The organism is Streptomyces tateyamensis (assembly GCF_003205575.1).
GTDB lineage: Bacteria > Actinomycetota > Actinomycetes > Streptomycetales > Streptomycetaceae > Kitasatospora > Kitasatospora tateyamensis.
The window spans coordinates 53851-111521 of sequence record NZ_PYBW01000074.1 but is presented as its reverse complement, the minus strand read 5'-3'; the positions used below and the strand labels follow the sequence as shown (position 1 = coordinate 111521).

Below are 57671 nucleotides of genomic sequence, written 5' to 3'. Positions count from 1 at the left end.
GGACCCGGTCGATCTTCCAGGGGGGCATGCCGAGTTCACGGGCCAGGTCGGCCGGGCGCATCGAGCGGTCGGCGGTGGCGAGGCGGCCGATGCTGCGCACGCCCGCGGCCAGCGCGTAGGTGATGCCGGTGGGCGGCTGGCCCACCGCCAGGGCCCAGCGCAGGCGCTCCAGCGCGTCGGCCGCACGACCGGTGACCGCGAGGTCGGCCACCTCGAAGCCGGTGGCCTCGGCCCGGCCGCTGTAGTAGCGGGCCACCACGCGCTCGTCGATGGTGCCCTCGACGTCGGAGCAGAGCTGGCCGACGGCGGCCGCCAGCTCGCGCAGGTCGCCGCCGAGCGCGTCCAGCAGCGCCTGGCAGGCCTCCGGGCTGGCCGAGCGGCCGAGCGTCTTGAACTCGCCCCGGATGAAGGCGATCCGCTCCCCCGCCTTGGTCAGCTTGGGGCAGACCACCTCGCGGGCGCCGGCCTTGCGGGCCGCGTCCAGCAGGCCCTTGCCCTTGGGGCCGCCGGCGTGCACCAGGACCACAATCACCTCGTCGGCCGGGGCGTCCAGGTAGGCCTTGAGCTCCTTGACCGTGTCGGCGCCCAGGTCCTGGGCGGCGCGGACCGCGATCACCTTGCGCTCGGCGAAGAGCGAAGGGGTGGTCAGCTCGGCCAGCGCGCCGGGCTGCAGGGTGCCGGGGGCCAGGTCGCGCACGTCGGTGTCGGGATCGGCCGCCTTGGCGGCGGCCACCACCTGGGCCACGGCGCGGTCCAGCAGCAGCTCCTCCTGGCCGACCACGAGGGTCAGCGGGGCGAGCAGGTCGTCGGGTGCACTCTTCCTGGCCATCGCGTCCCAGCATCCCACGGCCGGGCGACACAATGGTGCGATGAGCAACGACCTGCCCGCCGCCCGCCAGCTCCTGGTCCTCGCCGACCGCGACAGCGCCGAGGAGGTGGTCGGGGAACTCCAGGCGGAGCACCCCTGGCTCGGGCCGTTCGAGCTGGTCAGGGATGCCCTGGCCGGTGAGGACGACGCCGAGGACGCGCAGTGGCTGGTGGTGCTGGAGGAGCCCGCCGACGGGTGGACGGGCGTGCTGCTGGCCCGGTTGGACGAGCTGGCCGACGCGCACCAGGGGTGGCGCGAGGAAGGCTGACTGGTGTGGACCATTGACAGGGCGCGGGCACGCCAGCACGCTGTCCGGTGCCCGGGGACCCACCTGCCGCTCTGGAGGCGTTCATGCGCGCGTCCCCCGTTACTGTCCGACCGTTCAGCGCCCTGCTCGGCGCGGCCGCCCTGCTGACAGCCGCCAAGTTCACCGGGAGCCTGTACATCGCGGAGGGGTCCTCGGTGCGGCCCGAGTGCACCGACTTCGGCTCCTCGGTGCAGAACTCCACCGGCTCCTGGGTGCAGTCGGCCGCGCCGGCCGGGGCGGGCAGTACACCCGGGATGCTCGGGTACATGTTCTGGGCGGCCGAGAAGCCGGCCACCCGGGGCGTCACCACGGATCCGCCGAACAGCTGCCAGGGCGGGGTGGGCGCGGGGGCCACCGCCTTCGCGGTGCCGGTGCCGATGCCGGCGCTGCGGCAGAGCTGAGGCTGCCCCGGGGGAACGGGAGGTTTCGTGCGGCCCGGTCCGGGCCCGCGGTCAATCCGTGCGCCTGGGCCGGAAGGGCGGTGCGGCTACCGATGATGGGAGCCCTGGGGCCTCGGCCCCGGCCCGTCAGCCCCTCAGCCCCCTTCCCCTCGGAGGCCCGATGTCCGCGTTCGCCGCACTCCACCTGCCCGAGCTGGCCGCCTCGGCCGCCCTGCTGCAGCCCGAACTGGTCTCGCTGCGGCGGGACCTGCACCGGCGGCCGGAGATCGGCCTCGAGCTGCCCGAGACCCGGGCCCGCCTCCTGGCGGCGCTCGACGGGCTGCCGCTGGAGCTCACCCTCGGCGAGGGGCTGAGTTCGATCACGGCGGTGCTGCGCGGCGGGCGGCCCGGCCCGAACGTGCTGCTGCGGGCGGACATGGACGCGCTACCGGTGCAGGAGAGCGGGCGGCTTTCGTACGCCTCCACCGTGCCGGGCGCGATGCACGCCTGCGGGCACGACCTGCACATGGCCGTGCTGGTCGGCGCGGTGCGGCTGCTGGTGGAGCGGCGGGCGGAGCTGCCCGGGAACGTGGTCTTCATGTTCCAGCCGGGCGAGGAGGGCCAGGGCGGCGCGCAGCGGATGGTGGACGCGGGTGTGCTGGAGGCGGCGGGCGAGCGGGTGGTGGCCGCCTACGCGCTGCACGTGGCCGCCGCGCTGCTGCCCAACGGGCTGGTGGCGAGCCGGCCCGGGCCGGTACTGGCCGCCTCCGACACGCTGCACGTCACGCTGCGCGGGCGCGGCGGGCACGGCTCCAGCCCGCACTCGGCGTTGGACCCGGTGCCGGCCGTGTGCGAGGCGGTGCTGGCACTGCAGTCGATGGTGACCCGGCGGATCGACGCCTTCGACCCGGTGGTGCTCACCGTCGGCACGCTGAGCGCGGGCACGGCGGCGAACGTGATCCCCGAGGAGGCCCGGTTCGCCGCGACCATCCGCTCCTTCTCCGACCAGTCGCGCCGCACGGTGCACGCCGAGGCGCTGCGGGTGGTCCACGGGATCGCGGCGGCGCACGGGTTGACCGCGGAGGCCGTGCTGGAGGACGGCTACCCGGTGACCGTCAACGACGCGGTGGAGACCGCCTTCGCGGCCGAAGTGGTGGCGGGCCTGCTCGGGGCCGGGCGGTACATGGAGATGCCCAAGCCGATCGCGGGCTCGGAGGACTTCGGGGTGTTGGGGGCGCTGGTACCGTCCGCGTACCTGATGCTGGGCGCCGTGCCGACCGACGGCCGCGACCCGTTCAGCGCGCCCTACAACCACTCGCCGCAGGCGGAGTTCGAGGACAACGTGCTCGCCGACGGGGCCGCACTGCTGGCCGGGTTGGCGCTGGGGCGGCTCGCCCGGGGGTAGCGCGGGGCCCAGCGCGGGCCGGGGTGCCGCGCGAGGGCGCGTACGTCACGGTCTGGGCGGGGTGCGCGCTGCTCGCGGCGCGGTGGTCGCGGACGGGGCGGTGGCCGAGGGCAGTTGAGTCCTGGTCACCCGGACGGCTGACTCGTGACGATTCATCACTCCGCCTCCCGGTGGCGTTCTACGCTACGAACATGCCGCGCTACCCGCTGCTGCGGTCACTCGAGGAGGAGTCCTGTGTCATCGCCCTGTGACCCCGCAAACGCTTCCGCCGGTGACGTGGGTGCCGCGCTCATGGTGGTCGACTCCCGGCTCAAGGCCCTCTACGACGGTACCGGCGTGCCCGACCCCCGCCAGCAGGAACTGCTCAACCAGTACGCCGCCTCCCTGGGCCCGCAGGGCATCGAGGCGCTGGTGGACGGGGCCTGCACGCTCATCTACATGTTCATGTGCTGGCTGCGGGCCGCCTACGAGGACCACGAGAAGGATCCCATCGAGGAGGTGGTGCCCAGCGTGGTGGCCACCATGCGGATGATGCCCAAGACCTTCCGCCCCGAGGTCATCCCCACCATGGCCGGCCTGCTCGTCGCGGCCGGCACCGGCCTGAGCCCCAATCTCTGGCGCGCGCAGTATGGCCGTTGGACGGCCGCCGAGATGAATCCCCTGGAGGCCACGGCTGTCCTGCTCGCCGACCACATCAACCGGATCACCGGCGACGACCACGAGTTCGCCACCCGACTGATCAGCAATGCCCTGTCCCAGGCCGAGCGGGACGAGGACGAGGACATGGTCGAAGGGGACGTCCGGGCGGACGAGTAGTCGGCCACCCGGCTTCACTCCGCGCCTGGACGGGGGTGGGTGAGGACGTGGAGGGCGCCCGGGCTGTCCGACTGGAGGGCGATGTCACCGGCCTGGTCGGTGCGCAGGACGGTGGCGCCCAGGGATTCGAGGTGCGCGACGGTGTGCGCGGAGGGGTGACCGTAGGAGTTGTCGGCTCCGACCGAGATCAGGGCCAGGTGTGGGTGGAGGGCCCGGGCCAGGGTCCAGTCCTGGTTGGCGGAGCCGTGGTGGGCCACTTTGAGGACGTCGACCCGGGGCGGGTGGGCCCGGGCCAGCAGGGCGGATTGGGCGGCCGGTTCGAGGTCGCCGAGGAGGGCGATGCGCAGCGGCCCGGCCTGGACCAGCAGGGCCAGGCTCGCGTTGTTCGGGCCCGGGGTGTCCGGGCCGAGGGGCCCGCTCGGCCACAGGACGTCCCAGGACAGGTCGGGGGCGGCACTGCGGTGCTCGCCCGGAGTCGGTTGCAGCAGCGGAACGTTGGCCGCCCTGGCCCAGGCGGTGGCCTTGGCCGCCTCGCCCGGTGGTGCGCTCAGGGTGGTGGTCTCGATCGCGCCCACGCTGCGCCGGCGGAGCACCCCGGGCAGCCCCTCCAGATGGTCGGCGTGGAAGTGGCTGAGCAGGACCAGTGGGATCCGGGTGATGCCGAGGTCGCGCAGACAGGTGTCCGCGGCCGCCGGGTCCGGACCGGCGTCCACTACGACGGCGGAGTCCGGACTCCCCGGGACCGGAAGCACCGTCAGATCGCCCTGACCGACCGAGCACAGGACGAGTCGGGCGTCGGCCGGGGGCCAGCCGGTGGCGACCCGGACCAGAGCGGGTGGGCGCAGGAGCAGCAGGAGCAGGGCGAGGGCGAGCGGGGCGGCGAGCAGCAGGCGGACTCGTCGGGCCCGGCTGCCGGGGCCGGCGGGGGTGGCCGGGCCGGGCTTGGGGAGCAGGGCGGGTAGCGCGAAGCAGGCTGCCGTGATGGCGAGGGCCAGCAGGACGGTGCCGGGCCAGCCCGGGGTCCAGGCGAGTTCGGCGCCGGGCAGTTCGGCTCCGCTGCGGGCGACGCGGACCAGCCACTCGGTGGGGAAGGCGGCCAGGCCGGCCAGGAAGCGGGCCGCGCCGGGCGAGAGCGGGGCGACCGCGAGGGTGGCGAAGCCGAGCAGGGTGGCGGGGGCGACGGCGAGTTCGGCGAGCAGGTTGCACGGGATGCCGACCAGGCTGACCCGCGGGGCGAGCAGCACGGTGGCCGGGGTGCAGAGGGCCTGAGCGGCGGCAGCGCTTGCGACCGCCTCGGCCAGGTGGTGCGGCCAGCCGCGCTCGCGCAGGGCCTCGGACCAGCGGCGGCCCAGGGTGAGCAGGCCGGCCGTGGCCAGCACGGAGAGCAGGAAGCCGTAGGACCGGGCCAGGCGCGGGTCGAAGAGCAGCAGGGCGAGCACGCCGGCGGCAAGTGCGCTGAGCGCCTGCCGGGGACGGCCCAGGGCGAGGGCGAGCAGGCTGAGCATCCCGGTGGCGGCCGCCCGGACCACGCTCGGATCGGGGCGGCAGAGGGTGACGAAGGCCAGCGTGAGGAGGGCGCCGAGCAGTGCGGCCAGGCGCAGCGGGACACCCAACAGGGCTGCCAGACCGCCGCGTTCGGCAGTGCCGGCGCGCGCGGGCGCGCCGAGCAGCACGGCCAGCACGATGGACAGGTTGGCGCCGCTGACGGCGACCAGGTGGACCAGGTCGGTGCTGTGGAAGGCCGCCATCAAATCCTCGGGGATGGCAGAGGTGTCGCCCACCACCAGTCCGGGCAAGAGCGCCCGGGCGTCGGGCGAGAGCTCGGCGCAGGCCTCGCGCAGGCCCGCGCGCAGGCGGCCGGCCAGGCGTTGGAACCAGCTGGGCGGCGCGAGTTGGCGCGGAGCGCCCTGGGCGAGCAGGACGGCGCCGGTCTCCGCGCCCTCGGCGGTGGCCGGGAGCACGCGGACCTGGGCGCTGACCCGGGTGGTGGGGAGCAGGCGCTGCCAGGCGGCGGTGTCGCCGCCCTGGACGATCACGGTGACGGGGGTTCGGGTGCGGGTGGGCGGCTCGACGGGGGTGACGATCCGTTCGGCGGTCGCGTCGACGCTGAGCACGGGGTGGGGCGGGCCCGAGCCACGGGAGCGCGAGGTGTGGGTGCGCGGGTCGCGGGTGACGGTGAGTTCGACCTCGATGGGAGCGGCGGCGCCGTCGGCCTCCGCGGCGGCGCGCGCCAGAGCGGGGAGCGGGCCCCGGTAGCGGTCGGCGGTGTGCAGGGCGGTACAGGTGGCGGCCGCGCTGATGGTGAGGAGGATGGCGGCGGCCAGGATGCGGCCGCGGCCGAGGTGTTGACGGCGGCACAGGAGCAGGGCGGTGGCGGTGAGGACCGCGAGGCCGGCCAGCAGCAGGACGAGCAAGAGGTGTCGGGGCGTCAGGTCGAGCAGCAGGGCCGCAGCGCACCAGGCGGCGATGGTGGGGAGCAGGAGTCGCAGATCGGAAGCGGGCGCCGGGGCGGGAGCCGGGGCAGGAGCGGAGCCTGGGGCAGGAGCAGAGGCGGTCGGGTCCGCAGCGGTGGGCGGGGGCTTCGGCGGCATGTGCGGGCCTGGAGTGCGGTGGTGGGTGGCGGTGGACGGCAGTGAGCGGGTCGGGCCGGTCCCGGGAGCGGGCGGAGCGGCGCTGGTCAGAGGGTGAGGAGCGGTTTGAGCTCGGCGAGCTTTCTGCTGCCGATGCCGGAGATCTGGCCCAGCTGGTCCAGTGAGCGGAACGAACCGTGCTGGGAGCGGTAGTCGAGGATGTGCTTGGCGAGCACCGGGCCGATACCGGGCAGCGCGTCGAGTTGCTCCTGGGTGGCGCGGTTGAGGCTCAGTGGCCCCCTGGGCGCGGTGGGGCCGGTGGCCGGGGCGGGCGGGCCGGGGAGGCCCACCAGGACCTGCTCACCATCGGTCAGCACCTGGGCGAGGTTGAGCCCGTCGGTGTCGACGCCGGGCTGCGGGCCGCCGGCGGCCCGCAGCGCGTCGGCGATGCGGGAGCCGCCCGGGAGGGTGAGGATCCCGGGGTGGACCACCCGGCCGGCCACGTCGATGACCACGGGCGCCAGCCTCGGGCCCGGTGCCGGAGCGGCCGCGGAATCGAGAGGGGCGTCCGGGCCGGACCCGACCTCGATCGGGTCGGCGGGCTCGGACTCGCGGGCGGTGCCGACGGGGGCCGCCCGCGGACTCGGGCGCCCGGCGGCGGCCGAGGGAACGGTGACGGGCTGTGGACGGCCCAGCCAGAAGTGCTGGACGGCGTAGGCGACAGCGAGCAGGAGTAGCACGGCGAGGCCGAGGACGGCCTTGCGATCGGCCCAGAGCAGGGGGTGCAGCGCGGTGGGGAGCCGGGCCCGGAGACGACGCCGAGGCGCGGGGAGCGGGCCCGGCTGGGGCTCGGGCTGGGGCTCGGAGTCCGGGTCAGCGGCGGCCTGTGCCGGGACGAAAGCGGGAGCGGGAGCGGGAGCGGGGCCAGGATCCGGGGACGGGGACGGGGACGTGGGCGCGGGCGGCGACGGGGAGGAGCCGGTGAGCCTGGGCCCGTATCCGTAGGGCCACCCGGTGGGGAGCGGGCCGGCCGGGGAGTTGAGCAGCTGACCCGGAGCTGACGCACCGTCGACCAGGGCCGGCGCCGGGAAGAGGTGGGAGACGCGCGAACGGAGCATCTCGGTGGAGGCGCGCCGCCGGGCGGTGGGCGGGAGGAGGGTGTGCAGACCGTTCATGCCCACGAAGGTAGGCAGCCCCGGTCACCCGCACCACCACGAGCTCAAGACCTGTGGACAACCCCGCCCCTGTGGATATCTCCCACGGTGTTCATCCGATGAGCGAAGCGGCGCGAGGCGGCACCCGAGCCCCTACTCCCCCGCCGGCCCCGCCTACTCCAGCGCCCCTGCCGAACCGGTCGACCGTGCCGACTCCACCGACACCACCACCGCCAGCATCCCCGGCCCCACATGGGCCCCGATCACGGCGCCCACCTCCCCCACGTACAGCGAGCGCAGGCCCGGGACCCGTTCGCGCAGCCGCTCGGCCAGCGCCGCCGCCCGGTCCTCGGCGGCCAGGTGGTGCACCGTGATGTCCACCGGTCCCTCCCCCGCCAGGGCCTGCTCGACCGCGAGCTCCTCCAGCCGGGCAATGGCCCGGGACGCGGTGCGCACCTTCTCCAGCGGCTCGATCCGCCCGCCGTCCAGGTGCAGCAGCGGCTTGACCGCCAGGGCCGACCCGATCAACGCCCGCGCGGCCCCGATCCGCCCGCCCCGGCGCAGGTGCTCCAGGGTGTCGACGTAGAAGTAACCCCGGGTCAGTTCGGCCCGCCGCGACGCGGCCTCGGCCACGCCGTCCAGGTCGAGCCCGGCGTCGCGGGCCTCGGCGGCGGCCAGCACCGGGTACCCGAGGGCCATCCCGACCAGCCGGCTGTCCACCACCCGGACCGGGACCGGTGCTTCGGCCGCGGCCAACCGCGCAGCGTCGCTGGTCCCGGAAAGCTCGCCGGACAGGTGCACCGAGACCACCCCGGTCGCGCCGGCCTCGGCGGCCGCGCGGTAGGCAGCCGCGAAGGTCTCCGGGTTGGGCCGCGAGGTGGTCAGCTGCTGCTTGGCCCGCAACGCCTCGGCGACGTCCTTCGGGGCGATCTCCACCCCCTCGGTGAGCACCGCGTCGCCCAGCACCACGCTCAGCGGGACCACCGAGATCCGGTGCCGGTCGATCTCGTCCTGGGGCAGGTAGGCGGTGGAATCGGTGACGATGGCGAGCTCGGCGGGCATGAGCCGGAGGTTACTCCTCCCGAGGTCACCGGGCACATCCGCCTCCGCTCGCACCGACCGCGCCCGACCACCCCCACCGCCGGCGCCCGCCGGCACGGACCGGGTCAGCCCGCCGAGGACCCCGGGCTGGGCTTGCGCAGCCGCTGGGTGAACCGCTCTCCGAGGCCCAGCAAGTCCTCCGCGCCCACCCGCCCAGCCCCGGACCCGAGCCCGGGCCGCGCACCGCCCCGACCAGCACCGGCACCGGCACCGGCCGTGCCAGCCGCCCCGGCAGCCGGAGCGTCCCAGTGCCGCAGCGCCCCCGCCTCGTTCTCGCACTCCTCGCTCAGCCGCCCCAGCTCGTCCGCCGCGAACCGCTGCATCCGGTCCTGCGCCGCCCAGCGCAGCGACTCCGCCGAGTGCGTGATCCGGTCCGCCCGCTCGCGCAGCTCGCCGAGCTTGGCGGTCACCCGGGCCTGGTCCGGCTCGCGCTCCAGCATCCGCAGCTCACCGTCCAGTTCCGCGCCGTGCGTGTCCAACCGGGCCAGCAGCGTGAGCGCCTCGGTGAGCTGCCGGTCGCTCGCCAGCCCGTTCTCCAGCACCTCGCGGGTACCGGTCAGCGCGGTGCGCAGGTGCAGCCGGATCGCGGCCAGCTCACCCTGTGCCCCGGGCTTGGTGAAGGTCTTCGCCTTCAGCGCGGCGTTCTCCACCGCGCGGCGGGCCTGCGCCTCGGTCCGCTCGACCTTGCGCACCACGGCCCGGGTCACCTTCACCGCGCCGACCAGGACCAGCGTGACCGTCGCCACGCAGAACAGCGCGAGCAGCACCCCCACCACGTTGAGTGCGTCGAACATGAGTGCCGCCTTCCGCCTGGCCTGCCCCGTCTCCGTTCCCACCGTATCCCCGGTCCGGGTGGACCGACCCCCGTTCAAGGGCAACAGCCGGGACGGATCAGGGCCGCCTCAGGGTTTCCCCTGAGACGGCCCTGGAGCGGCCGCTACCGGATCCAGCACCTACCGGACCAGCCGCCCGCGGCTCCGCCCGGCCGGTCAGCCACCTGAGCCGCCGTCAGCCGGTGACGATGTTCACCAGCTTCGGCGCCCGCGCGATCACCTTGCGCACCTGCGCCCCGCCGATCGCCGCGACGACCGCCGCGTCGGCCAGTGCCAGGGCCTCCAGGTCGGCGTCCGAGATGCTCGGCGGCACCTCCAGCCGGGCCTTCACCTTGCCCTTCACCTGGACCACGCAGGTCACCGTGTCGTCCACCACCAGCGCCGGGTCGGCCACCGGGAAGTCGGCGAACGCCAGCGACTCGCCGTGGCCCAGCCGGCGCCACAGCTCCTCGGCGATGTGCGGGGCCAGCGGCGCGACCAGCAGCACCATCGCCTCCGCCACCTCGCGCGGCGTGGAGCCGCGCTTGACCAGGTGGTTGTTCAGCTCGATCGCCTTGGCCACCGCGGTGTTGAAGCGCATCCCGGCCAGGTCGCCGCGGATCCCGTCGACCGCCTTGTGCAGCGCCCGCAGGGTCGCCTCGTCGGCCGGCTCCTCGGTGACCACCAGCTCGCCGGTCTCCTCGGAGACGATGTTGCGCCACAGCCGCTGCAGGAAGCGGTACGAGCCGACCACCGCGCGCGGGTCCCACGGCCGGGAGACGTCCAGCGGGCCCATCGACATCTCGTACAGCCGCAGCGTGTCGGCGCCGTACTCGGCGCAGATCTCGTCCGGCGCGATCGCGTTCTTCAGCGACTTGCCCATCTTGCCCGCCTCGCGGGTGACCGGCTCCCCCTGCCACACGTAGCCGCCGTCCACCTCCTCCACCTCGGCGGCCGGCACCGGGAAGCGGCGCGCGTCGCGGTAGACGTCGGCGGTGATCATGCCCTGGTTGAACAGCTTGTGGAACGGCTCGACCGAGGAGACGTGGCCCAGGTCGTGCAGCACCTTGTGCCAGAACCGCGCGTACAGCAGGTGCAGCACCGCGTGCTCGGCACCGCCCACGTACAGGTCGACGCCGCCGTGCGGCTTCTGCTCGGTCGGGCCCATCCAGTAGGCCTCGTTAGCCGGGTCGACCAGGCGGGCGGAGTTGACCGGGTCCACGTAGCGCAGCTCGTACCAGCAGGAGCCGGCCCAGTTGGGCATGGTGTTGGTCTCGCGCCGGTACGTCCTGACCCCGTCGCCCAGGTCCAGCTCGACGTTGACCCAGTCCTCGTTGCGCGACAGCGGGGTCTTCGGGGTGCTGGCGGCGTCCTCCGGGTCGTAGGTGTGCGGCGAGTAGTCCTCCACCTCGGGGACCTCGACCGGCAGCATCGACTCGGGCAGCGCGTGCATCGCGCCGTCCTCGTCGTAGACGATCGGGAACGGCTCGCCCCAGTACCGCTGGCGGCTGAACAGCCAGTCGCGCAGGCGGTAGTTGACGGTGCCCTCGCCGATGCCCTGCTCGGTCAGCCAGGCGGTGACCGCCCGCTTGGCCTCCGCCACGCTCAGGCCGTCCAGCGAGATGCCCTGGCCGCCCTCCTCCGCCGATGCCGAGTTGACCAGCACCGAGTCGTAGGTGTCGAAGGCGTCGTCCCACTCCTGCGGGTCGGTGGACCGCCCGTCGGTCGGCTCCACCACGCACACCATCGGCAGCGAGAAGGCCCGGGCGAAGGCGAAGTCGCGCTGGTCGTGCGCGGGCACCGCCATGATCGCGCCGGTGCCGTAGCCCATCAGCACGTAGTCGGCGATGAAGACCGGGACCGGCTTTCCGGTGACCGGGTTGGTCGCGTAGGCGCCGGTGAAGACACCGGTCTTGACCTTGGCGTCCATCTGCCGCTCGACGTCCGACTTGGCGGCCGCGGCGGCCCGGTAGGCGGCGACCGCCTCGGCCGGGGTGTGCGCGCCGCCCTTCCAGTCGCCGTGCGTCTGGCTCGGCCAGGCGGCCGGGACGATCGCGTCGACCAGCTCGTGCTCGGGGGCCAGCACCATGTAGGTGGCGCCGAACAGGGTGTCGGGGCGGGTGGTGAAGACGGTGATCGCCCGGTCGGCGCCGACCGGGAAGTCCACCCGGGCGCCCTCGGAGCGGCCGATCCAGTTGCGCTGCTGCTGCTTGATCGCCTCGGGCCAGTCCAGCTGGTCCAGGTCGTCGATCAGCCGGTCGCCGTACGCGGTGATCCGCATCATCCACTGGCGCAGCTTGGACTTGAAGACCGGGAAGTTGCCGCGCTCGGACCGGCCGTCCGCGGTGACCTCCTCGTTGGCCAGCACGGTGCCCAGGCCCGGGCACCAGTTGACCGGCACCTCCTTGGCGTACGCCAGCCGGTACTCGCCCAGCACCTCGTCCCGCTCGACGGCGGACAGCTCGGACCAGGCCCGCCCGTCCGGCGTGGCCCGCTCACCGGAGGCGAAGGCCTCGACCAGCTCGGCGATCGGGCGGGCGGCCTTCGCGGCCGGGTCGTACCAGGAGTTGAAGATCTGCAGGAAGATCCACTGGGTCCAGCGGTAGTACTCCGGGTCGATGGTGGCGATCGACCGGCGGGAGTCGTGGCCCAGGCCCAGCCGGCGCAGCTGGCCGCGCATGTTGGTGATCGCGGCCTCGGTGGAGACCCGCGGGTGCACGCCGGTGGCCACCGCGTGCTGCTCGGCGGGCAGGCCGAAGGCGTCGTAGCCCAGGGTGTGCAGCACGTTGTGCCCGGTCATCCGCTGGTAGCGGGCGAACACGTCGGTGGCGATGTACCCCAGCGGGTGGCCGACGTGCAGGCCGGCCCCGGAGGGGTACGGGAACATGTCCATGATGAAGCTGTGCGGCCGCTGCGCGACGGCGCCGGCAGCGGTCTCCGGCGCCAGCGGACCAGCCGGGTTGGGGGCGTTGAAGGTGCCCTCCTTCTCCCAGGTGTCCTGCCAGCGGGACTCGATGTCGGCGGCCAGGGCGGCGGTGTACCGGAACGGCTCGGTGGTGGCCTCGGCGGCGCCGGAGGCAGGGGTCGTCTCGCTCATGGTCCTTCGAAGCTCCATCGTGTCAGGTTGCGAATCGTCAGCTGAGCGGCCGGGAAAGGGGCCTGCGGCCCGGGTGGAAGGACCCGGGAAACAAAAAAGCCCCTCGCAGGAGGGGACGCCACGCTGACTCCGGCTGCAGCCCGCTCGGCTCGGCCGGTCCTGGTCAGCGCGGCCGGCTAAGGAGCAGGCGCACGATTCGCATGGCCAACAGGGTACCGCAGGCGGCAGGCAGCAACCCCGGGGCGGGCCGGGGGTTCGACGCCGTCGGGGCGGGCCGGGAGTGCGGCCCGCCCGACCCGGTCAGGCCAGCCGCTGGTCGCGCACCGCCGCCCAGCGCAGCGAGTCGCGGATCCCGTCGGCGATGTCGTGCTCCGCCTCCCACTCGAGCAGCCGCTTGGCCTTGTCGCTGCGGGTGTAGGCGCCCGCCACGTCACCCGGACGCAGCTCGGCCTCGCGGACCGCGACCGGCTGCTCCACCACGCTGTTGAACGCCTCGACCAGCTCGCGCACCGTGGTGCCGGTGCCGCTGCCCAGGTTGATCGCCGCCGAGCGCCCGCCCTCCAGCGCCGCGTCGAACCGCTCCAGCGCGGCCACGTGCGCCCGGGCCAGGTCCCAGACGTGCACGTAGTCGCGGATCCCGGAGCCGTCCCGGGTCGGCCAGTCCACCCCGGTGATGGTGAACGGCACGCCCTCCTCCTGAGCCTCGATCAGCTTGCCCAGCGCATGGGTGGGCCGGCGCACCTGCAGGCCGGTGCGCAGCTCGGGGTCGGCGCCGATCGGGTTGAAGTAGCGCAGCGACAGCACCCGGACCGGCTGGGTGGCGGCGATGTCGGCGAACATCTGCTCGCAGACCGCCTTGGTCCGCGCGTACGGGCTCTGCGGGGCGATCACCGCCTGCTCGTCCACGCTGAAGTCCGCGCCCTCGCGGTAGATCGAGGCCGAGGAGGAGAAGATCATCTTCTCGCAGCCGTTGCGGACCAGGTGGCTGACGAAGTCCAGGCTCTTGGCCACGTTCGCCCGGTAGTAGCCGATCGGGTCGGCCACCGAGGCGGGCACCACGATCAGCGCGGCGCAGTGCACCGCGGCCTCGATCTCGGGGTGCTCGGCGAAGATCCGGTCCAGCAGCTCCCCGTCGGCGATGTCGCCCTGGTAGAAGACCCGGCCCTCGGTGAACTCGCGGCGTCCGGTGACCAGGCTGTCCAGGATCACGGGGGTGTGCCCGGCCGCCAGGCAGGCAGAGGCGACGGTGCTGCCGATGTAGCCGGCGCCGCCGGAGATCAGAACCTTCATGGCGTGGTAGGAGCCTTTCCTCGATCCGGTACCGGCGGCAGCCTAGCCGCTACCGAGCCCGCCCCGACCCGGCCGGCCGCGCCCCCTCCAGCTCCCGCAGCACCCGGGCGACCAGCCCGGACTGCATCCCGGCCGCCAGCGCCCGGGCCCGCCGCACCGCCTCGTCGGCCTGCTCGCGGTCCCCGGCTCGGCGGTGCGACTCGGCCAGCCGGACCAGCAGCAGCGCCCTGGCCCGCGCGGTGGCCACCCCGGCCACCGCCTCGGCCAGCAGCGGGCGGGCCTGCTCGGGCTCGTCCAGGAACAGCCGGGCGCCGCCGACCAGGCCGGCCAGCCCCGCCCGGTCCCCGTCCGCCGGTAGCACGGCGAAGGCCTGGGCGGCGGCCCGCTCGGCGGCCGCCCGGTCCCCGTTGCGCGCGTGGGCCAGGGCCAACCGGCCGAGCTGCCGGGCAAGCTGACTTGGCGTCAGGTTCGCCTCGGCCGCCGCCAGCGCGGTGGCCAGCAGCTCGGCCGGGTCCAGCCCGCGCCCGGACCCGTGGTACGCGAGCTGCACCGCCAGGCTCCCCACCACGCTGACCGCCAGGGCCGGCTCCCCCGCCACGTGCGCGGCCCGCAGCGCCGCCACGTACGCCCGCTGGGCAGCGGCCTCCTGCCCGAGGTCCGCGCCGGCCCAGCCCACCAGCCGGGCCAGCCGGCCGGCCACCGCGTACAGCCGGCGGCCCAGCTCCGGCCGGGCGGCGTAGTCGCCGAGCTCCAGCAGCTTGCCGACCATCGCCAGCTCCGCCCGGGCCGGCTCCAGCACCAGGCCGCCGCCGCAGCTGCCGGCCAGCCGCCGCTTGCCCTGGCAGCTGCGCCGCAGGTCGGCCACCTGCTCCTCGGTGACGGCCAGCGCCCCGGTACCGCCGGTGACCGGGGGCGGCGGCGCCGACCACTGCAGCGCCGAGCGGGCCAGCTCGTCGCCGCGGAACAGGTCGGTCAGCCGGACCGGGGCCACCTGCAGGCCGGCCTCGCGCAGCGCGATCTGGGCGGTGTCGGCGGTCCACGGGTCGGTGAGCAGCCGGGCCGAGAGCACCTTGGCGCCGCGCTGGCTGCCCATCCGGCCCCAGAGCTGCTCGTAGGTGACGGCGATCCCGACCGCCCGGCTGAGCACCTCGCAGACCGCCTGGTCGTGCGGGGCCCGCGGCACCATGCCGCGGTCGCGCCACTTGTACGGGGCGGTCTGACTGATCGCCAGGCCGGGCGGCAGCACCAGGTTGACCTCGCGGGCCAACCGCTCGGGGCTCCAGGCGAGCTGATGGAGTATCCGGGCGAGCTCTTCGTTGCGGATGCGCGCGAGATCGGCCATGGCCCGACGGTAGCGGGCGGTAGCCGGTCTTGGGCAGCACGCCTCGGATATCACCCAGCGTAGCCGGAGCGGCTGAACGGGCCAGCAATTTCACCAGGTCCGGCGGGGTAACCGACTTCACACGTAACCCAAAGCGGTCACTGAGCGTAGGACATCCGGCAAGCCCACCTCCCGGAAGCGGTGACCCCCGTGCGTCCAACTGCCCTGCTCCCCCGCCCGAGCCGCGCCCCGGCCCGACCGCCGGCCGTCTCCCGACGGCAGCGGATCGGCCGCCGCCGCGCGCTGCTGGCCGGCGCCGTGGTGCTCAACCAGCTGGCCTATGGCTCGGTCTACTCGTGGAGCATCCTGTCCGCCGGCTTCCAGGCGCCCGGCAACGGGTTCGCGCTCGGCCGGGACGAGGCCGGGCTGCCGTTCGCCGCCGCGCACGCCCTGGTCTTCCTCGGCACCGTGCTGGGCGGCCTGCTGATGGGCCGGCGGCCGCCGCGCGGCATCGCCGTGGTGGCCGGCCTGCTCTACGCGGGCGGCATGCTGGTGGCCGGCTGCGCACACGGGCGCCAGGACTTCTGGCTGGTGCTGCTCGGCTACGGCGGGATCAGCGGCGTCGGCCTGGGCCTGGGCTACATCGTGCCGACCACCATGCTGCAGCGCTGGTTCCCCGGGCACCGGGCGCTGGCCGCCGGGGTGGCCACCGGCGGGTTCGGGCTCGGCTCGGTGCTCTGCGCGCCGCTGTACCGGGTGCTGGTGGCGCACTTCGCCGCCAACCCGGCCCGGGTGCTGCTGGTGCTGGGCGCGGTCTTCCTGGTCACCACGCTGACCGGGGCCGCCTTCTTCGCCAACCCGCCGCGCCCGGTCTCGCTGCCCGCGCAGCAGGCGGCCACCGGCTACCGGCCGGCCCAGGCGCTGCGCACCCGGCAGTGGTACCTGCTGACCCTGGTGCTGTTCTGCAACACCGCGGCCGGGATCAGCATGCTCTCGGTGGTGGCTCCGGCGGCCGGCGCACTGACCGGCCTGAGCCCGACCCTGGCGGCGGTGCTGACCGGGGTGCTGGGGGTGTTCAACACCGTCGGGCGCCCGCTGTGGGGCTGGCTGTCCGGACGGACCGGGCTGATGACCGCCTTCGTGATGATGCTGGCCACCCAGGGACTCTGCCTGGTGGCGCTCTCCCAGGTCTCCTCGCCGGTGCTCTTCCTGCCGCTGGCCGCGCTGGTCTGCCTCTGCTTCGGCGGCGGCTTCGCCACCATGCCGGCCGCCGCCTCGGAGTTCTTCGGGCTGGCGCACGCGGGGGCGGTCTACGGGCTGATGCTGATCGGCTGGAGCCTGGCGGGACTGGCCGGCCCGCTGGCGGTCTCCGCGCTCGCCGCCCACTCCTCCTACGGCGCCGCCTTCCTGGCCCTCGGCGCGGTCACCGTGCTGGCCGCCGCGCTGCCCACGCTGGCCCGGGCCCCGGGGGCGCCGCGCACCGCGCGCTGACGCCCGGCACAGCCGAAGGGCCGCCTCCCTGACGGGAGGCGGCCCTTCGTACGCGTGGAGCTACGGGGAATTGAACCCCGGACCTCTTGCATGCCATGCAAGCGCTCTACCAACTGAGCTACAGCCCCATGTGAAATTTTTGCCGTGCATATTTTTGCCGCCCCCGGTTTCCCGCGGCGACATGTCTTACTTTACACGGTCTGCCGGGTGCTTCACGAATCCGTTTCCGGGCCCGGGCCCCCGGCCCCGCCGCGGGCCCGGGCCCGGGGGGCCTGCGGCACGGAACGCCGAAGGGCCGCTTCCCGATGGGAAACGGCCCTTCAACTGTTGTGGAGCTACGGGGAATTGAACCCCGGACCTCTTGCATGCCATGCAAGCGCTCTACCAACTGAGCTACAGCCCCGCGACACGCACGGCCCTGGTGGACCGCTGGTGCGGAGTGGAGCTACGGGGAATTGAACCCCGGACCTCTTGCATGCCATGCAAGCGCTCTACCAACTGAGCTACAGCCCCGCACTCGAGGAGCCTCGCCGCCCGGTGGGCCGCGTTCTCTCCTGCGAACGAGGAAGACTCTAGCTGGTCAGGCCCGGAATGACGAAATCCCGCCCGCGAGCTGCGGCTCGCTCAGGTGTCGTCGCCGATCACCGGCTCGGGCAGGCTGCCCGCGTTGTGCTCCAGCAGCCGCCAGCCGCGGGCCCCCTGGCCCAGCACCGACCAGCAGCAGTTGGACAGCCCGCCCAGGCTCTCCCACTGCTCCGGCGCCAGGTCGAGCAGCCGGCCCAGCATGGTGCGGATCGTCCCACCGTGGCTGACCACGACCAGGGTGCCCGCCTCCGGCAGCTTCTCCGCGGCCGCCAGCACCAGCGGCACCGAGCGGTCGGCCACCTCGGTACTCAGCTCGCCGCCGCCGCGGCGCACCGGCTCGCCGCGGCCGAAGGCGGCGTACTCCTGCGGGTAGCGGGCCTTGATCTCGGCGTGGGTCAGGCCCTGCCAGCTGCCCGCGTACGTCTCCCGCAGGCCCTCGTACTGCTGCACCTCCAGGTCGGTCAACCGGGCCAGCTCGGCCGCGGTGGCCGACGCCCGGCTCAGGTCGGAGGAGATCAGCAGGTCGGGCCGCAGCCCCGCGAGCAGCCGGGCCGCCCGCTGGGCCTGGGCCAGACCGGTCTCGGTCAGCGGGATGTCGGTGCTGCCCTGGAACCGGGACTCCAGGTTCCAGGAGGTCTGGCCGTGCCGCCAGAAGACGATCCGCGGTCCCCCCGCGCGGCTGGTCAGCTGAAGTCCTGGATGAAGCCGACCGCGTTGCCCGCCTCGTCGGTGGCCGCGTCCTCGGGGCGGTTGCGGGTGGCCAGCGCGTCCGCGGGCAGCGGCAGCTCGGGGCAGTCCTTCCAGAGCCGGTCCAGCGAGTAGAAGGACCGCTCCTCGGCGTGCTGGACGTGCACCACGATGTCCAGGTAGTCCAGCAGGATCCAGCGGCCGTCGCGCTCGCCCTCGCGGCGCACCGGCTTGACGTCCAGCTGCTCGCGCAGCTGGTCCTCGATCTCCTCGGCGATCGCCTTGACCTGGCGGTCGTTGGCGGCCGAGGCGATCACGAAGGCGTCGGTGATCGACAGCACGTCGCTGACGTCGAAGGCGATCACGTTGTGCGCGAGCTTGTCGGCGGCCGCCTGGGCGGCGACGTTGATGAGTTCCTGCGAGTGTTCGGTTGCGGTCACGGTGTTCTTCCGACTCGGTTGCCTAGGGTTCCTGTCCAGGATCTCACGCCACCGGAGCCGGACCCCCCGGCCTTGCGGAATCGCCGCGGCCGGGGGTCCGGGTGCGCTACTGCTGCGGCTTGGGTGCCTGGTAGTCCTTGCCGACCACCAGCACCAGGTCGGTGGTCTGGGCGTCGGTGACCTTCTTCACGGCGGTCGCCGGCAGGCCCAGCGTGGTGGCCAGCGATCGGGCCGCGTCCGCCCGGGTGTCGTCGCTGTAGTGGATCTCGCTGCTCGGCTGGGCGGCGACCTTGCCGCCGCCGGGCACGAAGGTCAGGCCCGCGTTGACCACCTGGGCCTGGGCGGCGACCGCCGGGCTGTCGGTGCCGCCCGCGGTGCCGGTGGCGTCCTGGATGCTCACCCGGGCCGGGCCGGCGGTCGCGGCCGCGGTGTGCACGGTGCTGCCCAGCACGTCCTTGACCAGCGGCGCGGCCTTGGCCTCGTCCACCGTGCCGTCGGTCCGCACCGGCAGCTCGCTGGTGGTCAGGCGGCCCGCACCGGCCCGGCCGGCGAGCTGGGCCAGCAGCCCGGCCAGCGCCTGCTCCGGCAGCGAGGGGTCGAGCACCGCGCCCATCTTGTGCACGTCGTCGGTGGCGTCGGACAGCGCGGTGGGCATCGCCTTGACCACCGCGGCCAGCACCGCGCCGAACCGGGCCAGCTGGGCGTCGCGGCTCTCGCCCGGTGCCTGGTAGGTGGCGTAGGCCACCGCGGCCTGGCCGGTGAGCATCCGCCGGCTGCCCTTGTCCACCAGCACCTTGCCGTCCGGACCGGTCAGCTGGGCGTTGGTGTCCATCGTGAGACCGCCCAACTGGGCGACCAGCAGCTGCAGGTACGGGGTGTCCAGCCGCCAGGTGCCGCTCACCGGGGCGCCCAGCAGGGTGGCCAGCGCGTCCCGGGTCGGCGCGGAGCCCAGGTTGGTCAGCGCGTCGCTCATCGCGGTGGTGGCCGAGTCGCCGGTGGAGGGCAGCTGCAGGTTGTCCGGCAGCAGCAGCACCGAGGCCTTGTTGCCGCCCGCGTCGTTGACCAGCAGCACCGAGCTGACCTTGCCCTGCAGGTCGTGCAGGTGCACCACGACCACGTTGCGGCCGCCGGTGGCCTTGGCGGCGGTCTGGCCGCCGATCGCCCCGGTGTACCAGAGGTAGCCGGCCGTGCCGCCGGCCACCAGGGCCAGCGCCACCACGGCGCCGACCAGCCGGTTGCGCAGCCGGCGGCGGCGTTCGGCGCGGAGCTCGGTGCGCGACTCGGCGAACTTCAGCCAGTCGATGACGTCCTCGGTCTCCTCCGCCGGTTCGTCGACGAAGGTGAACTCGCCCGTCTGGTAGGAGTCCTGGTCGCCGCGGGCGGCCTGCTTGGCGAGGTTGCGGCGGCCCCCGACCTGCTCCGAGGGCTCCTCGGCAGGCTCCGGCGCGGCGGCCGGCCCGGTACCCGGGGCCGAGCGCGGCCGGGGCGGGGCGGGCGCCGGGGCGGGCCCGGCGGCGGCTGCCGCGGCAGGGGCGGGCGCGGGGGGGCGCGGCCGGCGGGGCGGCCTGCTGGTAGCCCTGGTCCGGGTAGCCGCCCTGGTAACCCTGCGGGTACTCGGGCTGCTGGTAGCCCTGCTGCTCGTAGCCGCCCTGGTACGCCTGCGGGTACTCGGGCTGCTGGTACTCCTGGTACTCCGGCTGCTGGTAGCCCTGCGGCTGGTAGACCGACTCCTGCTGTGGCTGCTGGTAGCCCTGCGGGTACTCGGACTGCTGGTACTCCGCCTGCTGGTAGCCCTGCTCGTAGTAGCCGGGCTGCTGCTCGTACCCGTACCCCTGCTGCGGGGCCTGCTCGTAGTAGCCCTGCTGCTCGTAGCCGTACGGCTGCTGCTGCTGTTGCTGCGGTTGGGCGTGCGGGTAGTGCCCGGTGGACCAGTCGCCGTCCTCGGGCCCGTTGCGGTCTGCCGTTCCGGTCACGCCGTCGTCCCTCTCGGTCTTGCCGTGTCTGACCAGCTCAGCCGGCGTCGCGGTAGAGCGCCCGCTTGTCGATGTAGCGCACCACCCCGTCCGGCACCAGGTACCAGACCGGGGCGCCCTTGGCGACCCGCAGCCGGCAGTCGGTGGAGGAGATGGCCAGCGCCGGCACCTCGACCAGCGAGACCCCGCCGACCGGCAGCCCGGCATCCGTCAGAGTGTGCCCCGGCCGGGTGCAGCCGATGAAGTGGGCGAGCGAGAAAAGCTCCTCGACGTCGCGCCAGGAGAGGATCTGGGCCAGCGCGTCGGCGCCGGTGATGAAGAACAGGTCCGCGTCGGGGTGCTGGGCCCGCAGCTCGCGCAGGGTGTCCACGGTGTAGGTCAGACCCTGGCGGTCGATGTCGATCCGGCTGACCGAGAACTGCGGGTTCTCGGCGGTGGCGATCACCGTCATCAGGTAGCGGTCCTCGGCCGAGGAGACCTCGCGGCCGGTCTTCTGCCACGGCTGGCCGGTCGGGACGAAGATCACCTCGTCCAGCTGGAAGGCGCTGGCGACCTCACTGGCCGCGACCAGGTGGCCGTGGTGGATCGGGTCGAAGGTGCCGCCCATCACACCGAGGCGCTTTCGGCCCTTCGTGCTCTCTCCCATGGCGCCACACCCTAGCCGACCCTCGGCGGACCACCGCTCCCGCAGTCCCGACTGCCCTGGGGGGAGCGCCCGCACCCGGCGGACGCCCCGCCCGGGGCGGGCGGCAGGGGCTCAGCGGTCCCGGTTGAAGCGGGTCGTGATGAAGAGCAGCAGCAGCAGGATGAACAGCGCGCTGCCACCGGTCAGCGCCGGGCTGAGGCTCTGGTGGTTGCTTCCCTCGGCCAGGACGGTCAGGGCGTTGGTCATGTGGTGGGCCTTCTCGACTCGGTGGGGGCCAGGACACGGGACCCGGCGACCGGGGCGACCCGCGCGCTCATCGTACGGGGCCCGCCCGCGCAACCGCGCGGCGGCTCCCCGCGTCTGACTACGGGTGAGGCCGGCGCAGGCTCAGTTGCTGCGGCCGGCCCGGGCCAGGATCCAGACCAGCAGCAGTACGCCCACGATCGACGCGGCCACCACCAGGCGCAGGAACAGGCCCGGACCCGTGCCGGGAGAGATCGGCTCGGCCAGGGTCACCAGGGCGCTGTGCGGCATCGGAGGGCTCCTCGGAAGGGGTGGCGCAGTTCGGGCAATCAGCTTAGGCCCGCGGTGCACCGCCCGATGGCACCGCCCCCGCGGCGTCGTACGCTGCTGCGGGGACGAGTGCGCGCACGCGGACGTTGACGAGTTTCAGGGGCGGGGGCCGGCACCGGGCCGGGACCTGCTGCGAGCAGGAGGACTACGCACATGACCGATCCGACTCAGGCCGCCGGCACCCCGAGCCGCCGCCGCAAGCGTTTCCCCGGGATCTCCACCCGGGCCTGGGAGCACCCGGCCGACCGCTCGGCGCTGGTCGCCCTGCGCAGGCTGACCGGCTTCGACGACGTGATAAAGAAGCTGGCCGGCCTGGTCTCCGAGCGCAGCGTGCGGCTGATGTTCCTGGCCACCGCGGTGAAGACCTCGGAGCGCCAGTACCCCGAGATCTACAACATGGTCCGGGACGCGGCCTACGTGCTGGACCTGGAGAAGGTCCCGGACCTCTTCGTGACCCAGGACCCGACCGTCAACGCGATGTGCATCGGGATGGACACCCCGGTGATCGTGCTGACCACCGGCCTGGTGGAGCTGCTGGACGAGGAGGAGCTGCGCGCGGTGGTCGGCCACGAGGTCGGCCACGCGATGTCCGGCCACGCGGTGTACCGCACGATGATGCTGATCCTGAGCGGCCTGGCCACCCGGCTGGGCTGGCTGCCGCTCGGCAACCTGGCCATCATGGCCCTGGTCACCGCGCTCAAGGAGTGGTTCCGCAAGGCCGAACTCTCCTGCGACCGGGCCGGCCTGCTGGCCGGCCAGGACCCCCAGGCCTCGATGCGCGGGCTGATGAAGCTGGCCGGCGGCCACAACCTGGGCGAGATGAACGTGGACGCCTTCCTGGAGCAGGCCGCGGAGTACGAGAAGGCCGGCGACCTGCGCGACAGCGCCCTCAAGCTGCTCCAGGTGCTGCCGCAGACCCACCCGTTCGCGGTGGTCCGGGTGGCCAAACTCAAGCAGTGGTCGGAGAGCGAGGAGTACCGCTCGATCCTGGCCGGCGCCTACCCGCTGCGGACCGACGACGGCGAGGCCAAGGTCTCCGACCAGTGGAAGGCCGCGGCCGACTCCTACGGCAAGTCCATCAAGGAGAGCAAGGACCCGCTGTTCAACCTGCTCAAGGACATCGCGGACGGTGCCGGCACGGTCGGCGGCAAGCTGCGCGACACCTTCACCGGCGCCCGCGGCCCGGCCGGCGGCGGCACCGGCGGCACCCCCGAGGACGCCGAGCAGAAGTGACACCCGCCCGGGTGCGGCCCGCTCGCCGGGCCGCACCCGGGGCAGTGGCGCCGGCGCTCAGCCCTTGGGGCTCGCCAGCACCGCGCAGGACTGCCAGGCCGGGTGCGCGTGGTCGGCCGGATTGACCGCCCCGGGGCTGGCGGCGGGGGCCCCGGCGGCCCCGAAGGCCTGCGGCTGCAGGTACTCGGCCTGGGCGGCGCCGCACGGGCTGGGGCCGGCCTGCTCCACCGAGTCGACCAGGCGCAGCTGGGCGTAGGCGACGTCATTGTGGTCCACGTCGAACCGGACCTCGCGGCGGACCGTGTAGAGGCTGACCGGACCCGCGCCGGGCGCGCCCGCCGGGCGCAGCGCGTACACCAGGGTGTGGTCGCCGGTGATCTCCAGGGTGCCCGGGTCCAGCTCGGTGAAGCTGACCGAGCCGGCCACCTTCACGGTGTTGCTGGCCAGCGCGACCTTCATCGGGTCGAACCGGACCATCCAGCCGGTCACCGCGTGGTGCTGGTCGTCGGCCGGGGCGGCCGTGGCCGCGTCGAACTGGCTCTGCTCGGCCGGCGCGAGCAGCTGGCGCACCTGCGCCGTCTCGCCCTGGACCAGCACCGAGGCGGTCAGCTCGGAGGCCTCCAGGTAGCGCCGCACGGTGTCCAGCGCGGCCGCGACCTGGGTCTGGCTGAAGTGGGTGGTCCCGGTGGTGGGCACGGGCAGGCCCAGGCCCGCGCTGCCGTCGGCGTAACCGGCGGTGGCCGGCAGGGTGCCGAACGGGTTGTTCGGATCGGCCGCGGGCGGCGCCTGCGGAGCGGTCAGCGCGGTCAGCTGGGCGGTCAGCTGGGTGCCGCCGCCGCGCGCGGCCTCGTGCTGCGGGGCCGTGACGCCGAAGTAGACCGCGGCGCCGAAGGCCAGCACCACCAGGAGCAGCAGGGTGACCGCCTGGCGGGGCAGGGAGGCCAGCGCGCCGAGGCCGAACTTGTGCCGGATCGCCCGCGGCACGTGGCCGCCGAGGCGCTCGTCCGCGGACAGTTCGGTGATCCGGGCAGCGCGGACGAACGACTCGTCGAAGACGACGGATCGGTACTCGTCATCGCTTCCGGAACCGCCCTCGGGCACACCCTCCGGAGGCTCACCCGGGTCACCCATACATCAAGGGTAGAACCGGGACGCCGCCCGGTACGAGGCTCGGGAAGCGGCTTTCCTGCCCGCGGGCAGACCTCATCCGGCCGGTTGCAGCACCGGCAGGCCGGCCGGGTAGGCATGCACCCCGGTGGGGGCCGGCGAGGCCGGTCCGCTGGTACCCACGGCCGGCTGGCGGCCGGGCAGCCCACCGCCGCCGCGGTAGACCGCGGCCACCGCCACGGCCACCAGGCTGACGCCCATCACGATCACCAGCACCCAGGCCAGCGGCCGGTGCCAGCGCTGCTGGGCGACCTGGCGGCCCGTGCAGTCGGTCCGGGTGGCGTAGCCGGGCCAGCGCACCGCGCGACGCCGGCGGCCGGGGGCGCCGACCCAGGGGTCGGTGTAGATCCGGTCGTCCTCGAGCCCGAGCGGGTGCGGGCGCAGCTCCAGCGGCACGCCCTCGTAGTGGTCGCCGCCCGGCTCCCTGGCCCAGGCCGGCGAGCCGGGTTCGAGCTCGCTGCGGGCTTCCGCTGCGGCGAGCTGACGCTCCCTGGCACTCGGCTCGTGCACCGCGGCGGAGCGGACGAACGCCTCGTCAAGGACCACGGTGGCGAACTCGTCGTCCGCTGCACCGTGGTCGTCGCCGTCGGAGTACGGCGAGCCCCCCTCATCCTCAGCCACGTCGTTCAGCGTATTACCGGGGGCGCGATTTGTCTGTGGCTCCCGGCACTTGGGCTGACGTGGTGTTGGCTCGCGGCTGCCGCGGTTACTCCGCTCGGCCGCCCACGGTCGGCGTCGCGGCACCGCGCACGTGACCGTCACCAGTGACGATGTACTTGGTGGAGGTCAGCTCCGGCAGGCCCATCGGGCCGCGGGCGTGCAGCTTCTGGGTGGAGATGCCGATCTCGGCGCCGAAACCGAACTCACCCCCGTCGGTGAACCGGGTCGAGGCGTTGACCGCCACCGTGGTGGCGTCGACCAGTTGGGTGAACCGCCGGGCCGCCGCCTGCGAGGTGGTCACGATCGCCTCGGTGTGGCCGGAGGACCACTGCCGGATGTGCTCCACCGCTGCCTCCAGCGAGGGCACCACGGCGGCGGCCAGGTCCAGCGAGAGGTACTCCGCGCCCCAGTCCTCGTCGGTGGCCGGCACCACGGTGGCGGCCGAGCCCGCGGCGAGCTTGACCACCCTCTCGTCGCCGTGCACGGTGACCCCGGCCTCGGCCAGGGCGGCCAGCGCGAGCGGCAGGAACTCCTCGGCGACGTCCTGGTGCACCAGCAGCGTCTCGGCCGCGTTGCAGACGCTGACCCGCTGCGCCTTGGAGTTGAGCAGGATGCCGACCGCCATCGCCAGGTCGGTGTGCGCGTCCACGTAGACGTGGCAGTTGCCGGTGCCGGTCTCGATCACCGGCACGGTGGAGCCCTCCACCACGGTCCTGATCAGCGAGGCGCCGCCGCGCGGGATCAGCACGTCCACCAGGCCGCGGGCCCGCATCAGCTCGGTGACCGACTCGCGGCCCTCCCCCGGCACCAGCTGGACCGCGTCGGCCGGCAGGCCGGCGCTCGCCACCGCGTCGCGCACCACGGCCACCAGCGCGGTGTTGGAGCGGTAGGCGGAGGCGGAGCCGCGCAGCAGCACCGCGTTGCCGGACTTGAGGCAGAGCGCGGCGGCATCCACCGTCACGTTGGGCCGGGCCTCGTAGATGATGCCCACTACGCCCAGCGGGACCCGGACCTGACGCACGTCCAGCCCGTTCGGCAGGGTGTAGCCGCGGATCACCTCGCCCACCGGGTCGGGCAGGCCGGCGACCCGGCGCACGTCGGCGGCGATCGCCGCGATCCGCTCCTCGGTCAGCGTCAGCCGGTCGACCACCGACTCGGCGGTGCCGGCCTCGCGGGCACGGGCCACGTCCTCGGCGTTGGCCGCGGTGAGCTCGGCGGCGCGGGCGGTCAGCGCGTCGGCAATGGCCGACAGCGCGGCGTCCTTGGCCGAGCGCGGCAGCGGGGCGAGTGCGGCGGCGGCCGTACGGGCGCGCCGCGCGGTGGCGAGGACGGGGCTGTCAGTGGTCATGCCCTGAAGGGTATCGACTGCTCGGGCCGGGTCGGCGCGGATACCACCGGCTGAGACGTCCCGGTGCCGGTCAGTACGGGTGCACGCCGCCGAGCTGTCCGGTCGGCTCGCCGAACCCCTCGGCCACCCGGTGGTGGTAGGTGGCCCGGTCCACCACCTCCAGCCCGACGATCTCCCAGGGCGGCAGCTGGGCGGTGGCCTTGTGCTCGCCCCACAGCCGCAGCGCGATGGCGGCCGCGTCGTGCAGGTCGCGGGCCTGCTCCCAGTAGCGGAGCTCGGCGTGGTCGGCGGCGTACCGGGCGGTAAGGAAGAAGGAGTGGTCGTGCGCCAGCCGCTCCAACCCGGCCCGCAGCACCGGCAGCGGGGTCACCTCGCCGGCCAGGCTGAGCACCACGTGCCACAGCCGCCCGGCCTCCGGCTCCTCGGCCGGGGTACTCGCCGGGAAGAGCGGGCGGACCACCGCCCCCGCCTGCTGCTCGCCCACCCCGGGCAGCGCTTGGTCGCGCCTGGGTCCCACCGCGGCCTCCTGTTCGACGCTGGCCTGTGCCGGGCCCGACGGACCGTCAGCCGCGCAGCACCACCAGGTCGTCCCGGTGGATGACCTCGCGCTCGTAGGCGGCACCGAGCTCCTGGGCCAGCTCCCGCGTCGACCGGCCCAGCAGGCGCGGCAACTCCCTCGCATCAAAGTTGACCAGTCCACGGGCCACGATGTGGCCGTTTTCGGCAAGAAGGTCCACCGGATCGCCCGCCGTGAACTCGCCGTCCACCTTGGTGACACCGGCCGGCAGCAGCGACTTGCCGCCCTCCACCACGGCGCGCACCGCTCCCTCGTCCAGGTGCAGCGCGCCGCGCGGGCTGGAGGCGTGCGCCAGCCAGAGCAGCCGGTCGGCGGTGCGCGAGCCGGTGCGGGTGAACAGCGTGCCGGTCGCGCGCCCCGCCAGCGCGTCGGCGGCGTGCCGGGCGGCGGTGAGCACCACCGGGATCCCCGCGCCGGTGGCGATCCTGGCCGCCTCGACCTTGGTCACCATGCCGCCGGTGCCGACCCCGGCCCGGCCGGCGCTGCCGATCTCGATGCCCGCCAGGTCCTGCGGACCGCGCACCTCGTCGATCCGGCGGGTGCCCGGCTTGCTGGGGTCGCCGTCGTAGAGCCCGTCCACGTCGGAGAGCAGGACCAGCAGGTCGGCCCGGACCAGGTGGGCGACCAGCGCGGCCAGCCGGTCGTTGTCACCGAACCTGATTTCGGCGGTGGCCACCGTGTCGTTCTCGTTGACGACCGGGACCGCGCCCATCGCCAGCAGCTGGTCCAGGGTCCGGTAGGCGTTGCGGTAGTGCGCGCGCCGGCTGGCGTCCTCGGCGGTCAGCAGCACCTGGCCGACCCGGCGGCCGTAGCGGGCGAACGAGGCGGTGTACCGGGCCACCAGCAGGCCCTGGCCGACGCTGGCGGCGGCCTGCTGGCGGGCCAGGTCGGTGGGGCGCTTGGCCAGGCCCAGCGGGGACAGGCCGGCCGCGATGGCGCCGGAGGAGACCAGCACGATCTCCGGCGCGTCCGGCTCGCCGAGCCGCTTGGCCAGTGCGTCCACCAGGGCGTCGACCCGGTCGGCGTCCAGCCCGCCGGCCGCGGTGGTGAGCGAGGAGGAACCGACCTTGACCACGATCCGGCGGGCCGCCAGTACGTCCTGACGCAGTGTCTGCTCGCTCATCGCCCTGTCCCTCATGCTGGTGCGGCCCGGTCCCCCGCGCAATCTACGCGATGAACCGGGCCGCACCACATCGTGTTTCACCGCCTGGGACCGGCCCCGGTCCAGCCGGACCGGCCCCGGGGGCGGTCGGACGGACTACTCGTCCTCGTCCTCGCCGAGTTCGGCCGGGCGGCTGCTGGAGAGCGCCTCGAAGGCCAGGTACTCGGCCTCGGCGGCGTCGCGGCCCTTCAGCTTGTCGCGCCGGCGGTCGACGGCCGGGCGCGGGGTCTCGAAGCGGTGGTCCTCGCCACGACGGCCGAGCATCTCGGCGCCGGCCGCCATGGTCGGCTCCCAGTCGAAGACGACCGCGTTCTCGTCGGGGCCGATGATGACCGTGTCACCCTCATGGGCGCCGGCCTTCCACAGCTGGTCCTCGACACCGAGGCGGGCCAGCCGGTCGGCCAGGTAGCCGACCGCCTCGTCGTTGCTGAAGTCGGTCTGGCGCACCCAGCGCTCCGGCTTGGTGCCGCGCACCCGGTAGGCGCCGTCCTCCTCGGTGACCGTGAAGCCGGCGTCGTCCACCGCGGTCGGGCGCAGCACGATCCGGGTCGACTCCTGCACCGGCTTGGCGGCCCGGGCCTCGGCCACGATGCCGGCCATCGCGTAGCTCAGCTCGCGCAGGCCCTTGCGGGAGGCGGCGGAGACCTCGAACACCCGGTAGCCCCGCTCCTCCAGCGAGGCCCGGGTCAGGTCGGCGATGTCCTGGCCGTCCGGCACGTCCACCTTGTTCAGCGCGACGATCCGCGGCCGGTCCTCCAGCCCGCCGTACTGGGACAGCTCGGTCTCGATCGCCTCCAGGTCGGTGAGCGGGTCGCGGCCCGGCTCCAGGGTGGCGCTGTCCAGCACGTGCACCAGCACGCTGCACCGCTCCACGTGGCGCAGGAACTCCAGCCCCAGGCCCTTGCCCTGGCTGGCGCCCGGGATCAGGCCGGGCACGTCGGCGACCGTGTAGACGGTCTCGCCGGCGGTGACCACGCCCAGGTTGGGCACCAGGGTGGTGAACGGGTAGTCGGCGATCTTGGGGCGGGCCGCGGAGAGCACCGCGATCAGCGAGGACTTGCCGGCGCTCGGGTAGCCCACCAGAGCCACGTCGGCCACCGACTTGAGCTCCATCACGATGTCCCGGGCCTCGCCCGGCTCGCCCAGCAGCGCGAAGCCGGGGGCCTTGCGGCGGGCCGAGGCCAGCGCCGCGTTGCCCAGGCCGCCGCGACCGCCGGCCGCGGCGATGAAGGTGGTGCCGTGGCCGACCAGGTCGGCGAGCACGTTGCCCTTCTTGTCCAGCACCACGGTGCCGTCCGGCACCGGCAGCACGATGTCCTCGCCGGTCGCGCCGGTGCGGTTGCCGCCCGCGCCCGGCTTGCCGTTGCCGGCCTTGCGCTTGGGCGAGTGGTGGTACTCGAGCAGGGTGGTCACGTTGGCGTCCACCACCAGGGTGACGCTGCCGCCCTCGCCGCCGTTGCCGCCGTCCGGGCCGCCGAGCGGCTTGAACTTCTCCCGGTGTACGGAGGCGCAGCCGTGGCCTCCGTTACCCGCGGCGACATGCAGTTCGACGCGGTCCACGAAGGTGGTCATGAGCGGTGCCTCCAGAGGCGAGGGGGTGATTGAAAACACGCAGGGTGGACCGGAGAAACCCGATCCACCCTGCATGGGATCCAGCGGAAGCGCCGGATCAGGCCTCGACGGCCACGATGTTGACGACCTTGCGGCCGCGACGGGTGCCGAACTGGACCGCACCGGCGGTCAGCGCGAACAGGGTGTCGTCGCCACCGCGACCGACGCCCGCACCCGGGTGGAAGTGGGTACCGCGCTGGCGGACGAGGATCTCGCCGGCGCTGACGACCTGGCCGCCGAAGCGCTTCACGCCGAGGCGCTGAGCGTTCGAGTCACGACCGTTGCGGGTAGAGCTTGCGCCCTTCTTGTGTGCCATCTCGCTGTCCCCTTACTTACTTCGCGGAGTCGATGCTCGTGATGCGGACGGCGGTGTGGCGCTGGCGGTGGCCCTGGCGCCGACGGTAGCCGGTCTTGTTCTTGTAGCGGAGGATGACGATCTTCTCACCCTTGGTGTGGTCGACGACCTCGGCGTGGACCTTCACGCCGTCGAGGACCCACGGGTCGGAGGTGACAGCGTCACCGTCGACGACCAGGATGGTCGAGAACTCCACCGAGTCACCCGGCTTGACGTCGACACGGTCGATCTCCAGCACGTCGCCAACGGCGACCTTGTGCTGGCGGCCGCCGGCGCGAACGATCGCGTACATGCGGTACCTGCTTTCCAACTCGGTTCGGAACTCTCCGATGCCAGCCACCTGGGTATGGACACAAGAGGCCTCCCCCGGATTCCCCTTGCGGGGGTTCCGAGAGGTGAGGTGCTCGGGAGCGTGGCGTAGACACGCCGAGGGTCAAGAATACGGACCGGCCGCCTCCTGGGCAAACCGGACCGCTCGACGGGGGCGGCAGGGGATCACGAATCCCCTGCCGCCCCCGTCGGGCTCACTCCGCTGCCGACTCACCTTCGGCGGCAGCCGCCTTCTTGGCCGCCGCGCTGGTCCGCTTGGTAGCGGTCTTGCGGGCGGTGGTCTTCTTGGCCGCCGTGGTCTTCTTCGCGGCGGTGGTCTTCTTCGCGGCCGTCTTGCGGGCGGCGCGCTTCTTCGGGGCCGGTGCCTCCTCGTCGGCGGCGGACTCCTCGACCGCGGCCTCCTCGGCGACCGGCTGCTCGGCAGTCGGGGCCTCGGCAGCGGTCTCCTCGGCCTGGGCCCCGGTGCCGACGGCCTGCTCCGGCGCCTCGGTCACCTCCGGCGCGGCAGCGGCGGCCAGGGCGGCCTCCACCACGGCCTCGGCGCGCGACTGCAGGACCACGATCTCGGCCTGGCCCGGCGCGCCCGCGGGGGCGGTGGCCTTGCGGACCGCGCGGCGGCGGGTCCGGGCGGCCGGCGCGGGCGCCTCGACGACGGCGGGCTCGGCCACCGGCTCGGCGACCGGCTCCGGCCGGCCGGGCTGCTCGACCGGCTCGACCGCGAGCTCGTCCTCGGCCAGTTCGGCCGTGCTGACCAGCTCGAACTCCTCGTCCTCGTGCTCGTGCTCGCTCGGCTCGACGGCGACCGGTGCGGCCTCCTCCGACCCCGCGCCGCCCTTGCCGCGACGGCGCCGCTTGCTCGAGCCCGCGGCCTCGCCGGCGGTGCCCACCGGGCCGCCACCGCCGCCCGCCGAACCTGGCTGCTCCATGTGGACGATGACGCCACGACCGTTGCAGTGCACGCAGGGCTCGGAGAAGGACTCCAGCAGGCCCTGGCCGACCCGCTTGCGGGTCATCTGCACCAGGCCCAGCGAGGTGACCTCGGCCACCTGGTGCTTGGTCCGGTCCCGGCCCAGGCACTCCAGCAGGCGGCGCAGCACCAGGTCGCGGTTGGACTCCAGGACCATGTCGATGAAGTCGATCACGATGATGCCGCCGAGGTCGCGCAGCCGCAGCTGGCGCACGATCTCCTCGGCCGCCTCGATGTTGTTGCGGGTGACGGTCTCCTCGAGGTTGCCGCCCTGGCCGACGAACTTGCCGGTGTTGACGTCGACCACGACCATCGCCTCGGTCCGGTCGATCACCAGCGAGCCGCCGCTGGGCAGCCAGACCTTGCGGTCCAGCGCCTTCATCAGCTGCTCGTCGATCCGGTAGGTGGCGAACACGTCCACGTCGCTGGTCCAGCGCTGCAGACGCTCGGTCAGGTCCGGGGCGACCGAGGAGACGTACTCGTGGATGGTGTTCCACGCCTCGCCGCCGGAGACGATGACCTTGGTGAAGTCCTCGTTGAAGATGTCGCGGACCACCCGGACGGTCATGTCCGGCTCGCCGTACAGCAGGGTCGGCGCGTTGCCGGAGGCCGCCTTCTTCTGGATCTCCTCCCACTGCGCCTGCAGTCGCTGCACGTCGCGGGTGAGCTCGTCCTCGCTGGCGCCCTCGGCCGCGGTGCGCACGATGACGCCCGCGTCGTCCGGCACGATCTTCTTCAGGATCTGCTTGAGCCGGGCCCGCTCGTTCTCCGGGAGCTTGCGGCTGATGCCGGTCATCGAGCCCTCGGGCACGTAGACCAGGTAGCGGCCGGGCAGCGAGATCTGGCTGGTCAGTCGGGCGCCCTTGTGGCCGATCGGGTCCTTGGAGACCTGCACCAGCACGGACTGACCCGACTTCAGCACCGACTCGATCCGGCGCGGACCGCTGTGGCCGAGCTGACCGAAGTTCACCTCACCGGCGTACAGCACCGCGTTGCGGCCCTTGCCGATGTCGACGAAGGCGGCCTCCATCGACGGCAGCACGTTCTGGACCTTGCCCAGGTAGACGTTGCCGACGTAGGAGGTGGCCTGCTCCTTGTTGACGTAGTGCTCGACCAGGACGCCGTCCTCCAGGACGCCGATCTGGGTGCGCAGGCCGTTCTGACGGACCACCATGACCCGCTCGACCGACTCGCGGCGGGCCAGGAACTCGGCCTCGGTGATGATCGGCACCCGGCGGCGGCCCAACTCGCGGCCCTCGCGGCGGCGCTGCTTCTTCGCCTCCAGTCGGGTGGAGCCCTTGATGGACTGCACCTCGTCCGGGTCGAAGGAGGGCTCGCTGGAGCGGCGGCGCGGCTCGCGCACCTTCACGACCGTGCGGACACCGTCCTCGGTGGGCTCGGTGCTCTCGGCCGCACCCTCACCGCTGCGGCGGCGCCGGCGACGGCGACGGCGGGAGGAGGCCAGGCCGGTGGCCAGCTCGTCGTCGCCCTCCTCGTCCTCGCCGTCCTCGTCCTCGTCCAGCTCGGCCGGCTTGACGGCGAGCGGCTCGCCGGTCTCCTCGGTCAGCTGGACCTCGGCCTCCAGCTCCTCGCTCTCGCCCCGGCGGCGGCGACGGCCACCGCGGCGGCGACGGCGCGAGGACGGACGACCGTCCTCCTCCCAGTCGCCGTCCTGCTCCGGGCCGGCGCTCGGCGCGGCATCGACCGGCGCCTCGGCGACGAGCTTCGGCTCGACCACGGGCTTCGGCTCGGCGACCGGCTTCACCACCTCGGCGACGGCCTTCGACGCGCCCCGGCGGCCCGACGGCGGCGTCACCCGGACGGCCGCCCGGCCGACCCGGCGACGGCGGCCGACGCCGCTGTACTCGAACTCGTCCTCCTCGCCCGGGGCGGGCGCCACCGGCTCGGCGGCGGCAGCCCTGGCCGGCGCCGGGGCCTTGGCCGGAGCCTTCGCGGGGGCCTGTGCCTTGGCAGGGGCCTGTGCCTTCGCGGGGGCCGGCGCCGCAGCCGGGGCCTGCGCGGCCGGGGCGACGAAGGCGGCGGGCTCCTGGAAGACCGGAGCCTGGAAGATCGCGGTGGCCGGGCGGACCGCACGGCGGCGGACCCGGTGGCCTTCGGGGTGCTCCGGCGCGGCGACGGGCTCCGGCGCGGTCTCGGCGACGGCCTCCTCGGCCTCCTCCTCGACCTCGGCGGCGGGCTCCTCGGCGGCCTCGGCCACCGGCTCCTCGACCACCGGGCTGGCGGCGGGCGCCTCGACCCGCTTGCGGGCGCGGCGGGCCCGCACCGGCTTCTCGACCGGGGCCTCCTCGGCCACCGGCTCGGCAGCAGCGGGGGCAGCGGCCTCCTCGGCCGCCACCGGGGTCTCCTCGACCGCGGCCGGCGGACCGGCGGGCGCCTCGGCGCGCTTGCGGGCGCGGCGGGCCCGCACCGGCTTCTCGACCGGCGCTTCCTCGGCCACCGGCTCGGCGGCGGGGGCAATGGCGGCGGGGGCAGCAGCGGCAGCTGCCTCCTCGGCCGCCGGGGCGCCGGCGGGCGCCTCGGCGCGCTTGCGGGTGCGGCGGGCCCGCACCGGCTTCTCGACCGGGGCCTCCTCGGCCACCGGCTCGGCAGCAGCGGGGGCAGCGGCCTCCTCGGCCGCCGGGATCACGGTCTCCGCCGTGGCCGGGGCCCCCTCCGGGGAACCGGCCGGGCGGGAGACCGCGCGGCGCCGTCGGCGCGGCGCCGCGGCCTCGCCGGTCTGCTGCGAATCGTTCATTTCGTTATCAGGCATGCGGGTGGATCTCCCGTCAGGCCCCCGGGCTGCGCATCCGGGCACGGCCGGGCACCGGTGGTCGGCCGGAGGCGCTCCCGCGCCCAGGCCGACTCTCCACGGTGCCGCCGCGCGGACGCGAAGCCGCACAGGGGCTCGTAGTCTCGCTCGGCGCCCCGCAGGTGCGGGGTGTCGAAAAGTCTTCTGGTCTGACCAGTGTTCTCAGGTTTTCCCAAGCTGCGCAGCCCCACAACCCAGGGTGGCTCCCGGGGCGGGCCCGGCCGGCCCAGAGGGCGGCACGGGGAAACGGCCAGTGCGCGACGGCGCTCGCTCCCCTGGGGAGCTGCGGGAACCCCGGAGGGCGTAGAGCCGGGTGGTTAGTCCGGCTCTCGCCTCCGCCCGCTAGGCGGACGCTGCGGCCTGCGGCTCTACGGCCGTCTCCGATGGGACGGCCGGGGCCGCAGCGCGGTCGAGCGCCAGCGGGTCGGTCACCGTGCCGGACTCCTCGTCGAGCGGCCCCTGCGCCAGCCTGGTCACCTCAGCGGGGACCGGCAGCGCCAGGTCGGCCGTCGCACGGAGACCGGACAAGACGTCGTCTGGTCGTACGGCGGGTGTGGCGTGTCGTACTACCAGGCGCAGTATCGCACAGGCTTGACCGGTACGAACATCGGAGGTGGCTGCGGATTCCCCGACCGGACCAACTCCGGCCTGGGCCGCAACCGCTTCCAGCCGGGCCACCGCCCCGCGCGCGTCGAAAATCCGTAGCCCGTTCTTCGTCTGCCGTTCCACCTGGGCCTCGTCGGCCGCCAGGAACAGCTCGACCGCCCGGGCCGCCTGCTCGGCGCCGACCTGCGGCAGCCGCAGCTCCCAGAGGGAGGCCTCGAGCCGCTCGACGAAGTTCGGCGTGCGCACCTCGACGGCGTCCACCACGTCCAGACCGGTCGGCAGCGAGGCGTCCAACTGGGCCCGCAGCTCCTGCGGGTCCCGGAAGTCGGCCAGGCCGATCTCCAGGTACTCGGCCTCGCTGGCCACCCCGGTGGGCGCGGCGTTCGCGTACGAGACCTTCGGGTGCGGGGTGAACCCGGCCGAGTAGGCCATCGGGACGGCGGAGCGGCGCAGCGCCCGCTCGAAGGCGCGCTGGAAGTCACGGTGGCTGGTGAAGCGCAGACGGCCCCGCTTGGTGTAGCGCAGTCGGATGCGCTGCACCGTCGGCGCGGGAGGCGGACCGTCGGGCGTGCGGCGTGCCAGGGTCGCTCAGTCCTTCGTGAGATACCTGGTCCGGGACTCGGTCACCGAACTCTGTCAAGGTGCAAGGGTACGCGCCCGCCACCCGGGCGGGCGCGTCCCGACGGGCTACTTGTTGACCACGCTCAGCGGCAGCAGCTTCTGGCCGGTGGGGCCGATCTGGATCTGCGTGTCCATCTGCGGGCAGACGCCGCAGTCGAAGCACGGGGTCCAGCGGCAGTCGTCGACCTCGACCTCCTCCAGCGCGTCCTGCCAGTCCTCCCAGAGCCAGTCCTTGTCGAGGCCGCTGTCCAGGTGGTCCCAGGGCAGCACCTCCTCGTAGGAGCGCTCGCGGGTGGTGTACCAGGCCACGTCCACGCCGGTGCCGGCCAGCGCCTTGTCGGCGGAGTCCATCCAGCGGTCGAAGGAGAAGTGCTCGCGCCAGCCGTCGAACCGGCCGCCGTCCTCGTAGACCGCCCGGATGACGGCGCCGATCCGGCGGTCGCCGCGGGAGAGCAGGCCCTCCACGATGCCGGGCTTGCCGTCGTGGTAGCGGAAGCCGATGTTCTTGCCGTACTTGCGGTCGCCGCGGATCGCGTCGCGCAGCTTGGCCAGCCGGGCGTCGGTCTCCTCGGCGCCCAGCTGCGGGGCCCACTGGAAGGGGGTGTGCGGCTTGGGCACGAAGCCGCCGATCGAGACCGTGCAGCGGATGTCGTTGGTCCCGGTGACCTCGCGGCCCTTGGCGATGACGTTCTTCGCCATCTCGGCGATCTGCAGCACGTCCTCGTCGGTCTCGGTGGGCAGGCCGCACATGAAGTACAGCTTGACCTGGCGCCAGCCGTTGCCGTAGGCGGCCCCGACGGTGCGGATCAGGTCCTCCTCGGAGACCATCTTGTTGATCACCTTGCGGATCCGCTCCGAGCCGCCCTCGGGGGCGAAGGTGAGCCCGGACCGGCGGCCGTTGCGGGTCAGCTCGTTGGCCAGGTCGATGTTGAAGGCGTCGACCCGGGTGGAGGGCAGCGACAGGCCGATCTTGTCGTCGGTGTACCGGTCGGCCAGGCCCTTGGTCAGGTCGGCGATCTCGGTGTGGTCGGCGCTGGACAGCGAGAGCAGGCCGACCTCCTCGAAGCCGGTGGCCTTCAGCCCGCGCTCGACCATCTCACCGATGCCGGTGATGCTGCGCTCGCGCACCGGACGGGTGATCATGCCCGCCTGGCAGAACCGGCAGCCGCGGGTGCAGCCGCGGAAGATCTCCACCGACATCCGCTCGTGCACCGTCTCGGCCAGCGGCACCAGGGGCTGCTTGGGGTAGGGCCACTCGTCCAGGTCCATCACGGTGTGCTTGGCGACCCGCCACGGCACGCCGGGGGCGTTGGGCACCACGCGGCCGATCCGGCCGTCGGCCAGGTACTCCACGTCGTAGAACCGGGGCACGTAGACGCCGCCGGTGCGGGCCAGGCGCAGCAGCAGCTCGTGGCGGCCGCCGGGACGGCCCTCGGCCTTCCAGGCCCGGACGATCTCGGTGATGTCCAGCACGGCCTGCTCGCCGTCGCCCACCACGGCGCAGTCGACGAAGTCGGCGATCGGCTCGGGGTTGAACGCGGCGTGGCCGCCGGCCAGCACGATCGGGTCCTCGTCGGTGCGCTCCGCCGCGGACAGCGGGATGCCCGCGAGGTCGAGGGCGGCCAGCATGTTGGTGTAGCCGAGTTCGGTCGAGAAGGAGAGGCCGAAGACGTCGAAGGCCTTCACCGGGCGGTGCGCGTCAACCGTGAACTGGGGCACGCCGTGCTCGCGCATCAGCTTCTCCAGGTCCGGCCAGACGCTGTACGTCCGCTCGGCCAGCACGCCCTCGCGCTCGTTCAGCACCTCGTAGAGGATCATGACGCCCTGGTTGGGCAGCCCGACCTCGTACGCGTCCGGGTACATGAGCGCCCAGCGGACGTCGCAGGAGTCCCACTCCTTGACGGTCGAGTTGAGCTCGCCGCCGACGTACTGGATCGGCTTCTGGACGTGCGGGAGGAGGGCCTCCAGGCGTGGGAAGACCGACTCGATCGGCATGCGGCGTAACCCTCTGTGAGAGCGGAAGGGGTGACCCTCAAGGGTAGCGCGACGCGAAGGGCTCCCCCGACCGCCGAGATCCGGGGAGCCCGCGCAGCACCGCTCAGCCCGCTATCGGCCGCTGGGTGCGCACCGCCTGAAGCAGGCCGATGGCGATCCAGCCCGCGAACATCGAGGAGCCGCCGTAACTGACGAAGGGCAGCGGGATGCCGGCCACCGGCATGATCCCCAGCGTCATCCCGATGTTCTCGAAGGACTGGAAGGCGAACCAGGTGATCACGCCGCCGCAGACGACGGTGCCGAACAGGTCGGTGGCCTGCCGGGCGATCTTGCAGGCGCGCCAGAGGATCACCCCGACCAGCGAGATCAGCACCAGGCCGCCCACGAAGCCGAGCTCCTCGCCCGCCACCGTGAAGACGAAGTCGGTCTGCTGCTCGGGGACGAACTGCCCTATGGTCTGGGTGCCGTGGAAGAGCCCCTTGCCGGTCAGCCCGCCGGAGCCGATCGCGATCCGGGCCTGGGCGGTGTTGTAGCCCACCCCCGCGGGATCCAGCTTGGGGTTGGCGAAAGCGGCGAACCGGTCGATCTGGTATTTGCTCAGCACCCCGAGCTTCCAGACCGCCGCGGCCCCCAGGCCGCCGGCCACCAGCAGGCCGAACAGCCAGCGGTTCGGCGCGCCGGAGGCGAGCAGGATGCCCAGCGTGGTGACCGCCATCACCATCACCGAACCGAGGTCCGGCATCAGTATCACCACGCACATCGGGAAGGCGGCCACCGCCAGCGCCTGCAGCACGCTCCGGTCGCCGGGCAGCTCACGCTCCCCCGAGTCCACCCGGGAGGAGAGCACCAGCGCCATCCCGAGCACGATCGCCAGCTTGGCGAACTCGGCCGGCTGGATCGAGAAGCCGCCGCCGAACTGGATCCAGGAGTGCGCGCCGTTGATGGTCGAGCCGAGCGGGCTCAGTGTGGCGAACAGCATCAGGACGGCGCACAGGAACAGCACCGGCACCGCGGCCTTGATCCGGTGGTGCCCTATGGCCACCGCCGCCCCGAACAGCACCAGGCCGATCATCAGGTTGGTCAGGTGCCGGTAGAGGAAGTACTGCGGGTCCCCGTGGGTCAGGGAGTCACGCCCGCGGGTGGCCGACCAGACCAGCAGCGAGCTGCCCAGCGAGAGGGCCAGCGCGGCCAGCACGAGTATCCAGTCGATCCGCCGCAGCGGCGCGTCCTTGGCCAGCGCTCGGGCCATCGGACTGCGCTGCGGCGAGAACCGCAGCGGGCGGTAGGACCCGTAGGAGGTCATGCCCGGCTCCTTCCGGTGGTGCGGGGCTCCACCGCGAGCAGGTCGGCGGCGAAGGCGGGCTGGGCGGGCGCCGGGGTCGGGTAGTCGACGGTGTAGGAGGCCTGCTGGAGCTGCGCGGTGCCGTCCGGGTTGAAGGTGGGCAGCTTGGTCTGCGGGGTGGGCAGCAAGGCCTTGCCGTTGTCGATGGCGCCCTTGTCGTCCACGCCGTACAGCGCCTGGTAGATCTTGCGGACCGCGTCACCGGAACCGCCGGAGCCGGTACCGGCCTGGCTGATCGTCATGACCACCGCGTAGTCCTTGCTGTAGGTGGTCAGCCAGGAGGTGGTCTGCTTGCCGTAGACCTCGGCGGTACCGGTCTTGGCGTGCAGCTGGATCTTGTCCTGCGGCCAGCCGGCGCCGACGAACTTCCAGGCCGCGGTGCCGCTGGTGATGACGCCCGCGGTGGCCTGGTCGATGTACTGCAGGGTCTTCTGGTCGTCCGGCAGCTTGCCGTCCTCGTGCGGGGCGATGTCGCGCACCAGCTGGCCGCTGGGGGTGACGACCGCCTTGGCCACGCTGGGGCGGTAGAGCGTGCCGCCGTTGGCCAGCGCCGAGTAGATCCGGGCCATCTGGATCGGGGTGACCAGGGTGTCGCCCTGGCCGATCGCGTAGTTGACCGAGTCACCGGCGCGCATCACGTTGCCGTCCACGCAGTTCTCGCGGGCGATCTGGGTGGCGAAGTCGGTGCCGCCGCCCTCGGCCTGCTTGCACCAGGCGTCCTTGTTGGCGGTGTAGAAGTCCTGCTTCCACTGCCGGTCCGGCACCCGGCCGGTGACCTCGGCGGGCAGGTCCACACCGGTCTTGGCGCCCAGGCCGAACTGGTGGGCGGTCTTGTAGAACCAGTCGGCCGGGTTCTTCGGGTGGATCCCGCCGTCCTTCATCCACTGGTCGTAGGCCAGGCCGTAGAAGACGGTGTCGCAGGAGATCTCGAGCGCCTTCTCCAGCGAGATGTCGCCGAACTGCTCGCCCTCGAAGTTCTTGAACTCGCGCCCGCCGATGGTCATGCTCTGCGGGCACGGGTAGTGGCCGTCCAGCGAGTAGCCGGCCGCCACGGCGGCCGAGGTGGAGACCACCTTGAAGGTGGAGCCGGGTGCCGACTGGCCCTGGATGGCCCGGTTGAGCAGCGGGTAGTTGCTGTCCTGGCCGGTCAGGTTGCCGTAGTCCTTGGCGGAGATGCCGCCGACCCACAGGTTGGGGTCGTAGGTCGGGGCGCTGGCCATCGCGATGATCCGGCCGGTGTGCACGTCCATCACCACGGCCGCGCCGGAGTCGGCCACGTAGTTCTTGTTGGTCTCCTTGTCGAACTGGGTGCGGGCGTCGTTCATGGCCTGGACCAGGTTGTCCTCGACCACCTTCTGCACCCGCGCGTCCAGGCTGGTGACCACGTTGTTGCCGGACTGGGCGGGGGTGTTGCCGGCCGAGCCGATCACCCGGCCGAGGTTGTCCACCTCGAGCCGGTCCACCCCGGTGGTGCCGCGCAGGTCGTCGTCGTAGACCGACTCCAGGCCGGCCCGGCCGATCTGGTCGGACGGCAGGTAGCGGTCCCGGCCGGTCTTGTCGGCGGTCTTGCTGACCTCGTCGTCGGTGACCGGCGAGAGGTAGCCGAGCACCTGGGCGGCGTTGGCGCCGTCCGGGCCCGGGTACTGGCGCAGGGCGGTGGGCTGGGCGGTGATGCCCGGGAAGTCCTCGCGGCGCTCCATTATCTGCATCGCCTGCTGGGTGGTGGCCTGGTCGGTCACCGGGATCGGCTGGTAGGGCGAACCGTTCCAGCAGGGCTGCGGAGTCTTGGCGTCGCAGAGCCGGACCTTGTCCTGCACGTCCTTGGTGTTCAGCCCGAGCACCTGGGCCAGCCGGCCGAGCGCCGCCTTGCCGTGGTCCTTCTGCTGCAGCAGCGAGGTGCGCGAGACCGAGACCACCAGCTTGGTCTGGTTGCCGGCCAGCACCCGGCCGTCGGCGTCCAGGATCTCGCCGCGCACGGCCGGGGCGACCACCTCGCGGATGTGGTTGTTGGACGCCTTGGCGGTGTACTCGCTGCCGTTGCGGATCTGCAGGTACCATAGCCGACCGCCGAGGGTGGCCAGCAGCGAGATCACCAGGATCTGCAGCACCACCAGACGGATCGTCACCCGGCGGGTTCGGCCGGTCTCCGGGATGTTGCTCACGGGGAAGACTCCTGGCTAGCGGATCGTCAGAGACCGGGGACGCGCTTCTTGCGGGCGGACGGGCCGACCGCCGAGGGGTCGCGGGTGGTCCGGTACCGGGCCAGCGTGCCCAGGCCCGAGCCGCTCATCTCGCCCAGCGAGCCGGGGTCGATCCGCCGGGCCAGCAGCATCACCACCGGCACCACGAACGGGGCCAGCAGCAGGTCGTACAGCAGGGCGCTGAACACCAGGCCGGTCAGCCCGACGTGCCGGGCGGCGGTGTCGCCGACCAGCGCGCCGACCGCCGCGTACAGCACGGTGGAGACCACGGCGGCGCCGGCCACCACCACCAGCGGGACCAGTACCGAGCGCTGGCGGCCGGGCTCGGCGCGCAGCATGCCGGCCGCGTAGCCCATCAGGCACAGCACCAGGGCGTAGCGGCCGATCGCGTGGTCCGAGGGCGGCGCCAGGTCGGCCAGCAGGCCGGACGAGAAGCCGGCCACGCAGCCGGCCGACGGGCCCCAGACCAGGGCCAGGCCGACCACCACCAGCAGCATCAGGTCCGGGGTGGCGCCGGGCAGCTGCAGCCGGCCCAGCACGCTGACCTGGACGACCAGGGCGAGCAGGACCAGCACCCCGCCGAGTACGACACGCTTGATGACCATCGGTCAGTTCCCCCCGGTCTTGGTGGCGGTGGGCTGGACGGGCAGCTGGGCCAGCTGGGCCGGCGGCTGGGCGCCGGCGTTCGGGCTCGGTGCGCCGCTGGGCGCCGGCGGCAGCACCGCGTCCCTGGGGTCGGTGCGCGGCGGCACCACGACCACCCCGACCAGGTCGAGCCGGGTGAACGAGACGAACGGCTGGACGAGCACGGTCTTGGTCAGTTCGCCCGGGGTGGCCTCCACGCTGAGCACCTTGCCCACCGGCACGCCCGGCACGAACGGGCGACCGCTCTGCGAGCCGAAGGTGACCAGCCGGTCCCCCGCCTTGACCTGGGCCTTGCCGTTGAGCAGTTGCACCCGCATCGGGCTGGCGCCCTGGCCGGCCGCGAAGCCGATCTCGCCGCTGCCCTCCATCCGGGTCCCGGCGGTGAAGCCCGGGTCGGTGGCCAGCAGCACGGTGGCGGTGGTCGGGGCCACCGTGGTGACCCGGCCGACCAGGCCCTCGCCGTTGATCACCGTCATGTCGCGCTGGATGCCGTCGTCGCTGCCGGCGTCGATGGTGATGGTCCAGGAGAAGCCCTGGGCCGCGCCGATGGCGATCACCTGCGCGGCCTTGACGGTGTATCCGCCGGTGCCGGCGGTGCGCAGCATGTCGTCGAGCTGCTTGGTGCGTCGGGTGGCGGTGTCCGAGGACGCCAGCCGCTGGCGCAGTTCGGTGTTCTCGGCGCCGATCTGGTTCAGCCGCTGCTGCTGGGTGCCGGAGTCGCGGATCGCGCGGACCGTGCGGGCTATCGGGTCCACCGCTCCGGCGGCGCCCCGCTCGACCGGGCCGAGCAGGGCGGCGGCGGTCTTGCGGGCGCCGTTCAGCGGGGAGCTCTCGCCCCCCTTGATGTCCACGGTGATCAGCGCGAACGCGATGGCCACCAGCAGGATGAGCAGCAGTCGGCTCTCTCGTGTGTCCCTCACGGCAGTGCTGCTGCCCCTTCTTGACGGCCGGTCTGGAGGTGTCGCGGTGCTTGTCGCTGGGGTTGTCGGTCGGTCTAACGACGCGGCTGGGCGTCCAGTACCTGCTGGAGCGCCTCGAACTCCTCGACGCACCGGCCGGAGCCGAGCGCCACCGAGTCCAGCGGGTTCTCCGCGATGTGGATCGGCATGCCGGTCTCCCGGCGCAGCCGCTCGTCGAGGCCGCGCAGCAGGGCGCCGCCGCCGGTGAGCACCACGCCGCGGTCCATCACGTCGCCGGCCAGCTCGGGCGGGCACTGGTCCAGGGTGGTCTTGACGGCGTCGATGATGGAGTTGACCGGCTCGTCGATCGCCTCGCGGACCTCGGCGGCCGAGATCACCACGGTCTTCGGCAGGCCGCTGACCAGGTCGCGGCCGCGGATCTCGGCGTGCTCGTCCTTCTCGTTCTCCGAGCCGTAGGCCGAGCCGATGCTCATCTTGATCTGCTCGGCGCTGCGCTCGCCGAGCAGCAGCGAGTACTCCTTCTTGATGTGCTGGACGATCGCGTTGTCCAGCTCGTCGCCGGCCACCCGGATGGACTGCGCGGTGACGATGCCGCCCAGCGAGATGACCGCGACCTCGGTGGTGCCGCCGCCGATGTCCACCACCATGTTGCCGGTGGCCTCGTGCACCGGCAGGCCGGCGCCGATCGCGGCCGCCATCGGCTCCTCGATGATGTGCACCTGGCGGGCGCCGGCCAGGTGGCTGGCCTCGACCACGGCCCGGCGCTCGACGCCGGTGATGCCACTGGGCACGCAGACCACGACCCGCGGGCGGGCCAGGTAGCGGCGGCGGTGGATCTTCTGGATGAAGTAGCGCAGCATCCGCTGGGTGATCTCGAAGTCGGCGATCACGCCGTCCTTGAGCGGGCGGATCGCGATGATGTTGCCGGGCGTGCGCCCGATCATCTTCTTCGCCTCGGAGCCCACCGCGAGGATGCCGCCGGTGTTGGTGTTGACCGCCACCACGGACGGCTCGTTCAGGACGATCCCCTTGCCCCTGACGTACACCAGCGTGTTGGCAGTGCCGAGGTCGATCGCCAGGTCACGGCCGATGAACGACAGGTTGTTGGCCATGAGGTGTAGGACGCCTTCCCGAACTGTATGTCTTGGGCAGGGAGTTGACCCTCACACCGGTGGCTCTGCACAGCGGTGCGGGGACGGCTGGACGGACCGCCGGGGTCCGCCGAGTGCCTCCATCGTAGCCACGTCCGGCGAACTCGTCGGCGGGGCGGGTATGGCGTCCATTCTCCGTCGCCGAATCAGTTCTGCCCGCATTGGGACGCCGTGTCGGCGCGCCCGGTTCCATATTTGACGATCAGATTCCCACCGTTGGCTGAGCCGGGCCGCGCCTGACCGGCCCGGCGTCAGCCGGCGAGGGCGCTCTGGCGTTCGGTCAGGCGTGCGCCGGGAAGAAAATCTTGATCTCGCGCTCCGCGGACTCGGGCGAGTCGGAGGCGTGGATCAGGTTCTCCCGGGTGATGGTGGCGTAGTCGCCGCGGATGGTGCCGGGGCCGGCCTCCAGCGGGTCGGTGGCCCCGGCCAGCGCACGCACGCCAGGGATCACGTTCTCACCCTCGACGATCAGCGCGATCGACGGGCCCTCACCCATGAAGGTGAGCAGCGGCTCGTAGAACGGCTTGCCGACGTGCTCACCGTAGTGCTGCTCCAGCGTCGCGCGGTCGAAGGTGCGCAGCTCGACCGCGGCCAGCTGCCAGCCGGCCTTGCGCTCGATCCGGCTGATGATCTCACCGGCCAGGCCGCGGCGAACGGCATCGGGCTTGAGCAGGACGAGGGTGCGCTGGGTCACGGTGCGGCTCCATGCGTTTCGGGACGGACTGGTGTAAGCCACCGGCCCAGAGGTTACCTCGGGTGAGCGAACGGTCGGCGCCCGGACGGACCCCGACCGTTCACCCCGTCCCCGGGTGCCCTCGCTTCAGGCTCCGGCCGCCGGCTGCTCGGCCCGGCTGCGCTGTTCCCTGATGACGTCGATCTTGCGCCCGTAGTGCACCGAGCACCACCACAGCGCGGCGAAGACCACGCCCAGTCCGTACATGGTGGGCAGCAGCAGGCCGCCGGCGATCAGCGCCACCTGCAGCGCCCAGCCGACCGCCACCGCGCCCGGCCGGGTGATCACACCGCACAGCAGCACGCAGAGCAGCATCGCCACCCCGCTGACGGTCCAGATCACCGCCGTCGAGACGTCCGTCATCCGCATGGCGACGCAGGCGGCGAAGAGGATCACGAAGACCTCGCCGATCAGCGTGGACGAGCAGAGCGTGCGCATGGCTCACTTCCTCCCGAGCAGCAGGCGGGCCTCGCCCACGGTGATCACCGAGCCGGTGATCAGCACCCCGGCACCGGCGAGGTCGCCCTCTTCCTCGGCCAGGGTGACCGCGGCCTCGATGGCATCGTCCAGCCGCGGCTCGACCACCACCCGGTCCTCGCCGAACACCTCGACCGCCTGGGCGGCCAGCCGGTCCACCGGCATCGCCCGGTGGGTGGAGTTCTCGGTCACCACGATCTCGGCCAGCACCGGCTCGAAGGCCTCCAGCAGGCCGGTGACGTCCTTGTCCCCGCTGGCGGCGATCACGCCGATCAGCCGGGTGAAGCTGAAGGACTCGGCGAGCGCGGCCGCGGTGATCTCGGCGCCGGCCGGGTTGTGCGCGGCGTCCAGCACGATGGTGGGGCTGCGCCGGACCACCTCCAGCCGGCCCGGGGAGGAGACCCCGGAGAAGGCCTGGCGGACCTTGTCGATGTCGAGCGAGCCCTCGCGGGCCGCGCCGACGCCGAAGAAGGCCTCCACCGCGCAGAGCGCGACCGCGGCGTTGTGCGCCTGGTGCTCGCCGTGCAGCGGGATGAAGATTTCGGAGTACTCGGCGCCGCCGAGCCCGCGCAGCGTCACCACCTGCCCGCCGACCGCGATCTCGCGGTGCAGCACGCCGAACTCCATGCCCTCGCGGGCCACCGTGGCGTCCACCTCGACGGCGCGCTTCAGGATCGCCTGGGCGGCGTCCAGCGGCTGCTGGGAGACCACCGCGACGGCGCCCTGTTTGATGATGCCGGACTTCTCGGTGGCGATCTCGCCGGTGGTGTTGCCCAGCCGGTCGGTGTGGTCCAGCGAGACCGGGGTGATCACGGCGACCGCCGCGTCGATCACGTTGGTCGCGTCCCAGCTGCCGCCCATGCCGACCTCGACCACGGCGACGTCGATCGGCGCGTCGGCGAAGGCCGCGTAGGCCATGCCGGTCAGCACCTCGAAGAAGGAGAGCGCGATCGGCTGCTGCTCGTCGACCATCCGGATGTACGGCTCGATGTCCTGGTAGGTCGAGACGAACTTCTCGGCGCTGATCGGCTGGCCGTCCAGGCTGATCCGCTCGGTCACCGACTCCACGTGCGGGCTGGTGTAGCGGCCGGTGCGCAGCTCGAAGGCGCTCAGCAACTGCTCGACCATCCGCGCGGTGGAGGTCTTGCCGTTGGTGCCGGTGATGTGGATCGCCGGATAGGAGTGCTGAGGCTGGCCCAGGATGTCCATCAGGGCGTTGATCCGGTCCAGGGTGGGCTCGATCTTGTTCTCCGGCCACCGCTTGGCCAGTTCCGCCTCGATCTCGCGAAGGGCGTCCGGCTGTTCGACGGCGTCCGCACTGCTGGGGCGGATGGTGTACGGGTTCGGCCCGGCGCTGCTGCTCACGCCGCCAAGTCTACGGAGTGGGCGAGCCCTCACCGCGCGGGGGCCGCCAGCTCCCCGCGTGCCTGGTCGGCCCGGTGGTGCGCCGGGGTCAGACCCCGGCCGGCACCGCCGCCTGCCGCATCCGCAGCTCCCCCAGGACCTGGTCGACCTCCTCCTCCGGCAGCAGCGGCAGCATCATCGCCACCGCCTGGAGCAGGCCGCCGAGCAGGAAGGTGGTGTCCGCGGTGGCGGCGACCAGCTCGCGCACCTGCGCCACGTCGCCCCCGCGCACCGCCGCGATCAGCCGCGCGGCATCGGCCGACTCCTCGTCCACCGCGACGCCGATCTCGCTCTGCGGGGCCCGGCGGGCCAGCGAGCGCAGCACCCGGTCGCCGACCTCGGGGGCGTAGGCCTTGCGCACCGCCTCGGCCGCGATCCAGGCCAGTATGGTGAGCACGGTGCGCTCGTCCTGGTCGGCCAGCAGGCGGTCCAGCGCCCCGTCGAAGGCGAGCTGGTTGCCGTGCCGGAACGCGAGCAGCAGGTTGGCGGCCCGTCCCTTGGCCTCTTCGACCCGCTGCGCGGGGAGTTCGCCGGCCGTAGTGTGCATTCGCGTCATGCCATGCCTTCCCGTCGCCGCTCTTCCGGACCGGGCTGCTCCAGACGGAAAACGGAACCCGGAACTGCAGAACACCGTATACGGCGCACCATCTCCCGGCGTCGGACCTGGCCGCAGGTTGTGCCTGAAAGAATGCGAACCTGATCGATTCTTGGCAATCCGCGGAATTCAGCGGTTAATCGGCCCGGACGGGACGGGCCGGCTCCCCGACGGACTCCCGGTCGCTTCCCAGTGGACTCCCAGCGGACTCCCGTTGGGAGCTGCTGGACTGAGGACCAGTCAGCAGTGCCAAGCGAGGGCGGGGTCGTGCACCAGGACGCGTTCGGTCAGCCGGGCCAGCTCGGGCCCCGGGTCCGCGCCGAGCTGCTCGCGCAGCACCCGGCGGGCGGTGCCCAGGGTCTGCAGCGCCTCGGCCTGGCGGCCGCAGCGGTACAGGGTCAGCACCCGCAGCGCCCAGGCCGACTCGCGCAGCGGGTAGTCGGCGACCAGCTCCTGACTCTCCAGCAGCGACTGCCGGTGCTCGCCCAGCCCGAGCCGGGCGGCCACCCGGATCTCCCGGGCCAGCGAGCGGCACTCCTCGAGCCGGCCGATCTCGGCCCGCAGGAACCGCGAGTCCGCCAGGTCCGCGAAGGCCGGCCCGCGCCACAGCCGCAGTGCCTGGTCCACCTGGGCCAGCGCCTCGGCCGGCCGGGCCGCGGTGGCGGCCGCCACGCCGGCGGCCACCAGGTCGACGAAGCGTCGGGTGTCCACCCGCTCCGGGCCGACCGCCAGCGCGTAGCCGGCCGGGTGGCGCAGCAGCACCAGCGGCTCCTGGCGGGCCCGGCGGTCGGGCTCCAGCGCCCGGCGCAGGTCCGCCACGTAGGTGTGCAGCGCCTGGCGGGGCTTGGCCGGCAGCTGGTCCTCCCAGACCGAGTCGATCAACTGGTCCTCCGTCACCAGGGAGCCGTCGGCCACCAGCAGGGCAGCCAGCAGGGCCCGGGGGCGGCGGCCGCCGAGCCGGGCCGCCTGCCCGTCCACCGTGGCCCCGACCGGGCCGAGAACGGTGATCCGCACATCGTGGTTGCGAGCGCAACGCGCACTGTTCTGCATGGCTTCGAGCCTGGCCCCGCCCCGCCGCGCTTCCCATGGGGGCGAGCCCCCGCATTCCTCCGGCCCCCACCGGCCCCCACCACCGCCACCCCTGCCCGCCCCTGAATATGGGGGCCCGCCCCCATGGAGGGTGGGGGCGGTGCGCTGGCAACCTCGTGGTCATGACGGAGATGGGGACGGACGAGCCGGGGACACACTGGTGGACCCGCGGTCTCAGCCGTGCCGAGCGACTGCCACTGCCCACGCAGCCGACGCTCGGTGCGGCCGAGCTGACGAAGCGTTGGGCGGCGGACTACGCCGGCCCCGCCGAGTTCGCGGCCCGGCTGGCCGAGCTGGGGCTGACCGAGCCGCAGCTGGCCGCACTGGCCGCCGAGCCGGCCGCGGAGCTGGCCGCCCGGGTCGCCGTGCCGTCCTGGGCCGACTACGCCGAGCAGGCGCTGGCCGCGGCCCCCGAGCGGGTGGCCGAACCGGGCGCCGAGCTCGACTGGGCGACCGGCTTCGCCCAGGTGCTGGCCCCCTTCACCGAGCTCGCCGCCGAGCGCCTGCCGCTCCCGGTGCGGCCGGCCGGCCTGGTCGACCCGGTGGCGCTGCGCGACTGCTTCACCCGGCAGCTGTCCGCGGCCCTGGTCCGGATCGCCCGCCGCACCCTGGTGCTGGAGCTGAACGTGGCCCGGGTGACCGAGCGGCTGCAGGGCGACACCCCGACCCACCGGTTCGCCGACTTCGTGCGCCGCTCGGCCGAGCGCCGGGCACTGCGCGCCCTGCTCACCGAGTACCCGGTGCTGGCCCGGCTGCTCGCCCAGACCTGCGAGCAGAGCCTCGCCGCCTGGACCGAGCTGCTGGAGCGGCTCGCCGACGACCGCGCCGACCTGGTCGCCGCGCTCTGGCCCGGGCAGGACCCGGGCCGGCTGGTCGGGGTGGACACCGGCCGCGGCGACCGGCACGGGCACGGCCGTACGGTGGCCCTGCTGCGCTTCGAGCACGGCGCCGAGCTGGTCTACAAGCCGCGCCCGCTCGAGCTGCACGCCCGGTTCAACGAGACCCTGGACTGGCTCGGCGACAAGCTGCCCGAGCTGGCCCCGCGCACCCTGGCGGTGCTGACCCGGGACGGCTACGGCTGGGTGGAGTTCGCCACCGCCGCGCCCTGCGCCGACCCGGCCGAGGTGCGCCGCTTCTACCACCGCCTGGGCGCGCTGCTCGCCCTGGTGCACACCCTGGGCGGCACCGACCTGCACTTCGAGAACCTGCTGGCCTGCGGCGACCAGCCGGTGCTGGTGGACCTGGAGACGCTCTGCCACCCCGCGCTGGTCCGCCCCCGCCCGGCCGCCGACGACCCCGCGATGGGCGCGCTGGAGGACTCGGTGCGGCGCACCGCGCTGCTGCCGGTGCTCAGCTACGGCGCCGAGGGCGCCATGGACCTGTCCGGCCTGGGCGGCGACAAGGGCGTGCCGCTGCCGGTCCAGGTGGCCGACTGGGCCGGCGCCGCCACCGACGAGATGCACCTGGTGCGCACCGCGGCCGTCAGCCGCGGCGGCGCCAACCGGCCCCGGCTGGACGGGGCGGACGTCGACCCGGCCCGACACACCGCGGCCCTGCTCGGCGGCTACCGGGCGGGCTACGCGGCGATCGTCACGCACCGCGGCGAACTGGCCGCGCTGCTCACCGGCTTCGCCGACTGCCCGACCCGGGTGCTGGTGCGCGACACCGCCCGGTACGCGACCCTGCTGGACGAGTCCTGCCACCCCGACGTGCTGCGCGAGGCGCTGGAGCGCGACCACCTGCTGGACACGCTGTGGCGCGAGTCGGCCCACCACCCGGTGCAGCGCCTGCTGGTCGGCGCCGAACTGGCCGAACTCTGGCGCGGCGACGTGCCGCTGTTCGGCGCCACCGCGGGCCGGGCCGGGCTGCGGATCGGCGAGCTGGCCACCAGCGCGCCGGTGCTCGGCTCCGGGCTGGACTGGGCCCGCCGGCGGCTGGGGCGGATGGGCGGCACCGACCGCTTCGACCAGGAGTGGGTGATCCAGGCGGCGCTGGCGGTCCGGGACGGCGACACCGCTCCCGGCGCGCCGGCCGCGGAGCCCGGCCCCGGGGTGGCCACCGTGCCCGACCCCGAGCGCCTGCTGGCCGCCGCCTGCGCGATCGCCGACCGGATCCTGGCGGCCGGCCACGACGACGGCCGCCGGGTCAACTGGCTGGGCCTGGAGCCGCTGGACGAGAAGCACTGGGCACTGCTGCCGCTGGGCGCCGGGCTGCCGCACGGCTACTGCGGCACCGCGCTCTTCCTGGCCGAACTGGCCTCGCTGACCGGCGTGCCGCGCTACGCGGCACTGGCCCGGCGGGCGCTGGCCCCGGTCCCGGCCCTGCTGAACGCGCTGGCCGGCTACCCGGCGCAGCTGCCGCAGGTGGGCGCCGGCTTCGCGGGCCTGGGCGGGATCAGCTACGCGCTCAGCCGGCTCGCGGTGCTGCTCGAGGACCGGACCATCGCCGACTGGCTGGGCCTGGCGGTCCAGCTGACCGAGCTGGCGGGCGCCGGCGCGGCGGAGCACGCCGGACTGCTGGAGGGCGATGCGGGCGCACTGGCCGCGCTGCTCGCCGTGCACGCCGGGGGCGGCCCCGAGCACGCGCTGACCGCGGCCCGCCCGTTCGCCGAGCGGCTGCTGACAGCCCCTCAGTCCGCTTTCGGAGCCGGACTGCACGAGGGCGGCGCGGGTGCGGGCCTGGCCCTGCTGCGCTACGCCGCGGCCGGCGGCGGCGCCCAGTACCACCGGGCCGGGCTGGAGCTGCTGCGCACCGCGGCGCTCCAGGCCGACCAAGCCCCGGCCGCGCTGGGGGCGCACCGCACCGGCACCGGCTGGTGCGACCCGCTGGACGGCGCCGCCCTGGCGGTGGCCGGCAGCGGCGCCCAGCACGACGATCCGGAGCTGGCCGCCGTGCTGGAGCGGGCACTGCGCCGCGCCGCGCGCCGCCCGATCGCCGCCGACCACAGCCTCTGCCACGGCGAGGCCGGCACCTTGGACCTGCTGCTGACCGGCGCGGCCGACGGCCCGCTGACCGCAGCACTGCACGCCCGGGCGGGCACCCTGCTCGCCTGTCTCGACCGCTTCGGCCCGCGCTGCGGGACTCCCGAAGGCCTCAGCAGTCCCGGACTGCTGACCGGTCTGGCCGGTATCGGCCACCAACTGCTCCGTCTCGGATTCCGGCCCCGGATTCCGTCCGTACTGCTGCTGCAACCAGCCACCCCTGCTTCCCCAGGAGGACGACATGAGTGACGAAGCCATGATCCGCAACTGGAAGAACATCGCCACCCGCGACGGTGCCGCCGCCTTCCACCCGGCGGGCGAGATCCGGCTCGGCCAGCGCGGCGGCCCGGGCCAGCGGGCGGGCCTGCTGGCCGGACTGGTCGGTCCGGTCACGTACGAAGGCGCCATGGAGACCTCGGTCAGCGCCATGACAGTGACCAGCGTGACCGTCGCCTGACTCTGCTGACCTGCAATCAGACCGGCCGGGCCGCAGCCACCATGGCGGTTCGGCCGGTTCCGGAGGTAGCCTCCGGACATGCTCATCACGTCGCCCGTGGTGGTGGGGCGCAGCAGTGAGCTGGCCCTGCTGGACGCGGGGCTCAGTGCTGCCCGCCGGGGCGAGGGCCGAGCGGCCTTCGTCCGCGGCGAGGCCGGCATCGGCAAGTCCCGGCTCGCCTCCGAGGCCGCCTTCCGGGCCTTCTCGGCCGGCATGGCGGTGCTGCGCGGGCGTGCGGTGGCCACCGGTGCGACCATGCCCTTCCGCCCGATCGCGGAGGCGCTGCTCTCGCTCTTCCGGGTCGGCGGCCCGCCGCAGGACCCGGAGCTGGCTCCGTACCGCTCGGCCCTGTCGGTGCTGCTGCCGGAGTGGCGCGGCGCCGAGCCGGCCGGCCCGCCGCCCGCCCTGCTGGAGACCGGCGAGGCGGTGTTGCGGCTGCTGCTCGCGGTCGGCCGCAACCTGACCCAGCACCAGGAGCAGGGCTGCCTGCTGGTGCTGGAGGACCTGCACGACGCCGACGCGGAGACGCTGGCGGTGGTCGAGTACCTCAGCGACAACATCCAGGGCCTGCCGGTCTTCCTGCTGGCCACCCTGCGCCCGCAGTCCGGCCCGGCGGACGAGCTGGTCCGGGCGGTGGCCCGCAGACGCAGCGCCACCCTGGTCGAGCCGGGCACCCTGACGGCCGACCAGGTCCGCGCGATGGCCGAGGCCGCGCTCTCCACCGCCCCCGGCCGACTGCCCGAATCCGTGGTCGAGCGCCTGGTCCGGGACGGCGAGGGCAACCCCTTCGTGGTCGAGGAGCTGCTCAGCGGCATGGTCTCCACCGAGGTGCTGCGCCGCGAGGGCGAGCAGTGGCAGGTCTGCGGCGAACTGCCGGTGGACGTGCCGAGCACCGTGGTGCACTCGGTCGCCCAGCGCGCCGCCCGGCTCAGCCCCGACTGCCGCGACCTGCTGCACGCGGCCGCGGTGCTCGGCCGCCGGTTCGCGCTGCCGGTGCTCAAGCTGGTCACCGGGCTGGACGACCGGGAGCTGCTGGTCCACCTGCGGGCCGGCATTGACGCCCAGCTGATATCGGCCAGCGGCCCGGTGGCCGACTGGTACGAGTTCCGGCACGCCCTCACCACCGACGCGCTGCTGGCCGAGCTGCTGCCGGCCGAGCGGACCAGGATCGCGGCCCGCGCGGCGGACGCGATCGAGGCCGCCTACCCCGGGCTGCCCGGCGAGTGGTGCCGCCGGGTGGCGGCGCTGCGGCTGACCGCCGGCGACAACCGGGCCGCCGCGCTGCGCTTCGCCGAGGCCGGCCGGGCCGCGCTGGACGGCGGTGGCGTCAAGTCGGCGGTCTCGCTGCTGGAGCGCGCCTACCAGTTGCTGGACGCGGTGGAGGCGAGCGACCCGGAGTGGGCCGCGGACCGCACCGGCGTGGTCGAGCAGCTGATCTACATCCTGATCGAGACCGGCGACTACGACCGGGCCAAGGCGCTGGCCGAGGAGCTGCCGCTGGCCGGCCCCGGCGCGCCCGGCGCGGCCCGCACCGCCGCCCTGCACACCCGGCTGGCCTGGGCCGCGGCCAGCGCGCTGCGCTGGGAGGAGGCCGCCGCGCAAGTAGGCTACGCGCGTCGCCTGCTGACCCGGTTCGACTCCGCCTCCCACCGCCCGGCGGTCGACGTGGTCACCGCCCAGCTACTGCTGGCCGGCGCCGACGGGGCCCTGGCCGGCGATCCGGACGCGCCCGAGCCGCCCTTCCCGATGCTGGACCGCACGGCCGCGGCCGAGGAGCTGCTGCGCCGGGCGGCCGCCGCCGCCGAGCAGGCCGGGGTGCCCGAGGTGGCCTGCCAGGCCTGGCAGATGATCGCCCTGCTGGAGCGCAAGCACGGCTTCGACCGGGCCGACGCCTGCCTGGAGCGGGGCCTGGAGCTGGCCACCCAGCACCAGCTGACCACCTGGCAGGTGGACGCCCTGGTCCGCCTGGGCGCCAACGACTTCATGCGCTCCGGCTCCTCGGCCCGGTTGGAGCGCGCCCACCGGGCGGCGCTGGGACTGGGCGCGCTGGCGCTGATGCACTCGGCGGAGGCCTCGCTGGCCATGCAGGCGGTGCTGCGCGGCGAGTACCCCAAGGCCCGCGAGCTGTCCGACCGCTGCCTGGACGCCACCGCCCGGCTGCGCAACGCCGACAACCACCAGTACGTGCTGCTCACCCGGGCCGCGCTGGCCGCGCACCAGGGCCGGCGCCGGGAGATGGACCAGGAGCTGGCCGAGTTCCGCCGCTGGGACGGCGAGCGCTCGCTCCAGCTGCCGCTGGTGCACGGCAACCGGGCGGTCTGCGCGCTGCTGGAGGAGGACCGGCCGCAGGCGCTGGCCGAGCTCGACCAGGCGGTCGGCTGGGAGGACCGCAACCCGACCGTCTTCTACCTCAACGGACGGTACGGGCTGCGCCCGCTGCTGCGCGCCCTGGCCGGGGTCGGCGACCTGACCGAGCACCAGAAGGTGGCCGCCGAGGCGGCCGCGGTGCTGCCCTGGAACCGCCAGTTCGAGCAGCTGGGCCTCGCGGTGCTGCTGGGCCGCGAGGGCCGGGTCGCCGAGGCGCTGGACGCGGTGGCCGCCGCCCAGGAGGCCGCCCGGCCGTTCCTGATGGCCCGTCACCTGGGGCTGCGACTGGTGGCCGAGGCGGCGCTGGCCGACGGCTGGGGCGACCCGGTCGGCTGGCTGCGCGGCGCCGAGGAGTTCTTCCACGGGGCGGGGACGCCGGCCGTGGCCGCCGCCTGCCGCGACCTGCTGCGCCGGGCCGGGGCCAGCATCCAGCAGCGCCGCAGCGGCTCCGACGTGGTGCCCCCGGAGCTGCGCCGGCAGGGGCTGACGGTGCGTGAGTACGAGGTCTTCCTGCTGCTGCCGGACCGCCTGGGGAACCAGGAGATCGCCGAGCGGCTGTACATCTCCCCGCGCACCGTGGAGAAGCACGTGGCCAGCCTGCTCGCCAAGACCGGCCATCCGCACCGCTCGGCGCTGTGCGAGTACGCCGCCACCCTGGCCGGCTGACCCGGGGACCGTCCGTCGGACGGGCCCCGGGTCGGGTGCCGGCTAGCCCTGCGGCAGCGCGGCCAGCTGGGCGGTGATCCGGGCGATGTCGGCCTCGGCGGCCGCCTGGCGGCCCCGGATCTTGGCCACCACGTCGTCCGGCGCCTTGGCCAGGAAGCCCTCGTTGCCGAGCTTCGCCGTGGTCTGCGCCAGCTCCTTCTCGGCCACCGCGAGGTCCTTGGCCAGCCGCTTGCGCTCGGCGGGCACGTCGATGGTGCCGGACAGGTCCAGCGCCACCGCGGCGCCCGCCGCCGACAGCGAGGCGGTGGCCGCGAACCCGTCCTCGGGCGCGGTCAGCCGGGTCAGCGAGCGGATCGCGGCCTCGTGGTCGGCCAGGCCGGCGCCGGCCAGCTCCAGCGTGGCGGGGACCTTCTGGGTGTCCTTGAGGCCCTGGTCGTTGCGGAACCGGCGGACCTCGGTGACCACCTGCTGCAGGGTGGCGATCTCGGCCTGGGCGGCCGGGTCGCGGAAGCCGCTGTCCCTGGGCCACTCGGCCACCACCACCGACTCGGCGCCGGTCAGCGCCGTCCACAGCGCCTCGGTGACGAACGGGACCACCGGGTGCAGCAGGCGCAGCGTCACGTCCAGCACCTCGCCGAGCACCCGGCGGGCCGCGTCGGCCTGCGGGCCGCCCTTGGCCAGGGTGGTCTTGGAGAGCTCGACGTACCAGTCGAAGACCTCGTCCCAGGCGAAGTGGAAGAGCGCGTCGGAGAGCTTGGCGAACTGGTAGTCCTCGTAGAGCGCGTCCACCTGGGCGACGGTCTCGTTGAGCCGGGCCAGCACCCAGCGGTCGGCCGCGGTCATCTCCGCGGCCGCCGGCAGCGGGCCCTCGACGGTGGCGCCGTTCATCAGCGCGAACCGGGTGGCGTTCCAGATCTTGTTGCAGAAGTTGCGCGAGCCCTTGACCCAGTCCTCGCCGATCGGCACGTCCGCGCCGGGGTTGGCGCCGCTGGCCAGGGTGAACCGGACCGCGTCGGCGCCGTAGGCGTCCATCCAGTCCAGCGGGTCCACCGCGTTCGGGTTGGACTTGGACATCTTCTTGCCGAACTCGTCGCGGACCAGCCCGGTCAGCGCGATGGTGTGGAACGGGACCTGACCGTCCATCGCGTACAGGCCGAACATCATCATCCGGGCGACCCAGAAGAAGATGATGTCGTGGCCGGTGAGCAGCACGTCGGTCGGGTAGAACTTGGCCAGGTCGGGAGTCTGCTCCGGCCAGCCCAGCGTGGAGAACGGCCACAGGCCGCTGGAGAACCAGGTGTCCAGCACGTCCGGGTCCTGGGTCCAGCCCTCGCCGGCCGGCGGCTGCTCGTCCGGTCCGACGCAGACCACCTCGCCGTCCGGGCCGTACCAGACCGGGATCCGGTGTCCCCACCAGAGCTGGCGCGAGATGCACCAGTCGTACATGTTGTCGACCCAGTCGAAGTAGCGGCGCTCCAGCTCCTTCGGGTGGATCTGCACCCGGCCGTCGCGGACCGCGTCGCCGGCCGCCTTGGCCAGCGGCTCGACCTTGACCCACCACTGCAGCGACAACCGCGGCTCGACGATGGTGTGGCAGCGCGAGCAGTGGCCCACCGCGTGCATGTACGGCCGCTTCTCGGCGACGATCCGGCCCTGCTCGCGCAGCGCGCCGACCACGGCGGCGCGGGCCTCCAGCCGGTCCAGGCCGAGGAAGGGACCGTGCACGGTGATCGCGCCGGTCTCGTCCATCACACTCAGGTTCGGCAGGTTGTGCCGCTGGCCGATGGCGAAGTCGTTGGGGTCGTGCGCCGGGGTCACCTTGACGGCGCCGGTGCCGAACTCCGGGTCGACGTGGGTGTCGGCGACCACCGGGATCTCACGGTCCGTCAGCGGCAGCTTGATGGTCCGTCCGACCAGGTGCCGGTACCGCTCGTCGTCCGGGTGGACGGCGACCGCGGTGTCGCCGAGCATGGTCTCGGCCCGGGTGGTGGCGACCACGATCGTGTCGTCGCCCTCGCCGTAGCGGATCGAGACCAGCTCGCCGGGGCTGTCCTCGTGCTCCACCTCGATGTCGGACAGCGCGGTGAGGCAGCGCGGGCACCAGTTGATGATGCGTTCGGCGCGGTAGATCAGGCCGTCGTCGAAGAGGTTCTTGAAGATGGTCTGGACGGCCCGGGACAGGCCCTCGTCCATGGTGAACCGCTCCCGGCTCCAGTCCACGCCGTCGCCCAGGCGGCGCATCTGACCCAGGATCTTGCCGCCGTAGTTCTCCTTCCACTCCCAGACCTTCTCGACGAAGGCCTCACGGCCCAGGTCGTGCCGGGACAGGCCGGACTCGGCGAGCTCCTGCTCCACCTTGTTCTGGGTCGCGATGCCGGCGTGGTCCATGCCGGGCAGCCACAGGGCCTCGTAGCCCTGCATCCGCTTACGGCGGGTCAGGGCGTCCATCAGGGTGTGCTGGAAGGCGTGGCCCAGGTGCAGGGCCCCGGTGACGTTCGGCGGCGGGATGACGATGGTGTACGCGGGCTTGTCGCTCTTCGCGTCCGCGGTGAAGTAGCCGCGGTCCACCCAGCGCTCGTACAGCTCGCCCTCTACCTCGCCGGGAGCGTAGGTCTTGGGAAGGGCGGCTGCGTGGTCCCCGGACGCGGAGTCGGCGGGGAGCTGGTTCGTCATGTCGGTCACGACGCACAGTTTACGGAACCGGCGGACCCCGGATCGACGTCCGAGGCGTACGGTAGCGTGCCCGGTGCTCGGACGGACCTCCTGATCGTCCCGAGAGCCCTGCGCGTCAGCACGAGGGAGGGGACCTCAGATGTCCGACCAGAACCCGTACGCACAGCCGACACCCCCGGGGTTCGGGCAGGCCCCGGGCTACGGGCAGGTCCCGCCGCAGCCGGGCTACGGCCAGCCGCCGGCCTACGGGCAGCCGGCCGCCCAGCCCGGCTACAGCTACCCGGCGGGCTACGGCCAGGCCGGCTACGGCGGCTACCCGCCGCCGGCGCCGCCGAAGAAGTCCCGCAAGGGCCTGTGGATCACGCTGGGCGCGGTGGTGGTGGCGATCGGCGTGGCCTTCGCGGTGCTGGTCGCCAGCGTCGGCGACAACCTCTCCAAGGAGGGCACCCACAAGGTGGTGCTGCCCGCCACCTTCCAGGGCCTGACCAGCGACCCGGGCAACCAGATCGCCCAGCAGATGCAGCAGAGCGTCAACTCCGATCCGCAGGAGAGCAAGAAGCTGGACGGCACGGTGAGCACGGTCTACCAGACCAGCAGCGCCACCCTGGGCCGGATGCTCGTGGTCTACGGCGGCTGGGGCAAGATCGCCTCGCCCTCCGCCGAGGAGTCCTCGTTCTGGGCCGGCTTCGAGGGCTCGGCCAAGTCCAGCAGCACCACGACCACCACCTTCGGCCCGCGCAGCCACCCGGACCCGGGCCCGATGGGCGGCGTGATGAGCTGTGAGAACGCGTTCATCGGGCCGGTGACCGAAGCGGTCTGCGTCTGGGTGGACAACAGCACCCTGGTGATCACCCTGCAGACCAACCTCAAGGGCGCCGCGCCCTCGATCGACAAGGCCGCCTCGGACACCCGCGACCTGCGCGCCATCGCCGAGGTCAAGAAGTAGCCCGCGGCGCAGACCGGAAGGAGGAGGG

At 73.6% G+C, this 57671-nt stretch carries 46 protein-coding genes and 3 tRNA genes (1 of these 49 running past the window's edge); 10 read left to right on the top strand and 39 right to left on the bottom strand.

The window, feature by feature from the left end; all coding sequences use genetic code 11:
* Positions 1 to 829 carry the 5' portion of a DNA polymerase III subunit delta gene (gene holA / locus C7C46_RS20460; protein ID WP_110671323.1) on the bottom strand. It extends 167 nt beyond the left edge of the window, so only the first 829 of its 996 coding nucleotides appear in the window; the start codon lies at positions 827 to 829; the stop codon falls past the left edge of the window.
* 40 nt (positions 830 to 869) lie between these two features.
* Here holA and C7C46_RS20455 point away from each other — a divergent pair, with 40 nt between their 5' ends.
* From C7C46_RS20455 to C7C46_RS20440, 4 genes are all read left to right on the top strand, one after another.
* Positions 870 to 1136 carry a hypothetical protein gene (locus C7C46_RS20455; RefSeq protein ID WP_110671322.1) on the top strand — a complete coding sequence of 89 codons (267 nt, stop codon included), beginning with the start codon at positions 870 to 872 and terminating at the stop codon, positions 1134 to 1136.
* Between the two features lie 83 nt (positions 1137 to 1219).
* Entirely contained in the window at positions 1220 to 1576 is a 357-nt protein-coding gene (locus C7C46_RS20450) for a hypothetical protein (protein WP_220040658.1), read from the top strand.
* A 160-nt stretch (positions 1577 to 1736) separates the two neighbouring features.
* Complete coding sequence (locus C7C46_RS20445; RefSeq protein ID WP_110671321.1) at positions 1737 to 2960, top strand: M20 metallopeptidase family protein; 1224 nt, start codon at positions 1737 to 1739, stop codon at positions 2958 to 2960.
* Positions 2961 to 3194: 234 nt separating this feature from the next.
* On the top strand, positions 3195 to 3776 hold the full coding sequence (locus tag C7C46_RS20440; protein WP_110671320.1) for a hypothetical protein: 582 nt from the start codon (positions 3195 to 3197) through the stop codon (positions 3774 to 3776).
* Positions 3777 to 3790: 14 nt separating this feature from the next.
* Here C7C46_RS20440 and C7C46_RS20435 read toward each other — a convergent pair whose 3' ends face one another.
* From C7C46_RS20435 to C7C46_RS20405, 7 genes are all read right to left on the bottom strand, one after another.
* Positions 3791 to 6190: a ComEC/Rec2 family competence protein gene (locus tag C7C46_RS20435; RefSeq protein ID WP_245984580.1), complete on the bottom strand. Its 2400-nt coding sequence runs from the start codon at positions 6188 to 6190 to the stop codon at positions 3791 to 3793.
* A 263-nt stretch (positions 6191 to 6453) separates the two neighbouring features.
* Positions 6454 to 7521, bottom strand: coding sequence for a ComEA family DNA-binding protein (locus C7C46_RS36665; protein WP_245984578.1), 1068 nt, complete (start codon positions 7519 to 7521; stop codon positions 6454 to 6456).
* Positions 7522 to 7674: 153 nt separating this feature from the next.
* Entirely contained in the window at positions 7675 to 8562 is an 888-nt protein-coding gene (locus C7C46_RS20425) for a DegV family protein (protein WP_110671318.1), read from the bottom strand.
* A 104-nt stretch (positions 8563 to 8666) separates the two neighbouring features.
* Complete coding sequence (locus C7C46_RS20420) at positions 8667 to 9395, bottom strand: hypothetical protein (protein ID WP_110671317.1); 729 nt, start codon at positions 9393 to 9395, stop codon at positions 8667 to 8669.
* A 214-nt stretch (positions 9396 to 9609) separates the two neighbouring features.
* The gene (gene leuS / locus C7C46_RS20415) at positions 9610 to 12510 is read right to left on the bottom strand and encodes a leucine--tRNA ligase (RefSeq protein WP_110671316.1); all 2901 of its coding nucleotides are present in this window, start codon (positions 12508 to 12510) and stop codon (positions 9610 to 9612) included.
* 300 nt (positions 12511 to 12810) lie between these two features.
* Positions 12811 to 13800 carry a UDP-glucose 4-epimerase GalE gene (galE, locus tag C7C46_RS20410; protein ID WP_110671315.1) on the bottom strand — a complete coding sequence of 330 codons (990 nt, stop codon included), beginning with the start codon at positions 13798 to 13800 and terminating at the stop codon, positions 12811 to 12813.
* A 49-nt stretch (positions 13801 to 13849) separates the two neighbouring features.
* Positions 13850 to 15142: an NsdA family TPR-like regulatory protein gene (locus C7C46_RS20405; protein WP_146259152.1), complete on the bottom strand. Its 1293-nt coding sequence runs from the start codon at positions 15140 to 15142 to the stop codon at positions 13850 to 13852.
* 189 nt (positions 15143 to 15331) lie between these two features.
* Between C7C46_RS20405 and C7C46_RS20400 the strand changes: the two genes are divergently transcribed.
* Positions 15332 to 16612, top strand: coding sequence for an OFA family MFS transporter (locus C7C46_RS20400; protein ID WP_220040657.1), 1281 nt, complete (start codon positions 15332 to 15334; stop codon positions 16610 to 16612).
* A gap of 55 nt (positions 16613 to 16667) precedes the next feature.
* Here the strand turns inward: C7C46_RS20400 and C7C46_RS20395 are convergent.
* From C7C46_RS20395 to C7C46_RS35155, 9 genes are all read right to left on the bottom strand, one after another.
* Positions 16668 to 16740 (bottom strand) — tRNA-Ala (locus tag C7C46_RS20395).
* Positions 16741 to 16942: 202 nt separating this feature from the next.
* Positions 16943 to 17015: transfer RNA gene (locus tag C7C46_RS20390), tRNA-Ala, on the bottom strand.
* Between the two features lie 37 nt (positions 17016 to 17052).
* Positions 17053 to 17125: transfer RNA gene (locus C7C46_RS20385), tRNA-Ala, on the bottom strand.
* Between the two features lie 111 nt (positions 17126 to 17236).
* Positions 17237 to 17884, bottom strand: coding sequence for a histidine phosphatase family protein (locus C7C46_RS20380; RefSeq protein WP_110671313.1), 648 nt, complete (start codon positions 17882 to 17884; stop codon positions 17237 to 17239).
* Positions 17881 to 18324: a ribosome silencing factor gene (gene rsfS / locus C7C46_RS20375; protein ID WP_110671312.1), complete on the bottom strand. Its 444-nt coding sequence runs from the start codon at positions 18322 to 18324 to the stop codon at positions 17881 to 17883. Before rsfS ends, C7C46_RS20380 begins: the two co-directional genes overlap by 4 nt.
* A 106-nt stretch (positions 18325 to 18430) precedes the next feature.
* Entirely contained in the window at positions 18431 to 19543 is a 1113-nt protein-coding gene (locus C7C46_RS20370; RefSeq protein WP_110671311.1) for a LytR C-terminal domain-containing protein, read from the bottom strand.
* 791 nt (positions 19544 to 20334) lie between these two features.
* Positions 20335 to 20943: a nicotinate-nucleotide adenylyltransferase gene (gene nadD, locus C7C46_RS20365; protein ID WP_110671310.1), complete on the bottom strand. Its 609-nt coding sequence runs from the start codon at positions 20941 to 20943 to the stop codon at positions 20335 to 20337.
* A gap of 111 nt (positions 20944 to 21054) precedes the next feature.
* Positions 21055 to 21189 carry a hypothetical protein gene (locus tag C7C46_RS37375; protein ID WP_281278569.1) on the bottom strand — a complete coding sequence of 45 codons (135 nt, stop codon included), beginning with the start codon at positions 21187 to 21189 and terminating at the stop codon, positions 21055 to 21057.
* A 141-nt stretch (positions 21190 to 21330) separates the two neighbouring features.
* On the bottom strand, positions 21331 to 21477 hold the full coding sequence (locus C7C46_RS35155; RefSeq protein ID WP_181442434.1) for a hypothetical protein: 147 nt from the start codon (positions 21475 to 21477) through the stop codon (positions 21331 to 21333).
* A 192-nt stretch (positions 21478 to 21669) separates the two neighbouring features.
* On the opposite strand from C7C46_RS35155, the gene C7C46_RS20360 reads away from it, so the two are divergent.
* Positions 21670 to 22749 carry a M48 family metallopeptidase gene (locus C7C46_RS20360; RefSeq protein WP_110671309.1) on the top strand — a complete coding sequence of 360 codons (1080 nt, stop codon included), beginning with the start codon at positions 21670 to 21672 and terminating at the stop codon, positions 22747 to 22749.
* Between the two features lie 57 nt (positions 22750 to 22806).
* On the opposite strand, the gene C7C46_RS20355 is transcribed toward C7C46_RS20360, so the two are convergent.
* From C7C46_RS20355 to C7C46_RS20255, 21 genes are all read right to left on the bottom strand, one after another.
* Positions 22807 to 23880: an SCO2583 family membrane protein gene (locus C7C46_RS20355; protein ID WP_146259151.1), complete on the bottom strand. Its 1074-nt coding sequence runs from the start codon at positions 23878 to 23880 to the stop codon at positions 22807 to 22809.
* Between the two features lie 72 nt (positions 23881 to 23952).
* Positions 23953 to 24537 carry an SCO2584 family spore wall biosynthesis protein gene (locus tag C7C46_RS20350; RefSeq protein ID WP_110671307.1) on the bottom strand — a complete coding sequence of 195 codons (585 nt, stop codon included), beginning with the start codon at positions 24535 to 24537 and terminating at the stop codon, positions 23953 to 23955.
* An 85-nt stretch (positions 24538 to 24622) separates the two neighbouring features.
* Positions 24623 to 25924, bottom strand: coding sequence for a glutamate-5-semialdehyde dehydrogenase (locus tag C7C46_RS20345; protein ID WP_110671306.1), 1302 nt, complete (start codon positions 25922 to 25924; stop codon positions 24623 to 24625).
* A 70-nt stretch (positions 25925 to 25994) separates the two neighbouring features.
* Complete coding sequence (locus tag C7C46_RS20340) at positions 25995 to 26441, bottom strand: hypothetical protein (protein ID WP_110671305.1); 447 nt, start codon at positions 26439 to 26441, stop codon at positions 25995 to 25997.
* A gap of 46 nt (positions 26442 to 26487) precedes the next feature.
* Positions 26488 to 27624 carry a glutamate 5-kinase gene (gene proB / locus C7C46_RS20335; protein ID WP_110671304.1) on the bottom strand — a complete coding sequence of 379 codons (1137 nt, stop codon included), beginning with the start codon at positions 27622 to 27624 and terminating at the stop codon, positions 26488 to 26490.
* Between the two features lie 135 nt (positions 27625 to 27759).
* Positions 27760 to 29235, bottom strand: coding sequence for a GTPase ObgE (obgE, locus tag C7C46_RS20330; RefSeq protein WP_110671303.1), 1476 nt, complete (start codon positions 29233 to 29235; stop codon positions 27760 to 27762).
* A gap of 97 nt (positions 29236 to 29332) precedes the next feature.
* Positions 29333 to 29590 carry a 50S ribosomal protein L27 gene (gene rpmA, locus C7C46_RS20325; RefSeq protein ID WP_030309712.1) on the bottom strand — a complete coding sequence of 86 codons (258 nt, stop codon included), beginning with the start codon at positions 29588 to 29590 and terminating at the stop codon, positions 29333 to 29335.
* Positions 29591 to 29606: 16 nt separating this feature from the next.
* Positions 29607 to 29921 carry a 50S ribosomal protein L21 gene (gene rplU / locus C7C46_RS20320; protein WP_110671302.1) on the bottom strand — a complete coding sequence of 105 codons (315 nt, stop codon included), beginning with the start codon at positions 29919 to 29921 and terminating at the stop codon, positions 29607 to 29609.
* A gap of 232 nt (positions 29922 to 30153) precedes the next feature.
* Positions 30154 to 33696, bottom strand: coding sequence for an Rne/Rng family ribonuclease (locus tag C7C46_RS20315; protein ID WP_181442433.1), 3543 nt, complete (start codon positions 33694 to 33696; stop codon positions 30154 to 30156).
* Positions 33697 to 34077: 381 nt separating this feature from the next.
* Positions 34078 to 34881, bottom strand: coding sequence for a TIGR03936 family radical SAM-associated protein (locus tag C7C46_RS20310; RefSeq protein ID WP_110671301.1), 804 nt, complete (start codon positions 34879 to 34881; stop codon positions 34078 to 34080).
* Positions 34882 to 35028: 147 nt separating this feature from the next.
* Positions 35029 to 36957: a TIGR03960 family B12-binding radical SAM protein gene (locus C7C46_RS20305; RefSeq protein WP_110671300.1), complete on the bottom strand. Its 1929-nt coding sequence runs from the start codon at positions 36955 to 36957 to the stop codon at positions 35029 to 35031.
* 103 nt (positions 36958 to 37060) lie between these two features.
* Positions 37061 to 38260 carry a rod shape-determining protein RodA gene (gene rodA, locus C7C46_RS20300; protein ID WP_110671299.1) on the bottom strand — a complete coding sequence of 400 codons (1200 nt, stop codon included), beginning with the start codon at positions 38258 to 38260 and terminating at the stop codon, positions 37061 to 37063.
* Positions 38257 to 40461, bottom strand: a complete 2205-nt coding sequence (gene mrdA / locus C7C46_RS20295; protein ID WP_110671298.1) for a penicillin-binding protein 2 — start codon at positions 40459 to 40461, stop codon at positions 38257 to 38259. The genes rodA and mrdA overlap by 4 nt, the downstream gene beginning before the upstream one ends.
* Positions 40462 to 40487: 26 nt before the next feature.
* Positions 40488 to 41105, bottom strand: coding sequence for a rod shape-determining protein MreD (gene mreD, locus C7C46_RS20290; protein ID WP_110671297.1), 618 nt, complete (start codon positions 41103 to 41105; stop codon positions 40488 to 40490).
* A gap of 3 nt (positions 41106 to 41108) precedes the next feature.
* Complete coding sequence (gene mreC, locus C7C46_RS20285) at positions 41109 to 42065, bottom strand: rod shape-determining protein MreC (RefSeq protein ID WP_110671296.1); 957 nt, start codon at positions 42063 to 42065, stop codon at positions 41109 to 41111.
* Between the two features lie 74 nt (positions 42066 to 42139).
* A complete protein-coding gene (locus C7C46_RS20280) occupies positions 42140 to 43165 on the bottom strand; it encodes a rod shape-determining protein (protein WP_110671334.1) in 1026 nt (341 codons plus the stop codon).
* A 331-nt stretch (positions 43166 to 43496) separates the two neighbouring features.
* Positions 43497 to 43910: a nucleoside-diphosphate kinase gene (gene ndk, locus C7C46_RS20275; protein ID WP_110671295.1), complete on the bottom strand. Its 414-nt coding sequence runs from the start codon at positions 43908 to 43910 to the stop codon at positions 43497 to 43499.
* Positions 43911 to 44036: 126 nt separating this feature from the next.
* On the bottom strand, positions 44037 to 44387 hold the full coding sequence (locus C7C46_RS20270) for a DUF4233 domain-containing protein (RefSeq protein WP_110671294.1): 351 nt from the start codon (positions 44385 to 44387) through the stop codon (positions 44037 to 44039).
* 3 nt (positions 44388 to 44390) lie between these two features.
* Positions 44391 to 45791 (bottom strand): bifunctional tetrahydrofolate synthase/dihydrofolate synthase, encoded by a 1401-nt coding sequence (gene folC / locus C7C46_RS20265; RefSeq protein ID WP_110671293.1) that lies wholly within the window; start codon positions 45789 to 45791, stop codon positions 44391 to 44393.
* 88 nt (positions 45792 to 45879) lie between these two features.
* Positions 45880 to 46377 carry a hypothetical protein gene (locus tag C7C46_RS20260; RefSeq protein WP_110671292.1) on the bottom strand — a complete coding sequence of 166 codons (498 nt, stop codon included), beginning with the start codon at positions 46375 to 46377 and terminating at the stop codon, positions 45880 to 45882.
* 288 nt (positions 46378 to 46665) lie between these two features.
* Positions 46666 to 47475: an AfsR/SARP family transcriptional regulator gene (locus C7C46_RS20255; RefSeq protein ID WP_110671291.1), complete on the bottom strand. Its 810-nt coding sequence runs from the start codon at positions 47473 to 47475 to the stop codon at positions 46666 to 46668.
* 161 nt (positions 47476 to 47636) lie between these two features.
* Between C7C46_RS20255 and C7C46_RS20250 the strand changes: the two genes are divergently transcribed.
* The 3 genes from C7C46_RS20250 to C7C46_RS20240 all read left to right on the top strand — a co-directional run bounded on the left by C7C46_RS20250 (position 47637) and on the right by C7C46_RS20240 (position 54024).
* Positions 47637 to 50744: a type 2 lanthipeptide synthetase LanM family protein gene (locus C7C46_RS20250; protein WP_146259150.1), complete on the top strand. Its 3108-nt coding sequence runs from the start codon at positions 47637 to 47639 to the stop codon at positions 50742 to 50744.
* Positions 50737 to 50952: a hypothetical protein gene (locus C7C46_RS20245; protein ID WP_110671289.1), complete on the top strand. Its 216-nt coding sequence runs from the start codon at positions 50737 to 50739 to the stop codon at positions 50950 to 50952. Before C7C46_RS20250 ends, C7C46_RS20245 begins: the two co-directional genes overlap by 8 nt.
* Before the next feature lie 78 nt (positions 50953 to 51030).
* Positions 51031 to 54024, top strand: a complete 2994-nt coding sequence (locus C7C46_RS20240; protein ID WP_110671288.1) for a helix-turn-helix transcriptional regulator — start codon at positions 51031 to 51033, stop codon at positions 54022 to 54024.
* 42 nt (positions 54025 to 54066) lie between these two features.
* On the opposite strand, the gene C7C46_RS20235 is transcribed toward C7C46_RS20240, so the two are convergent.
* Positions 54067 to 56697: a valine--tRNA ligase gene (locus C7C46_RS20235; protein WP_110671333.1), complete on the bottom strand. Its 2631-nt coding sequence runs from the start codon at positions 56695 to 56697 to the stop codon at positions 54067 to 54069.
* A gap of 139 nt (positions 56698 to 56836) precedes the next feature.
* On the opposite strand from C7C46_RS20235, the gene C7C46_RS20230 reads away from it, so the two are divergent.
* The gene (locus tag C7C46_RS20230) at positions 56837 to 57643 is read left to right on the top strand and encodes a hypothetical protein (protein ID WP_110671287.1); all 807 of its coding nucleotides are present in this window, start codon (positions 56837 to 56839) and stop codon (positions 57641 to 57643) included.
* Positions 57644 to 57671: the final 28 nt, after the last annotated feature.

Bases quoted from the DNA above. Each gene is read 5' to 3' on its own strand.
- C7C46_RS20240 (WP_110671288.1), top strand. From the start codon at position 51,031: ATGCTCATCACGTCGCCCGTGGTGGTGGGGCGCAGCAGTGAGCTGGCC.
- C7C46_RS20360 (WP_110671309.1), top strand. From the start codon at position 21,670: ATGACCGATCCGACTCAGGCCGCCGGCACCCCGAGCCGCCGCCGCAAG.
- C7C46_RS20255 (WP_110671291.1), bottom strand. From the start codon at position 47,475: ATGCAGAACAGTGCGCGTTGCGCTCGCAACCACGATGTGCGGATCACC.
- C7C46_RS20405 (WP_146259152.1), bottom strand. From the start codon at position 15,142: ATGGCCGATCTCGCGCGCATCCGCAACGAAGAGCTCGCCCGGATACTC.
- rplU (WP_110671302.1), bottom strand. From the start codon at position 29,921: ATGTACGCGATCGTTCGCGCCGGCGGCCGCCAGCACAAGGTCGCCGTT.
- mreD (WP_110671297.1), bottom strand. From the start codon at position 41,105: ATGGTCATCAAGCGTGTCGTACTCGGCGGGGTGCTGGTCCTGCTCGCC.
- galE (WP_110671315.1), bottom strand. From the start codon at position 13,800: ATGAAGGTTCTGATCTCCGGCGGCGCCGGCTACATCGGCAGCACCGTC.
- C7C46_RS20235 (WP_110671333.1), bottom strand. From the start codon at position 56,697: ATGACGAACCAGCTCCCCGCCGACTCCGCGTCCGGGGACCACGCAGCC.
- C7C46_RS20420 (WP_110671317.1), bottom strand. From the start codon at position 9,395: ATGTTCGACGCACTCAACGTGGTGGGGGTGCTGCTCGCGCTGTTCTGC.
- C7C46_RS20355 (WP_146259151.1), bottom strand. From the start codon at position 23,880: ATGGGTGACCCGGGTGAGCCTCCGGAGGGTGTGCCCGAGGGCGGTTCC.
- leuS (WP_110671316.1), bottom strand. From the start codon at position 12,510: ATGAGCGAGACGACCCCTGCCTCCGGCGCCGCCGAGGCCACCACCGAG.
- C7C46_RS20305 (WP_110671300.1), bottom strand. From the start codon at position 36,957: ATGCCGATCGAGTCGGTCTTCCCACGCCTGGAGGCCCTCCTCCCGCAC.
- nadD (WP_110671310.1), bottom strand. From the start codon at position 20,943: ATGGGAGAGAGCACGAAGGGCCGAAAGCGCCTCGGTGTGATGGGCGGC.
- obgE (WP_110671303.1), bottom strand. From the start codon at position 29,235: ATGACCACCTTCGTGGACCGCGTCGAACTGCATGTCGCCGCGGGTAAC.
- rpmA (WP_030309712.1), bottom strand. From the start codon at position 29,590: ATGGCACACAAGAAGGGCGCAAGCTCTACCCGCAACGGTCGTGACTCG.
- C7C46_RS20245 (WP_110671289.1), top strand. From the start codon at position 50,737: ATGAGTGACGAAGCCATGATCCGCAACTGGAAGAACATCGCCACCCGC.
- C7C46_RS20425 (WP_110671318.1), bottom strand. From the start codon at position 8,562: ATGCCCGCCGAGCTCGCCATCGTCACCGATTCCACCGCCTACCTGCCC.
- C7C46_RS20450 (WP_220040658.1), top strand. From the start codon at position 1,220: ATGCGCGCGTCCCCCGTTACTGTCCGACCGTTCAGCGCCCTGCTCGGC.
- C7C46_RS20230 (WP_110671287.1), top strand. From the start codon at position 56,837: ATGTCCGACCAGAACCCGTACGCACAGCCGACACCCCCGGGGTTCGGG.
- rodA (WP_110671299.1), bottom strand. From the start codon at position 38,260: ATGACCTCCTACGGGTCCTACCGCCCGCTGCGGTTCTCGCCGCAGCGC.
- C7C46_RS20455 (WP_110671322.1), top strand. From the start codon at position 870: ATGAGCAACGACCTGCCCGCCGCCCGCCAGCTCCTGGTCCTCGCCGAC.
- C7C46_RS36665 (WP_245984578.1), bottom strand. From the start codon at position 7,521: ATGAACGGTCTGCACACCCTCCTCCCGCCCACCGCCCGGCGGCGCGCC.
- C7C46_RS20445 (WP_110671321.1), top strand. From the start codon at position 1,737: ATGTCCGCGTTCGCCGCACTCCACCTGCCCGAGCTGGCCGCCTCGGCC.
- C7C46_RS20250 (WP_146259150.1), top strand. From the start codon at position 47,637: ATGACGGAGATGGGGACGGACGAGCCGGGGACACACTGGTGGACCCGC.
- C7C46_RS37375 (WP_281278569.1), bottom strand. From the start codon at position 21,189: ATGACCAACGCCCTGACCGTCCTGGCCGAGGGAAGCAACCACCAGAGC.
- C7C46_RS20315 (WP_181442433.1), bottom strand. From the start codon at position 33,696: ATGCCTGATAACGAAATGAACGATTCGCAGCAGACCGGCGAGGCCGCG.
- C7C46_RS20345 (WP_110671306.1), bottom strand. From the start codon at position 25,924: ATGACCACTGACAGCCCCGTCCTCGCCACCGCGCGGCGCGCCCGTACG.
- proB (WP_110671304.1), bottom strand. From the start codon at position 27,624: ATGAGCGAGCAGACACTGCGTCAGGACGTACTGGCGGCCCGCCGGATC.
- C7C46_RS20270 (WP_110671294.1), bottom strand. From the start codon at position 44,387: ATGCGCACGCTCTGCTCGTCCACGCTGATCGGCGAGGTCTTCGTGATC.
- C7C46_RS35155 (WP_181442434.1), bottom strand. From the start codon at position 21,477: ATGCCGCACAGCGCCCTGGTGACCCTGGCCGAGCCGATCTCTCCCGGC.
- C7C46_RS20260 (WP_110671292.1), bottom strand. From the start codon at position 46,377: ATGCACACTACGGCCGGCGAACTCCCCGCGCAGCGGGTCGAAGAGGCC.